The sequence below is a fragment of the Gottfriedia acidiceleris genome, assembly GCF_023115465.1.
Lineage (GTDB): Bacteria > Bacillota > Bacilli > Bacillales > Bacillaceae_G > Gottfriedia > Gottfriedia acidiceleris_B.
Genome location: NZ_CP096034.1, coordinates 2305956 through 2363626 on the forward strand (window position 1 = coordinate 2305956; position 57671 = coordinate 2363626).

The 57671-nt window shown below is 30.7% G+C and carries 46 protein-coding genes (1 of these 46 only partly in view); 35 read left to right on the top strand and 11 right to left on the bottom strand.

Features of this window, described 5'->3' with window-relative positions:
* The first annotated feature begins 263 nt into the window (after positions 1–263).
* A complete protein-coding gene (locus MY490_RS11170) occupies positions 264–1370 on the top strand; it encodes a murein hydrolase activator EnvC family protein (RefSeq protein WP_248269257.1) in 1107 nt (368 codons plus the stop codon).
* Between the two features lie 320 nt (positions 1371–1690).
* On the opposite strand, the gene MY490_RS11175 is transcribed toward MY490_RS11170, so the two are convergent.
* Entirely contained in the window at positions 1691–2575 is an 885-nt protein-coding gene (locus MY490_RS11175; RefSeq protein WP_248269258.1) for a MerR family transcriptional regulator, read from the bottom strand.
* A gap of 179 nt (positions 2576–2754) precedes the next feature.
* Between MY490_RS11175 and MY490_RS11180 the strand changes: the two genes are divergently transcribed.
* Together MY490_RS11180 and MY490_RS11185 are read left to right on the top strand one after the other, a co-directional pair.
* Complete coding sequence (locus MY490_RS11180) at positions 2755–2952, top strand: DUF378 domain-containing protein (RefSeq protein ID WP_248269259.1); 198 nt, start codon at positions 2755–2757, stop codon at positions 2950–2952.
* A gap of 1075 nt (positions 2953–4027) precedes the next feature.
* On the top strand, positions 4028–6295 hold the full coding sequence (locus MY490_RS11185; RefSeq protein WP_248269260.1) for a sensor domain-containing protein: 2268 nt from the start codon (positions 4028–4030) through the stop codon (positions 6293–6295).
* Between the two features lie 670 nt (positions 6296–6965).
* Here MY490_RS11185 and MY490_RS11190 read toward each other — a convergent pair.
* Positions 6966–7769, bottom strand: coding sequence for a CAP domain-containing protein (locus tag MY490_RS11190; protein WP_248269261.1), 804 nt, complete (start codon positions 7767–7769; stop codon positions 6966–6968).
* Between the two features lie 214 nt (positions 7770–7983).
* Between MY490_RS11190 and MY490_RS11195 the strand changes: the two genes are divergently transcribed.
* Genes MY490_RS11195 through MY490_RS11205 form a run of 3 tightly spaced genes read left to right on the top strand, consistent with a single transcriptional unit; the run spans position 7984 to position 11694 of the window.
* On the top strand, positions 7984–9207 hold the full coding sequence (locus MY490_RS11195) for a response regulator (RefSeq protein ID WP_248269262.1): 1224 nt from the start codon (positions 7984–7986) through the stop codon (positions 9205–9207).
* A complete protein-coding gene (locus MY490_RS11200) occupies positions 9204–10280 on the top strand; it encodes a HEAT repeat domain-containing protein (RefSeq protein ID WP_248269263.1) in 1077 nt (358 codons plus the stop codon). The genes MY490_RS11195 and MY490_RS11200 overlap by 4 nt, the downstream gene beginning before the upstream one ends.
* Positions 10273–11694 carry a glycosyltransferase family 2 protein gene (locus tag MY490_RS11205; protein ID WP_248269264.1) on the top strand — a complete coding sequence of 474 codons (1422 nt, stop codon included), beginning with the start codon at positions 10273–10275 and terminating at the stop codon, positions 11692–11694. Before MY490_RS11200 ends, MY490_RS11205 begins: the two co-directional genes overlap by 8 nt.
* A gap of 496 nt (positions 11695–12190) precedes the next feature.
* On the opposite strand, the gene MY490_RS11210 is transcribed toward MY490_RS11205, so the two are convergent.
* Together MY490_RS11210 and MY490_RS11215 are read right to left on the bottom strand one after the other, a co-directional pair.
* Positions 12191–13804, bottom strand: coding sequence for a diguanylate cyclase (locus MY490_RS11210; protein ID WP_248269265.1), 1614 nt, complete (start codon positions 13802–13804; stop codon positions 12191–12193).
* Positions 13801–15822: a bifunctional diguanylate cyclase/phosphodiesterase gene (locus MY490_RS11215; RefSeq protein ID WP_248269266.1), complete on the bottom strand. Its 2022-nt coding sequence runs from the start codon at positions 15820–15822 to the stop codon at positions 13801–13803. Before MY490_RS11215 ends, MY490_RS11210 begins: the two co-directional genes overlap by 4 nt.
* A 546-nt stretch (positions 15823–16368) precedes the next feature.
* Between MY490_RS11215 and MY490_RS11220 the strand changes: the two genes are divergently transcribed.
* From MY490_RS11220 to MY490_RS11235, 4 genes are all read left to right on the top strand, one after another.
* Entirely contained in the window at positions 16369–17589 is a 1221-nt protein-coding gene (locus MY490_RS11220; RefSeq protein ID WP_248269267.1) for a hypothetical protein, read from the top strand.
* 1086 nt (positions 17590–18675) lie between these two features.
* On the top strand, positions 18676–19743 hold the full coding sequence (locus MY490_RS11225) for a PH domain-containing protein (RefSeq protein WP_248269268.1): 1068 nt from the start codon (positions 18676–18678) through the stop codon (positions 19741–19743).
* A 178-nt stretch (positions 19744–19921) separates the two neighbouring features.
* Positions 19922–20068 (top strand): hypothetical protein, encoded by a 147-nt coding sequence (locus MY490_RS11230; RefSeq protein WP_248269269.1) that lies wholly within the window; start codon positions 19922–19924, stop codon positions 20066–20068.
* Positions 20069–20087: 19 nt separating this feature from the next.
* Positions 20088–20441 (top strand): hypothetical protein, encoded by a 354-nt coding sequence (locus tag MY490_RS11235; RefSeq protein ID WP_248269270.1) that lies wholly within the window; start codon positions 20088–20090, stop codon positions 20439–20441.
* Between the two features lie 325 nt (positions 20442–20766).
* On the opposite strand, the gene MY490_RS11240 is transcribed toward MY490_RS11235, so the two are convergent.
* Positions 20767–22266 (bottom strand): DNA integrity scanning protein DisA nucleotide-binding domain protein, encoded by a 1500-nt coding sequence (locus MY490_RS11240; RefSeq protein WP_248269271.1) that lies wholly within the window; start codon positions 22264–22266, stop codon positions 20767–20769.
* 581 nt (positions 22267–22847) lie between these two features.
* On the opposite strand from MY490_RS11240, the gene dcm reads away from it, so the two are divergent.
* The 3 genes from dcm to MY490_RS11255 all read left to right on the top strand — a co-directional run bounded on the left by dcm (position 22848) and on the right by MY490_RS11255 (position 26903).
* The gene (gene dcm, locus MY490_RS11245) at positions 22848–23861 is read left to right on the top strand and encodes a DNA (cytosine-5-)-methyltransferase (RefSeq protein ID WP_248269272.1); all 1014 of its coding nucleotides are present in this window, start codon (positions 22848–22850) and stop codon (positions 23859–23861) included.
* Between the two features lie 493 nt (positions 23862–24354).
* Positions 24355–26007, top strand: coding sequence for a hypothetical protein (locus MY490_RS11250; RefSeq protein ID WP_248269273.1), 1653 nt, complete (start codon positions 24355–24357; stop codon positions 26005–26007).
* Between the two features lie 11 nt (positions 26008–26018).
* Positions 26019–26903: a hypothetical protein gene (locus tag MY490_RS11255; RefSeq protein ID WP_248269274.1), complete on the top strand. Its 885-nt coding sequence runs from the start codon at positions 26019–26021 to the stop codon at positions 26901–26903.
* A 403-nt stretch (positions 26904–27306) separates the two neighbouring features.
* On the opposite strand, the gene MY490_RS11260 is transcribed toward MY490_RS11255, so the two are convergent.
* A complete protein-coding gene (locus MY490_RS11260; protein WP_248269275.1) occupies positions 27307–27768 on the bottom strand; it encodes an N-acetyltransferase in 462 nt (153 codons plus the stop codon).
* A gap of 200 nt (positions 27769–27968) precedes the next feature.
* Here MY490_RS11260 and MY490_RS11265 point away from each other — a divergent pair, with 200 nt between their 5' ends.
* The 8 genes from MY490_RS11265 to MY490_RS11295 all read left to right on the top strand — a co-directional run bounded on the left by MY490_RS11265 (position 27969) and on the right by MY490_RS11295 (position 37460).
* Positions 27969–28841, top strand: coding sequence for a hypothetical protein (locus MY490_RS11265; protein WP_248269276.1), 873 nt, complete (start codon positions 27969–27971; stop codon positions 28839–28841).
* A gap of 91 nt (positions 28842–28932) precedes the next feature.
* Positions 28933–28998: a hypothetical protein gene (locus tag MY490_RS22330; RefSeq protein WP_432707073.1), complete on the top strand. Its 66-nt coding sequence runs from the start codon at positions 28933–28935 to the stop codon at positions 28996–28998.
* 145 nt (positions 28999–29143) lie between these two features.
* Positions 29144–30232: a helix-turn-helix transcriptional regulator gene (locus MY490_RS11270; RefSeq protein WP_248269277.1), complete on the top strand. Its 1089-nt coding sequence runs from the start codon at positions 29144–29146 to the stop codon at positions 30230–30232.
* Positions 30233–30410: 178 nt separating this feature from the next.
* The gene (locus MY490_RS11275; RefSeq protein ID WP_348983789.1) at positions 30411–31508 is read left to right on the top strand and encodes an NAD-dependent deacylase; all 1098 of its coding nucleotides are present in this window, start codon (positions 30411–30413) and stop codon (positions 31506–31508) included.
* 34 nt (positions 31509–31542) lie between these two features.
* Positions 31543–32154 (top strand): DUF1643 domain-containing protein, encoded by a 612-nt coding sequence (locus MY490_RS11280; RefSeq protein WP_248269278.1) that lies wholly within the window; start codon positions 31543–31545, stop codon positions 32152–32154.
* 546 nt (positions 32155–32700) lie between these two features.
* On the top strand, positions 32701–34188 hold the full coding sequence (locus MY490_RS11285) for a hypothetical protein (protein WP_248269279.1): 1488 nt from the start codon (positions 32701–32703) through the stop codon (positions 34186–34188).
* A 13-nt stretch (positions 34189–34201) separates the two neighbouring features.
* Positions 34202–34828: a hypothetical protein gene (locus MY490_RS11290; protein ID WP_248269280.1), complete on the top strand. Its 627-nt coding sequence runs from the start codon at positions 34202–34204 to the stop codon at positions 34826–34828.
* On the top strand, positions 34821–37460 hold the full coding sequence (locus tag MY490_RS11295) for an AAA family ATPase (protein ID WP_248269281.1): 2640 nt from the start codon (positions 34821–34823) through the stop codon (positions 37458–37460). The genes MY490_RS11290 and MY490_RS11295 overlap by 8 nt, the downstream gene beginning before the upstream one ends.
* A 156-nt stretch (positions 37461–37616) precedes the next feature.
* Here the strand turns inward: MY490_RS11295 and MY490_RS11300 are convergent, their stop codons facing one another.
* The gene (locus tag MY490_RS11300; RefSeq protein ID WP_248269282.1) at positions 37617–37832 is read right to left on the bottom strand and encodes a hypothetical protein; all 216 of its coding nucleotides are present in this window, start codon (positions 37830–37832) and stop codon (positions 37617–37619) included.
* Positions 37833–38377: 545 nt separating this feature from the next.
* Between MY490_RS11300 and MY490_RS11305 the strand changes: the two genes are divergently transcribed.
* The 5 genes from MY490_RS11305 (at position 38378) to MY490_RS11325 (ending at position 42948) form a co-directional block, all read left to right on the top strand.
* Positions 38378–38629, top strand: coding sequence for a hypothetical protein (locus MY490_RS11305; protein ID WP_248269283.1), 252 nt, complete (start codon positions 38378–38380; stop codon positions 38627–38629).
* A gap of 96 nt (positions 38630–38725) precedes the next feature.
* Positions 38726–39784 (top strand): nucleoid-associated protein, encoded by a 1059-nt coding sequence (locus MY490_RS11310; RefSeq protein ID WP_248269284.1) that lies wholly within the window; start codon positions 38726–38728, stop codon positions 39782–39784.
* A gap of 11 nt (positions 39785–39795) precedes the next feature.
* The gene (locus MY490_RS11315) at positions 39796–41304 is read left to right on the top strand and encodes a hypothetical protein (RefSeq protein ID WP_248265807.1); all 1509 of its coding nucleotides are present in this window, start codon (positions 39796–39798) and stop codon (positions 41302–41304) included.
* Positions 41305–41542: 238 nt separating this feature from the next.
* Positions 41543–42097, top strand: coding sequence for a recombinase family protein (locus MY490_RS11320; RefSeq protein WP_248265808.1), 555 nt, complete (start codon positions 41543–41545; stop codon positions 42095–42097).
* 317 nt (positions 42098–42414) lie between these two features.
* Positions 42415–42948, top strand: coding sequence for a hypothetical protein (locus MY490_RS11325; protein ID WP_248265809.1), 534 nt, complete (start codon positions 42415–42417; stop codon positions 42946–42948).
* 76 nt (positions 42949–43024) lie between these two features.
* Here the strand turns inward: MY490_RS11325 and MY490_RS11330 are convergent, their stop codons facing one another.
* Positions 43025–43405, bottom strand: coding sequence for a hypothetical protein (locus MY490_RS11330; RefSeq protein ID WP_248265810.1), 381 nt, complete (start codon positions 43403–43405; stop codon positions 43025–43027).
* A complete protein-coding gene (locus MY490_RS11335) occupies positions 43402–44505 on the bottom strand; it encodes a ParM/StbA family protein (protein ID WP_248265811.1) in 1104 nt (367 codons plus the stop codon). Before MY490_RS11335 ends, MY490_RS11330 begins: the two co-directional genes overlap by 4 nt.
* 480 nt (positions 44506–44985) lie before the next feature.
* Here MY490_RS11335 and MY490_RS11340 point away from each other — a divergent pair, with 480 nt between their 5' ends.
* The 4 genes from MY490_RS11340 to MY490_RS11355 all read left to right on the top strand — a co-directional run bounded on the left by MY490_RS11340 (position 44986) and on the right by MY490_RS11355 (position 49230).
* The gene (locus MY490_RS11340; RefSeq protein WP_248265812.1) at positions 44986–45927 is read left to right on the top strand and encodes a hypothetical protein; all 942 of its coding nucleotides are present in this window, start codon (positions 44986–44988) and stop codon (positions 45925–45927) included.
* 910 nt (positions 45928–46837) lie between these two features.
* Positions 46838–47362, top strand: a complete 525-nt coding sequence (locus MY490_RS11345; RefSeq protein ID WP_248265813.1) for a hypothetical protein — start codon at positions 46838–46840, stop codon at positions 47360–47362.
* Positions 47363–47702: 340 nt separating this feature from the next.
* On the top strand, positions 47703–48836 hold the full coding sequence (locus MY490_RS11350; RefSeq protein WP_248265814.1) for a tyrosine-type recombinase/integrase: 1134 nt from the start codon (positions 47703–47705) through the stop codon (positions 48834–48836).
* Positions 48837–48849: 13 nt separating this feature from the next.
* Positions 48850–49230 (top strand): DUF2538 family protein, encoded by a 381-nt coding sequence (locus tag MY490_RS11355; RefSeq protein WP_248265815.1) that lies wholly within the window; start codon positions 48850–48852, stop codon positions 49228–49230.
* 68 nt (positions 49231–49298) lie between these two features.
* Here MY490_RS11355 and MY490_RS11360 read toward each other — a convergent pair whose 3' ends face one another.
* Positions 49299–49913, bottom strand: a complete 615-nt coding sequence (locus MY490_RS11360; RefSeq protein WP_248265816.1) for a hypothetical protein — start codon at positions 49911–49913, stop codon at positions 49299–49301.
* 175 nt (positions 49914–50088) lie between these two features.
* On the bottom strand, positions 50089–50436 hold the full coding sequence (locus tag MY490_RS11365; protein WP_248265817.1) for a hypothetical protein: 348 nt from the start codon (positions 50434–50436) through the stop codon (positions 50089–50091).
* Between the two features lie 171 nt (positions 50437–50607).
* On the opposite strand from MY490_RS11365, the gene MY490_RS11370 reads away from it, so the two are divergent.
* The 5 genes in view from MY490_RS11370 to MY490_RS11390 are tightly spaced (at most 21 nt apart) and all read left to right on the top strand, a layout consistent with a single transcriptional unit that may run on beyond the window.
* Entirely contained in the window at positions 50608–50823 is a 216-nt protein-coding gene (locus MY490_RS11370) for a helix-turn-helix transcriptional regulator (RefSeq protein ID WP_248265818.1), read from the top strand.
* A 21-nt stretch (positions 50824–50844) separates the two neighbouring features.
* On the top strand, positions 50845–53262 hold the full coding sequence (locus tag MY490_RS11375; RefSeq protein WP_248265819.1) for a type I restriction-modification system subunit M: 2418 nt from the start codon (positions 50845–50847) through the stop codon (positions 53260–53262).
* Positions 53256–54500, top strand: a complete 1245-nt coding sequence (locus tag MY490_RS11380; RefSeq protein ID WP_248265820.1) for a restriction endonuclease subunit S — start codon at positions 53256–53258, stop codon at positions 54498–54500. The genes MY490_RS11375 and MY490_RS11380 overlap by 7 nt, the downstream gene beginning before the upstream one ends.
* Positions 54497–57574, top strand: a complete 3078-nt coding sequence (locus tag MY490_RS11385; RefSeq protein ID WP_248265821.1) for a type I restriction endonuclease subunit R — start codon at positions 54497–54499, stop codon at positions 57572–57574. The genes MY490_RS11380 and MY490_RS11385 overlap by 4 nt, the downstream gene beginning before the upstream one ends.
* A protein-coding gene (locus MY490_RS11390) for a M48 family metallopeptidase (RefSeq protein ID WP_248265822.1) crosses the window boundary here: on the top strand, positions 57564–57671 show its start. Its footprint extends 618 nt past the window's final position; the window shows 108 of its 726 coding nt (coding positions 1–108); it begins with the start codon at positions 57564–57566; the stop codon falls past the right edge of the window. The genes MY490_RS11385 and MY490_RS11390 overlap by 11 nt, the downstream gene beginning before the upstream one ends.

Here is a 57671-nt window from a genome sequence, read left to right on the forward strand (position 1 = left end):
ATATCTGTTTATTTCGATAAGTTACATAAATATTTTCAATTAGATATAGAAATAACAAAACGATTAACATTAAGCAGTAGTAAAGAACTGCGATCATTCTTGGTGGTTTTTTTATGAACTAACTATTGATTTACTGGTTATGTTTAATAGTGTTGCAAAGAGCTTGTAAAAAACTTGTAAAAAGAGTGTAGCCTAATTTGCATAAAATTGTTACATTTCTAAGTTAACATATATAAGAATATGTCAAGCTTAGGGAGATAACGATGAAACGAATTATAAGTAAAATTATATTAGTAGCTGCAAGTTTATCATTTACTATACTTCCAAATGATGTACTGGCAGAGAATATAGAAAATACAAAGATTAAGAGTATTCAAGATAAACGAGTAAAAGTTCAAGAAGAAGCACAAAAAGCAAAAAATGAGATGAATCAATTAAATGATCAGAAAAAATTGTTATTGAACTCTTTAAATACAATTAACAAATCAATTGAGAATGCAAAAATAAAGAAGAGCCAAAAAGTGGCTGAATTAATAAATGGCAAAAAAGAAATAGAAAAATTACAAGTTGAATTAGAAGGACTTCAAAAATCAGTTGGAAATAACTCATATATAGATGTTATTTTTGATGCAAAAAGCATTGGTGATTTAGTTCAACGAATAAACGCTATTGGTAAATTTATGAATGCTGATAAAGACTTGGTTAAGGAACAAAAGAACGATATTGAAAAAGTAGAATTGAAAAAGAAAGACTTAATCTTAACTCAATTTAAGTTGAAAAATGATAAAAAAGATCTTCAAAATTTAGAACGTTCACTTGTTAATCAAGAAACTCAGATGAATGCTATACTAAGCAAACTTAAGGATGATTTATTTGAAAAGGAACAAGATATTTTGAGTTTAGAGGAACAAGAAGAGCTATTAAAAGAACAGGAAAAAGCAATAAAAGTCGCTTCAAGTATTTCAGGTGGAAATTTTACTCGACCAGCGGAAGGGTATTTATCTTCAGGTTTTGGATACAGATCATTTGATCATGAAACACATTTTGGCGTAGATATTGTTAAAAAAGGAAGTACGCCGATTGTCTCAGTAGCAAATGGCGTTGTAATACGAGCTTACAATTCAGCTAGTTACGGTAATGTTGTTTTTATTACTCATAATATTAATGGAAAAGTATTTACATCAGTTTATGCTCATATGCAAAATTATCAAGTCTCAGCAGGTCAATCTGTTTCAAAGGGGCAAAAAATTGGAACGATGGGAAATACGGGGCATTCTTTTGGTAAGCATCTTCACTTTGAATTGCATGATGGTCAATGGAATGAGGCAAAATCAAACGCAGTAAATCCAGCAAAGTATATTAATTTTTAAGCTTTTATATATTTACAAACAAAAAACAGTCTATTTTTAGCTAGACTGTTTTTTGTTTGTGGAAAGATATGTGAGTGAAGTTTATCGGATAAAAAAAAATGGATTCCTTTAAAGGTAAAATTAGAAAATACGACAATTGAGGAAGAAAGAGTAAATATAAAAAAGAAGGTTATCATTCAAAGCAAGGTGGTGTATGAGGAACAACAAGAAATAGAGAATGGTTATTATTTGATCATCCTCTATTTTACTAAACAACGGTTAAGAAGAATTTAGTGTTTTTTAACAGGTTAAAAACAGCATTCTTATCTAATACAAAATCGTTAATAGAATTTCGATTCATATACAGATTCCCAATCCGAATCAGTGATATAGGTAACTGATGGTGTATTCGTACAATGACTGTTACGAACGCCTTTCCCCCCGATGACAAACTTTAAATGGGTATTTGTTTTAATACATGATTGAATCCACTTTTCTATCCTAACTAAATGAGCAGAATTGGTAATTGAGATTGTAATAATAGAAAGTTTCTTATGCTGAATTAAATCAAATAAACCATCAAGAGGTGTATTCGGTCCTAAATAAATCACTTCATTTCCTTTTTTTTGTAAGAATATACTAAACATCATTAGTCCAATGTGATGATTTTCTCCCTCAGGACAAAAAGCTAAGACTTTAGGCAGTGCCTTGTTTATTGGTAAAATCCTTAAAAACTGAGCAAATCTGTTTATGATAAATTGAGAGGCAAAGTGTTCCTGAGCAACAGTCGCTTTTCCTTTTTCCCATTCATCACCAATTCGATATAGGATTTCTGCCAAAATATGATGAAAAACATATTCATAATTAAACAATGAAAAAGCTAGTTCAATTATACTGTTTGCTTCTTGTGTATCCATATTCATAAGTGATTGATACAACTTGTCTTTTATAGCTATTATATCTTCATGAGATTTGCTACTGGGTAGGGGTTCAATTGACGACTTATAGGTTGATTGGTTTAGAAGTTGGACAGCCTCACTAACTTTCATTCGATTCTTTGTTGTTTGCTCTTTTAACCATTTTAAGGTTTCTAAATCTTTTTTGCTATACATGCGGTGTCCACCTTCTGTTCGCATTGGACTGACGACATGATATCGATTTTCCCAGGCTCTTATTGTTACAGTGGGTACGTCTATTAATTCAGATACTTTTTTTATACTGTACATTATCAATCACCTCCCATTAGCTATACATATTTTATACAAAAACTATACATGATTCAAGGGAACTTAGATGAATAATAAATTTAAAAGTTGAGAAAGTAAAAAATGATTGTCATTTTTGTATAACTTTTTGTATAATATTTAATGTAAGTTATACAAATTTTATAAGGAGGATAACAAAGATGAAAACATTAAATCTTTTGGCTTTGGTGTTGATTATTGTGGGAGGGTTAAATTGGTTATTAGTAGGACTATTTAAATGGGATCTAGTCGGAGGCATATTTGGTGGAATGGATAGTGTTTTTGCAAGAATTGTTTATATACTCGTAGGTCTTGCAGCTATCTATAGTTTTAAGCTTCTATCTAAGGTATCTAAATAAAAACTTTTAAATGAATTTTATTAGATTAAGAGTGACTTTTTTTAAGGCACTGGTTGTATTAGTCGTAACCTTTTTTTATAATATAAATTAACCTACTAGTATATATAATTAAATATCCTTTTTTATACTAAAGTGTCCCGCCATTATAAAAAATTATATTGCAGGATTACCACAATGAAAAAATCAATTCTTGAGAGTGATAGTTCAACAACAAGTAGAGGCTGATCCTTATACGATCAGCCTTTGCATTGCTATTCTGGAAAAAAAGCTATAAATGCTTTATCTGGTTTAGAAATAATATGTAACTATAAATAACTAAAATTTTAAAAGGAGTAACCTAAGTTACTCTTTTTTATTTTATGTAAAACAGAGGGGAAAATGAAATTCTTAAAAGAAAACTAACGGGTTCGATAGTTTAAAAAGAGATAATACCGAAACTTTCTTCATCAAAAAAGGGGCAGTTTGGTACTGGTGGAAGTATGTTATGTCTCACATTTGGTTCAAGAGAGGAGGGATTTAGGTCGAATTAAAACAAAAATACCATATGTAAACATATTTGTGTTCCTGAATGTATACACTTTCGGTTCAACTGTTCACCTACACAAATGTGCTTACTAGAGAAAAACCTATAATTTTATCTTTGTTTTGAAGTTTCATTTAATTAATAATTTTTAGGAGATAGGTAATGAATTAGAGGTTCACATTAATTAAAATGTTAGTTGTTTTAATAGTAATTTCGATCCTTTTACTTTATGAGGCATTATTTATTCAATAATAAAAGTTTTAAAATTACCGTTAAAGTATTAAAGTTAACAATAAAGTAGATTTCAGCGGAATGGAGTTGAAAGTATACGTTTCGATTAGATGTAATAGTTTTAGGAGGCTATCTTAATCCATAGGAGTGTTATTTCTCATAATACTTATATAGTCGATTTCTTCAAAGAGTAATAAGATCAGTTAGTTGATTTTTTTCGATTTTAAATGAAAATGATGAATGAACACCACAAAAATCGTATAGGATTAAAATCAAGACAAACAATAAAACGAGAAAAACTAAAGAGAAAAAGGTGTTTTTATGAAAAAACGCTTGATGAATCAAAAAAGTTCTACATTTGTTCTAATAGTGGGCTATCTGTTATTCAGTGTTTTATGGATACTCTTGTCAGACTCATTACTCGTTGAGTATGCTAGGGAGTTTCATGCTTTCTCTATGATAAAGGGGATTGGTTATCTAACCATTAGCGCCATTTTCTTTTACAGTGTCATTTACAAAAAACAACAAATCGTCAAACACATTGAAGAAAGATATCGCTTGTTTGTTGAGAACTCGACCGATATTATTATTGTTGTGAAAGACAACGGAACGATCGAATATGGTTCACCATCTTTTTCAACCTTCTTAGGCTACGTACCAACAGATTATGAAGGAAGAAGTATTTTTGAGTTTATCGCCAAAGAAGAAGTAAACAATCGGAAAGAAGTGTTTGCCCACCGAAAACAATTTAAATACGCTGGAAACTTTATCGTCAAGTTTATCCACAAAAACGGCAACTACGTGATTTTAGAGAGCAAATGTTTACCGATTATCGGTGAATCGGGTGAAGTAGAAAAATTGATGTATATCTCACAAGATATAACACTTCAGACTAAAGCCAAAGAAAAACATCGTGAAACAGAAGACCGCTATCAAAAATTAGTTGAACTATCACCAGATACAACGATGATCTACAATGAAAAGGGGGAAATCTTGTATACGAATTCGGCTGGCTTTGAACTAGTTGGTGCAAAAAACGAAGAAGAAGTAATTGGAAAGAACATCTTCCAATTTATCTCTCAAGAGTCGATGAGTCATGCAGCCAATCGAATGGAAGCCGCAATAAAAGGGGAAACTGGAATTAGCGAATACAATATAAAACGCTTAGATGGAACAATAATTAACACAGAGGTGTTATCGTTTCCAACAACGTATCAAGGAAATAAGGCGGTTCAAGTAATCGTGAGGGACATTACCGAACGAAAACTAACCGCAAAACAGCTAAAATTTTTAGCGTATTTTGATGTGTTAACAGGGATTGGAAATCGAAATGCACTCCAAACTAGACTAAATGAAGAAATACAAGAGTGTAAACAAACTCGTAAATCACTTGCTGTCTTGTTTTTAAATCTCGATCGGTTTAAAAATGTGAATGACACATTTGGCCATAGATTTGGCGATATGCTGCTAAGAGAGGTAACTGAACGATTAAAAGTAAACATAAGTAATCTATGTGAATTATTCCGTTTCGGAGGAGATGGGTTTGTGATTTTAATAAAAAACACAGATCACTCCAAAACAAGAAGAATGGCCAAACAAATCAACGAAGTTTTTGAACAAGCATTATACATCGAAGGACGTTCCATACATATGTCGATTAGTATTGGCATTAGTATGTACCCAGATAATGGCGAAACAGTAGAGCGGCTCATCCAAACCGCAGATGCAGCACTGTATCGTGTAAAAGAAAATTCAAAAAATGATTATTTTTTTTATTCCGACCATATCCAAGTCGAAAATGACCGGAAAATGGAACTTGAGATCAAGCTACGGAAGGCACTAGAAAATGATGAGTTTTCCTTGGTTTATCAGCCACAAATTGATTTAAAAACAAATGACATCGTTGGATTGGAAGTGCTTCTAAGATGGCATCATCCCACAGAGGGGTTCATTCCTCCAATTGAATTTATTCCAATTGCAGAAGAAACAGGTCTAATTAATCCAATTGGAAAATGGGTTATAGAAACAGCTTGCAATCAATTCAAACAATGGAAGGAATCATGTTTTCCGTTAAAAAGTATAGCGGTTAACGTTTCGGGTGTTCAATTAAAAGATAAAAATTTCGTCGGAATGGTCGAAAAAATACTATTTGACACAAAACTTATCCCAGGCTATCTGGATTTAGAAATTACCGAAAGTATAATGCAAGAAGCGAACTTGGCAAGTAAGATCATGAACGAATTAAAAAAAATCGGCGTACGCTTATCAATTGATGATTTTGGAATGGGGTATTCATCATTTCGTTATTTGCGACAACTCCCGTTTGATAAATTAAAAATTGATAAATCATTTATAGATGAAATTAATGGAGAATCAAATGATGGTGCAATTGTTACAGCCATAATCCAACTAGGAAACAAACTTGGATACGATATTGTCGCAGAAGGTGTCGAAACTAGAGCGCAAGTTGAGTTTTTACGATCAAATTTTTGTCATTATGCACAGGGCTATTATTTCAGTAAACCTTTAGCTACAAGTGACATAGAAGAACTCATCCGAACCAGATACAATCTTACTAAAAAGAGTTAAAACAATTGTTAGTTCCAAAAAAGCTAATACATAAAAAGAACCATCAATACCACAAATGTCATTTCCGTCATTTTCAAAATGAATTGCTGCAATTGTTAGACTAGCATAACCTTCTTTCACCAATGTGTTGATAATTTCAAATCTATAGTGGGTAAAGAAAAGACTAGAAGCTTTACTAAATTGAAGTTGCTCACATTTACACCCTCAGTTTTTTAAAGTTGAATAATAACCGCATTGTTCTAGCAGCTTATTTTAATATTGCTGCTTTTTTTATATCCATTAGTTCGTACCAACCTCAATCATCCAAAAGTTCAATGAGTTAGAAGACGGGATTGTCTACAATGGAAGTTTCTCCTATTTTCCAAATTGAAAGTAAGCGAAGGGAGGTGAAGAGTGAAACCTTAGTTAAAATACTGAGTTTCACGTGAAGAGTTTTTAAATTAAAGAAGTCGTTTCCTCGACATAAATTTCGCGTGGAAACATTAAACCGAAATATATCATACAAAACTTTATCAGGCGGAAATAGAATGGAGACCAATAAAGTTAATTAGATGATCGTTACATCTTGAAACTGGTGGATCCCTAAATCATAGTTACACTTGTTTTCAAAATTGGCTGTTGCCCACATATTGTATAAATGAAAAAAACTAGGAAGTATTCCTAGCTCTAATTATTTTGATATAAATTGCTGTGTCCAGTAAGTTTGTTTTCCTTTTTTGTAACCAATTCCAATGTATGTAAATTGTCCATTTAAAATATTTGCTCGGTGACCACTTGAATTCATCCAAGCTTTTACTACTTCTGCTGGTGTTTGTTGCCCCATCGCTATGTTTTCTGCTGCACTAGTATACGAAATCCCAAAAGATTTCATCATATCAAATGGTGAACCGTATTTTGGACTTTGATGTGCGAAGTAGTTATTTTGATCCATATCATTACTTTTTGCATAAGCACAATCATTAAGGGCTTTAAAATCAGCTTTTAATGCTGACAACCCCAATTTAGCACGCTCTTTATTCGTTAAGTCCAATACTTCTTTTTGATAAGCAGTTAATGTACTTGGTGTGCCCTGCACTGGATTTACTGGTGGTTTGCTTGGTGCAGATACTTTAACTGGTACTTTAATCGGTGTCCCTTTTCTGATGATGTACGTAGGTAATCTATACTTTAAACTTGGATTCACTTTTTTAATATCTGTAACTGAAACTTTGAACTTATTGGCAATTTGACTAAGTGATTGGTTTGAAGTTGGCTTATATGTGGTAAGTTTCACTGGTTTAATTGTCGAGCTCATAGACTCCAGCATTATATCGCGCTCATCAGAAATAATAGGTTCTTCAATTCTGTTTATACCTTCTTGTTGTGTATCATTTTTTATTATTTGAAAGTATCTATAAACAAAAAATAAGTTTGTTAAAAGTAGAAACAAACTCAGCCACATCCAAGGACTTTTTTTCTTAGTGTGTTCTGACATGGTTATTACCCTCCTTTTTTAATATTTTAACCACTATGTTTTTTTTTATTTGGTTTATTTGATAAAGATAGTGAAGTGTAAAATAGAAATTGATTACTATATATACAACACAATTAGGAGAAAATGGAGATTATCTTTAAAGACTTATAATCTGCCTCAAATTTTGGGAAATGGGTATTCTACTACTAAAAACATATTTGAGGTGAGAAAATCGATGAATGAAGCAGTTAAATCTTCTGTCATAGTTGTAGTAAATGACGAGTTAGCTGTCGATTGGGAAGATGACATGGTTCAAACTGTTTCGCTCCAAGTGGACCACTTATCATCACTCATTGACAGGTTAGAACACTTCAAACTAGATGTCCTTTTCCTTTTTTCTGACAATCTTCCAAGTGGGTCTCTTTCAGACTTACGGAAGTTAACCGATTTTTGCGAGGAGCGGTTTCTTTCAATAGGTTGGATTGGCTCAACTGAAATGTGGCGTCAATTGGAAGTGGGTTACCCAGATGTATACTTTCCTGAACGTGTTGAACTTGCCGAGTTGAAGCAAGTCGTGAAGACAGTTTGTAAACGACGCAAACGAATTCTAGACCATGTTCTTGTTGATACGATAACAGGTGTAAATACTGTACGTTTTCTAAAAATGGAACTCGAAACCTTTTTATATGATTTGAGACGTTCGTATGAAGCGTTTTCAATCGTGACGATAAAAGCTGATGACTTAACCATTGTTGATGAAAATGAGAAATATGCAATTGGTTCGAAATTAATTCAATTTATCAAAGGAAGTGTTCGACCGACTGATTTTTTAGCGCTTCATCCGGTAAGTGGACTGGTCCTCCTTCTTCCGAAGACAGTAAAAGTGGATGCACTCAAATTGATGAAACGGTTAGAACACTCCTTCTCTGAACAGGTTGGCTCGTTTTTTTATCGTGTCATTGAAATCGCTGATCCAACTCGTTCGGTGGAACAGTGTTTAGCCTTAATTGAAAAGGTGCCATCTTCCCGGGTGGAGGATGATCTACAAGTAACGGACATCCGGAGAATTAAGATTGCGGTGATCGATGATGACCGTTTAATTCGTGAGTTGTTGCATCATCAATTAGCTGATTTTGGTGGGGAAATGGTTGATGTAGAGGTCAAGGGTTTTGTAGATGGTGAAGCGTTTTTTGCGGATCCTTGGCATCGTCAAAATGAACGATTTGTGATCATTATCGATCAGCTTTTGCCAAAAATGGGTGGATTGGAAATTTTACGGATAATACAAACGAAATATGACCGAAAGAGATATAATTGCTTACTGCTTGGCCGTGAGGGACGAGAGGCTGATATTGCAATTGCAATAAGAAGTGGTGCGAATGATTACCTAGCAAAACCATTTAGCTTAAGGGAATTGCGTAGTCGGATGAATCGGCTACTTGGCCTGATGTTACCATGACAACTGTTTGGGTTGTTTTACTATTAATGGGAATCTTGATTGTGGGTATTCTCACGATTTATGTCTATTTGGTCGTTCGAAAAGTCAACCAAAAAAATCTGTTAAAAAAGCAACAAAATTGGTTGGAACAAAATTTAAACACGATTGAGAATTATGTGGTGAAAGGTGAATTGTCGGTTTCATTTTTTCCAAATGAAGAATATCAATTTAGTGTGATGGAAGAAATCTTTAGTCATTATCTTGGAATAATTCAGTTTGAGAAGGATTTCGATCCGATTCGTCCAATCATCAACCGCTACTTACTTCCGCGGTACAGAAAGAAACTCGCATCAAGGAGATGGGCGGAGCGAATGAACGCATTATATTTCATTCATCAATTTGGCATCAAATCGATGAAGAACGATTTAATTTCTCATTTAGATTCGGCAAATTGTTCTGTTGAAGAGCGTTTTGAAATTTTTCTCATTCTAGCTAGGTTTCGCGACCAGACTGTTTTCACGCTTATTAAGAGCCATAAACAAATGCCATCTTTTTTACTCACGGAATGTTTGAAACATTTTACGACTTTTCGGACAATTGATTCTTTTTTAATGGATTGGCATGAACTTGACCAAACAATTCAGTATGCATTACTGGACGTTATTCGAGTGAAGCATTTTTTAACAGAAAAAACCCAAGCGTTGCTAGAATCTTTGATTCAATCAAGCGATTTAGAACTTCGCATTCGTTCGTATAAAACAATAGCTTCAATCGGTTATTTATCGAAAAAAGAATTGGTGTTGAATAGAATCAAAATCATGCAGTCAACTGAAGAATGGGATAACCAGAAAAACATAAGTGAAAAACTAATGTTGACTCGTCTGATGGGTAGTATTAGGTCCCAAGATTTTTTGCCGATATTACATCAACTCATCTCAGACCGAGCTTATTCGGTTCGGTCGGAAGCTGCAAGGTCGATTCGAAAGTATAAAAATGGAGAAGAATTACTCCTTGAAATCAATAAAACACATTTAGACGCATACGCCCGTCAGATTGCACAAGAATGGTTAGAAAGGGTAGTGTTTGATGAATAATGCTGTACTGATATTTTTCAATCGATTGATCATTGTGTATGTATTTCTTTTATGTATAACGTATTTACTATTGTTTTTCGCTGCATTTTTTCGTTTAAAAAGGGAAATTGGACTTCACAAAATTGAACCTTATAAACGGTTAAAAGAATCAGCTTTTACAGCACCACTTTCCATTCTCGTTCCTGTATACAATGAAGAAGTTGGTGTGATAGGCACGATTCTTTCGTTAGTGACAGGGAGTGGTCGATTAGATTACCCGCAGTTTGAGGTTATTGTCATCAATGATGGGTCCAAAGATCTAACACTTCAGAAAGTGATTGATCGATTTGAAATGAAAGTGATGAAACACAAAGTCATTCAAAAAAGAAACGGTATTTCGACAAAAAAAGTCAGAAATGTGTACCAATCAGCCATTTATCCATTTTTGTATTTGATTGATAAAGAAAATGGAGGAAAAGCAGATGCACTGAACGCTGGCATTAACTTGTCAAACTATCCTTATTTCGCTTCAATTGATGGTGACACCATTTTGGATACTGATTCATTTCTTAAAATCATGAAACCCATTATTGAAAATAGTGACGAAGAAATCATCGCCATTGGGGGAAATGTCCTTATCGCAAATGGAAGTCACGTATCTCATGGCAAAATAAACGAAATGCGTCTCACTAAACATCCACTTGTGATTATGCAAATTATTGAATATGTAAGAGCTTTTTTAATCGGACGAATTGGACTGAGTCAAAAAAATTTATTGCTCATTATTTCTGGTGCCTTTGGTGTGTTTAATACATCTCGAGTGATACAAGTTGGCGGATATTTAACGAACACGATTGGAGAAGACATGGAACTTGTTGTTCGATTGCATGAAAAAAACATCGAACACAAATGGGGTGCGCGAATTGAATATGTTGCAGATCCTGTTTGTTATACAGAAGCACCTGAGTCATTTGCTGTTTTGCGTACGCAAAGGGTCCGCTGGCATCGAGGATTATTTGAAAGCTTGTGGGCACACCGGAAAATGATATTCAATTTTAAATACGGAGCAATTGGATTTGTAGCAATGCCCTACTTTTTATTTGTAGAATTTTTTGGACCGATTATTGAGTGTTTAGGATATTTCACACTTATATTCAATATCTTTTCGCAGGATGTCAATATTCTTTATTCGTTTTTGTTACTTGTTTTAATGATTTTTTATGGTTCTTTTCTTTCTGTTGGTGCTGTCTTGTTAGAAGAATGGCGAATTGATAAGTATCAAAGTATTCGTGAGTTGAATCGCTTATTTTTATTTGCACTTTCAGAAGCGTTTTGGTATCGTCCGATTATTACGTATTGGCGAGTTAAAGCCACGTTTTCAATTCTGCTCGGTAAAAGTCAAGGTTGGGGCGAAATGAAACGAAAAGGGATGTAATTTCATAAACTGTCAATATTGGTTAGTTTACTAAAAAAAGAATTAAATCTTATACTTGAGCAGACTTTTTTGCACAACGTTTTTTATATTTATCAAAGGTTTCACAACATCTAGCTAAAATAGGGCAGGCATTGGAACCGAATAGAACAGATGAAATGATTTAATAAGCTCCACATTTACATCTAATCAGTCAATCAGTCTAATTGTACGTGTGAGATATAAAATTAAAATCTCAGTTACTCATTTAAAGAGAGTAAACAAATTTTAATGGATATATCGACGAGTTTTCTGATTCAGTTAGACTAACTACCATAACCTTTTTAAGATGATAAAGGGAATCTCTTACTCGTCAACAAAAGAAAACATTGCGACGATGGAAAACAACCAACTCTAGTAGGTTACCTCATTGAAGAGTTTTAGTGGTCACTGAGTGATTTAAATAAGAAGTTCACAAACAATTACAAGAGCTAGGGTATCCCTAGCTCTTGTTTAACGGTTAAACTTCATCTTTTGGAAGTTCATCTTCACCTACAACGCAATTACGACTTCGTTCTTTCCCTATATACATTGCTGAATCAGCTCGGTGAATGCTTTTAGATAAACCAATTGTTGGATCATATCGCGAGACACCAAACGTCATTGTAATGAGTATGCTTTTGTGCTCTAACGAAAATTCGTGTGCTGCGATTCGTTGACGTAACGATTCTGCAACTTTTAAGCCACCTTCGTAAGGTGTATTCGGTAACACAATTAAAAACTCTTCACCGCCCCAACGGCCAATATAATCATTTTTTCGAATGGAACTAGCGACAAGTGACGCACTTTCTTTTAACACATAATCACCCATTTCATGGCCGTACGTATCGTTAAACGTTTTAAAACGGTCAATATCAAATAAGATAAAAGTAATTGGTTGCTTTGATATCTGTGCATGATTGATTTCAACATCAAGTGCATAGTCCAAACCACGACGATTTAAGATTCCTGTTAACGGATCGGTTGTTGTAAGGGTTTCTAACTCTTTCTCTCTTGATTCAAGTGTCCTAACTGTAGACTTCAATTGTTGTTCAGCTGTCTGCTTTTTAACAAACAGAAATGTTACAAAAACAAGCATACAAAGTACTATTAGAACTAAGAAGCATTTTATTCCAAATAATTCCACATAGTCAGATGGCGTTAAAAAGTAATAAAATGTCCAATTGGCATTTGGGATTGATTGTTTGATAAAACGTAAACCATGATGAAATTGAGGTACGTTATCTGCTTTTGAGCGAAGCGCTTGATAATCATTTGAGCGACCAAGAAATTGACTGATGTTGGTGACTCTGGATGAAGATAAGTATTTATTCTTTGAGGTCGCTATAATTTCACCTCGTTCATCACATAAAAAACTAGTATAAAGTTTATTTAACCCAGCGCTTAATTGGTGAACGGTCATATCAAGCGAAACAGATCCAATATAGTTTCCTTTGTAATCAATAGGTGCTGATACTGTAGCCATCATCCCTTTACCTGCTCGATCGACATAAGGAGTACTCCAATATGGTTTTCTTGTTTTATTTTGTTTGAAGCTCCCTAGTTTCCAATAATCATTATTTAATGACTCTTTTTTGAATGTGTACAATTTTGATGGAACAAATGGGTATAAATTATTAAATCCACTTTCACTTGTGTAGTATAACCACGAGATGTTTGGGAATCGTTCATAGATCGATACAAAAAAAGGATTTAAATGATCTGCCAAGTTCAGTTCTCGAATTTTTAATTCGGAGGTATAAATGTGTCCATACCCAGTGATATTACCGTGAGTTTTTTCACTCGGTGTATTAATTAAGGCATCACTATGAAAGGTGTTTGTTTTTGGATTGTATTGCAAATAATCAATTTTCTTTGTGAAATCCGTTCGGGTTTTGAGTACATCATTGGAATAAATTCGTAGGAGATCAGCTAATTCCGTGTGATTTGTTGTATAGAGAGCAATTCGTTGCGCATCTACATTAAACCAATCACGAAAACGAGCGGATTCGACTAGTACTAGATACGTAAGATATGATAAAAAAAGAAAAGACGAGAGCACACTGGTGATGAAAACTATTTGGATTTTCTTCATTTTGCCCCTTCTTTCTTTCGTTTTGCTAACCATTTTTCAAATTCGTCTGTCGAAAGTGGTTTTGAAAAGTAATACCCTTGGATTTGAGGAGAGCCTGTGACATTTTGAAGAAAGGTATATTGCTCTTTTGTTTCGACCCCTTCAATGACAACTTCTAGATTTAACGAAAAACATAAATCAATCATCGCTCGCATAATGGCTGCATCTTTTTGCGAACGAGGTACTTCGTCGATAAACGATTTATCAATCTTAATTGTCGAAATCGGGATTTTACGCAAATAGGATAAGGAAGAAAGCCCTGTTCCAAAATCATCCAATGCGACTGATAATCCTAAGTTTCTGAAAGTTCGAACCGCACGAACCGCGCTATCTATATTTGCAATGGCACTTGTTTCGGTTATTTCAAGTTCAAGAAATCGGCGGGCATTCGGATAGTTTTTGATGTTTCTTTGAATGACTTCACTTAGTCTTGTTAGCGGTACATAAGTTCCAGGGATATTCACCGATATTTGTTGAAAGGGAATTTCTTTTTTAACCCATTCCTCAATTTGTTGACAGGCTGTTTCGATTACGTAATCTGTTACATCAAATATTTTGTTGCTTTTCTCCATAATGGGAATAAAGATCGCTGGTGATAATAGTCCGTGAACTGGATGTTGCCATCGTAAAAGCGCTTCAACACCTGTCACTTCTTCTGTTTTCGATGACACTTTCGGTTGATAATCAAGAAATAAATTACGATTGGCAATCCCTTCATAGATTGATTCTTCCAGGTTTAAATCCGAAGGGTTCTCATGTATAGCTGGATTGTATTCGATTATCCCAGTAGAAAAACGGGAAAGCGGATGTTCTATAGCTGCCATGCAATTTGCAAATAATTCGGTCAGTTCTGTTTTTTCGTTTCGAGAACAAAAGGAACAAATAGTTTCTATGTGATCACTTTCTTTGTCTATATGATTAAGATTGTTCGTTAAAAACTGTTTTATTTCCTCTTTTAGATTTACTGCGACTCCTTCGCCTGTTGCCAACACCACGATTCGGTTTTGCTCGACTTGGTAGATTTTTACATAGTTTGGTAGTTCCGTTTTTAAGGATTTAGCAACTTGGTACATCATTTGCTCTGTCATTCGATAATTTTTCCCTGAAATCCATTCATTTGATTGTTGAATTTGAATCAGTGCCAACGCACTTTCTACCGCAACCTGATGGATATCTATTTCGAATTGACGTTGATTCAATAAAAGGGTAATCGGATCGACATAGTGTAGTCGATGATTGATGTATCGGTCTAACAGACTAGCAAGTAGCGACACAGTTAAAATGAATATCATACTAACGGCTGTAGCGATCGATACTAATATTCTATCCATTGGATAATGGAAACTCATTGGATGATGCACATGGTTACTTGCTGTAAACGTGACACCTGCCATTGCAACATAATGCATACTGGAAATGGCTATTCCTAGTACAACCGATGCAATCACTTTCCACCACCCATTAGCAATATAGTGAGATCGGACAGTTGAAAAACAGGACAATGCAACGAATGATGTAGCAATTGCAATGAAGGTGGATAAAAACACAGTCCACAAGTTGGTATGTCGTTCAGCATGGACTTGAATGCCCATCATATCAATATAGTGCATACTGGAAATCCCTAAACCCATCAGTAAACTAGCTAGAATGGTTTGTTTCAGAGATTGTTTTGGATGGTTTGCGACATAAAAAGCAAGATAGGAAGAAAAAATTGCCGGGATAGTCGAAATGGCCATGATAGCAGGAGAATGGAGCATTTGAACAGGAAGTAAAAGTGCGTTCATGCCTATAAAATGCATTGACCAAATGCCAAGTCCCATCACAATTGCTGAAAGCACGCGCCAAACTGTCGTTGGTAAAAAACTCGTTTGTTGCACTCTTTGGTTAAGTGTTAAGGCATCGTAGGAAGACCAACAAGCTATTACAACAGATAAAATAATCAACGTAACGGAATAACTTCCTTTTAGTTCACCCGTCATTGGTTAACCTCCTAATAGCATTATGGAAAACGATCGTTTTGGAGAATATTTATTGTAGGAAAACGTACCATTTTAGATAGTGTTAGTTTTGTTCTACGACTGGAATAGTATGCAAGAATAAGGAGTTTTTCGTCAAAAAAAAGAATTAAAATGTAGTAGTTATACAAATATCCTTTAATAGAGATGAACAGATTAACAAAAGCAATTTCCTTTCATCTAATCGGGATTTTTACAAATAGATATTAGTGAAGCTATACGATTTATAATTTAAAGGGAGACAGAATTGATCCTAGATATAAATCAAATTTATTGTGGATTAGGGGAGAGGTAACAGATTAATGTGCTGCAGTTATATCTATTGAACTAAAGCGCTGTCCCGAATGCTTTAAAAAGTGTGTGAGCTAGAGATGGAGAGTGGTCATACTATGGATAAAGAAATGATTAATTTCTTTTATGAGATAAAGGAACGTGCTTTCACTATATGGGATACAAGAGCCCTCGTAGGAAGAGGGAGAAAAGTCTAATCTTGTGGAAAGGGTGTTTAGGTTGAAAAGGAATTTAAAAATTGTAAGTACTATCGCAGTTTTGGTTTTATCTAGTTTACCGTTCAGTGGACTTGTACATGCAGATACAGAGGTTGGCACTGTTAAAAAAGGTGCAGTCATGTATACAAGTAAAGGTGAAACAAAACCATTCCGCGTTGAAAATCAAGTAGGTGCAAGTGTGCCAGCACATGTAACTGAAGACAAACCATTTTTTGTTGTGAAAGCAACGGATCCGTTTGGGTACGCTACGGTAACGTATGATGATTATGATAGCAAGGTAACAACTCAAACGACAACTCAAACTGTCTATTCAGTAAACGCAAATGTTCGAGGTTATACGGGCAAGTCATGGAAGGGTCGACATGGGTTTACTACAAAAAAAGGGATGTCGCTTAATCCAGTTGGTAACGGTTGGTACAGCGGAACACAAACGATCACAGCATACAAAAATGTGAAAGAAAAGGGCAATAAAAAGACCGTAAAATACGCAAAAAAAGTACAGGTTTACATTCCATCTAGATATGTAGAGAAAAGCAAGAAAGTGAATACCTTCAAAAAAACATTGTGGGAAAAGAAAACAAAAACAGCGAAAATGTGGTTTAAAACGGCGGATATTGTGGGAATGACAAATGTCACTTCAAATCCTGTCACTAGGTTTGATGAGCAAACGATTATTACGTTAATCAATGGAATGGCTGGGTATACAAATGCAGTTCAAAAAGTTGATTTTAAAGCATTTATGAACCCAGTATCTGATATGAACGGTAACGATTTATCCATTCAATATTATGGGTCGTTGCACATGATTAATTCAGTCGGTCAACCAAATACAATCGCTAAAAAATTAGAAGATATATATGGATATAAATTTGAATTCACATCAAAACCAGGTATTGGTCAAAGTGATACGATATACTACATGACAAAAACAAAACTGTCGGAAAATCCATTAGATAATATTCCTGAAGCAAAAGCGATGGAAGTAGCACAAAGTGTGACCTCAACAAAGATTACCAATGTGTCCTATGAAAAAGCAGAAGATGCAAAGATATTTGGAACTGTGATCGTGATTGGAACAGGTATGAATTCCTCGTCTGATTTAGATGAAATTGACCAAGCCCTAACAAATGTCATGCGAAAAAATGTATTTGTAATAAACTTATCAGATGACGGAAACGGGAACTACATGTTAACACTACAAGTGCAAAAAACCGCCGGATGAAGTTTCCTGTTAAAGATTCTCTTATTTACTAAAGAGAATCTTTTTTTGTTGACAGAAATACGGTAAATTTTTTGGTAAAAAACAATTTTTCAAAATGCTAAAAAAAAGAAACTCCCTAGCCGTAGAAAACAGAAGAAAGTCTATTTTTGTTTTTAAAGTTAATTAGTTAAGAAATAAATAATATAATATATTCACTTTAAATGGTAGCTCAGTTAAACGCTAGACCTGTTAGTTATCTTGAGAGAGGAGGCATAATCGAACGATTTTTTGGTGTACTAGAAGAAAATAGCTTTCACCAATGCCTAATACAACAGATAGTAACATACATGATCCAAGACGTAAGAGTCCAGAAGAAAATGCAGTGAAATTTAATATAAAATGAAATTCATCAATTGTTGGTAGTAGTAATGGCAAATTATAATGGTATTCCACATGAGGAACTAAATATTTGAGTCCTTAACTTGCTTTTTTTAATACAATAACACAATGAAGTAAACTAATTTGCGTCTAAAACGTTAAAATCGAGCGGTCCAATAGACTAAAGAGCTTGAAATTAAATTAAAATGTTCGGTAATTACTACAAAAATGTAAATTACGTATAATAAATGATAAAAGTAACAATTTTTTGTCGCAGAAGTAAACAGAATGGTGTCTTTGGAAAGTAGGGTGGTAAAAAAATTGCCATCCTTAATGTTTTTGTTTTTTGTTAGTTTACATAATATATAGTATACGTCTTGCATTTAACATAATCATTTTAGTTTACATAAAAACATTTTATTATTAAAAATTAATAATTAACTACAGTAATATTAGCACATATTTATTACAAGAAGAAGTGTTAACAAATTTTTAAATTTCATTCTGATTATTTAGTTGAAGGTAAAATAGAAAATCCAGCTTTTAATTTTAAGTTTTTTATGTACAAACTATTTCTTAAGAAAGAATATGCGCTCTATTGAGTGCTTTTTTTGTTGGTTATTATTCATTTAACCAGGTCTAACATGGAATAATTAATCAATTTACGCTTAACCTAATTTTATATATTACATAAGATCTTTTTAAAAATAAGTATAAGTGGTGAATTACATGAAAAGCTTACTTGGATATTTAGGGAAAAACTTTATTTCAAATAATGAAAATCTAGCAACAGAAGCACTTAATTATATTTTAGACAATAGCTTTGCTGCTAGAAGTGCTATTACAAAGATAAATAATCATATTAATCCTAATATTGACTCGGATTTATCCTTTCAAAGCCAAGTGTATTCTAATGATAACGCTATTCCTGATATTGTTGGATTTGATACTAATAATGATTCCGTTTATATAATTGAAGCCAAGTTTTGGGCGGGTCTTACTAGAAACCAGCCAATTACTTATTTAAATCGTTTGGATAAAAATAAACCGTCCATTTTAATTTTTTTAGTACCAAAGTTAAGAATGGAATTAGTCTGGGGAGAATTAATTCAACGTCTGAATGAAGAACAAATTCCATTTTTAGATATTAACACACAAGAAAATATATTTTTTGTAAATATTAATCATAATAAACAATTAGCAATTACTAACTGGGATTATTTGTTGAATGAGATTATTTCACAAATGACTCTCCAACAGGATGAACTTCTAAAAGGGGATGTACTACAATTATTAGGATTATGCTCTGAGATGGACAACCAAGCATTCCTACCAATTCACGAGCATGAGATATCTCCTATGATACCTAAAAGAAATATGAATTATAGTGATATTGTTGATGAATTATTTTCAAAAGGAATGATTAGAGGTATTTTTTCAACTGAAAACGGAAAGTTAAGATCTGGAGCTGGAGCACACCATTATAAACGCTACTTTAAATTCGGAGAATTTTATGCAGATATTAGTTTCGATAACAGGGCTTGGTTGCATTTATATAACACACCTTTCTGGTTGAAAATTTATGGAAAGAAATGGAGCAACCCATCGGAATTAAACAAAGTTAGATTAGCTTTAAGCCCATTTCTTACCACTGCTCCTAAAAAGCTATATACAATGGATCTAGTTCCTCATATTCCTTTATTCGTAAAATATAGAGTAGAAAAATCTAATTTAGTAGATGAAATGTTAAAACAGGTAGAAGAAACCTTTAAACTACTGAAGCAAAATTATTTTTAAACATTTTCGATAAAAGATACCTAATGCATAGTGTGTCAATTTACCGATATTTTAAAATGATTTTATTACTTTTATAACTTTAATATTACATAAAATCAGACATTTTCATGACATTATTTTGTAGATAAAACAAAGCTAGATACAATGATTGGACTAAAAGGAGTGGAGAGAAATTTTAATGAAATTTTCAGTTGGATTATTAGATAGTTTATTTGATAAGAAGATGAAAATGGAAATACAAGATCAAGATTGTAATGTAAAATATAAGATGGTAACAGAGAAATGGTATGATTTGATTGTTGAACAAAAAAGATTAGTTATGTAGATTCGATTAAGTTCAAATATTGGATCCTGAGCTGTATGCCATAAATGTATACGATGAAAATCCTGAAAAAGCAGGAACTTTTTTAGTTAATAAAGCAGTATTTAAAAAAAACTATATAGAAATGAAAAGTATTCAATATAGCCGACGTGAAATTTATAAAATTGATGCTCATTGTTTCGATATAGAACTTGGTTATGCAAAATCTAAATTGACAATTGGAGATAGTATTGATTTTGAAACTGTAGAAGAATATCAATCAGAAGTGAGAGAAATTTATGCTCTAAAACTTATAAATGACACAGGTCAAAAAAACTGGATATATGTGAAAAAGGAATACTGGCTTGAATATTACAACAAACATAAAGAAAAATAATTAACTCTTCAATCATTGACTTAAATCAATGATTGAAGAGTTGATTATTTAAATGTATTAAATTTTTCTATTGAAAACCAAGAAATAATAAGGAACGACACGTCTTGAATAACTGTAAAATGTTTTTTTTATATATACTTGAAAATTTCGAAACTGATATAAATACAATTTTCAATGAGGACTAATTCGAGTGCTTCATGTAATAACCAAATGACAATTGTGATACAGTGTATAATTAAAGATTTATAACAGCTTATTTACAGCCTAACAATGCTCTTAATTGGGTTAAAATCGACAATTCCGTACTGTGAGCTAAATAAGAAGTTTATGACATACCTAAATCAAAAGACAAAATTTCAATTCGTTGGTTAAGGTTAGAATCTTTAGATTTGAAAAAATTGTTCATTTTAGTGTCAATAATCAATTGACTCGTAGTAATTATATCAATATAACCGTCTTCAGAAACGACAACTATTAAACAATTTATATTATTTTCTCTTTTTGTATAAAGATATCTTTGAGCTGAATTAAATCTAGCACCTCGTGCTGGATCACCTGGAGTTAAGTTGCCATCTAGAATGACTCCAAATGCATAACATATACCTTCTGGATCTATTATTACGGCTCCATCAATTTTCGAAATTTGTTTAATAATTTCGGGTTCTATTAATTCTGGATCAATTAATGTACCTGAATCTTCTAATCTATCTGCCTCTTTTTTGACATTATCACTATCTAAGATAACAAGCATTGTTCCTTTTTTTTGCTCTTTAATAGCATCAAATAATCTAATTAAATGCTTTTTGTTAGTTTTATTTGGATTAAAAGTGGCATGTAACTTATCCTTAAAGTAGCTGGTAGAATTATTTGTACTAATTGGAAACTTTAGTTGTAAATTTTTGAAATTAAATTTAGGTTCACCATTAATAATACAATCCCAGGAGAACCATCCAGTAAAATTTATCAATATGTGATCTTCTAATAATAGAAAATCATAAGAGTCATGAGAGTCCATTTTTTTAAATCCAAAAGCTTCTAGAGTATTTATATCAACAACTAATACTAATTCTTTATTTGTTATTTCTAAAAGTTTTCTTATTCTTTTATGATCGTTAATTTTAACCGATTTGTTTAACTTAATAATTTCAGCGACGTTTTTCTCATTTTTTCTTAAACTTTGAAAAAGTATTGTTCCTTTACATTCCAATCCTTCATATTTAAGTGAAGATATAATATGTATATCATTAATTGTTGAACTTAAATCTTCATGGACATTTGCAGCAGCTTTTCTTCCTAATTCATCATAGGATAATTCATGCCAATGGTTTTTCCATTGTTCACTAAAAGGTTGAGAAATTGGATAATCATTAATTTCATTATTAAAAATTAAAATAGGAATAATTAATTTTTCTTCATCGTTAGAATCGATATGTGCACTACCGATCCAAAAAGTCTTATCATCTAAATTTTTTAATAATGTTGCATAAGATTTATTTAGAGTTGTCATTTCATTAAATCGATAAAATATGTTATCTAACGCTGCTAGTAATTTATTAGTATTATTTGACAATTTAGATAAATTAAGCGTTTTCATTGAATCTATATAATAACTTTTTAACTTTTTAGTAAAGTCAGTGTCAGGCAAACAATAAGTATTATCTGGGTTTAATCTAAAGTTAATATCATCGTTATAATCATCTACGATTAATTTAACTGGAATACATATTAGTAAACTCTCACATAAACAATTATAAAAATTATCACTTATATCTATTTTGTTGAATTCTTTTTTTATTTTTTCTTTAAAATTTTCATATTTATTCATGCGTTCTATTTCACTCCATAATAATTAAAATTTTGAGTCTTTATAAAATAATAAATTTTTCGTTTTAGGAAGTAGTGACAGAAAAACATAAAATTGTATCACTATAAATGATTTGTTCATCATTTATTATCTCCATCATTCAAAAGATGATTTCCAGTTTCTGGATTTACAGCAACTCAGTTATTATAACATCTAACCATAATATGAAAATATATAAATCGATATAAAATTCTGATAAAATGACTCGATATTAGTAATTTATATTATAATAAAAATAATTTTAGATGATATGTTACATATTTTTACTATTTAATTTGCATCTTGAAATTGTAAAACATGCCTATTCTATATAATTGCTAATATATCAAATTTAAATTAGCACAAGGAGGTTTCATTTATATTAAGATATTGCTGTTTAATGACATAAATAATATAACGTTTTTCATAACCATACCTTACTTTTATGTGGATGAAATGTGTTGAAAAATAATAAAAATACTTAAAATAATCGAAGTGATTCAAATATGCAATTAAAAACTAAATTTTAAAATAGACGAGTAAGAAAGTGAGAGTCAAAATACATGTATAGAGTAGTAAGTTTATTTGCTGGAATTGGTGGCATTTGTTTGGGATTTAACAGCACAATACTAAATGGTGAGCAAGCTGCTAAAGTAATTTGGGCAAATGAAATCGACAGTCATTCTTGTTTAACATACCAATTGAACTTTGGTAATAATAACTTGTGGCAAGGTGACATTAATGAGATTAATGAGAAAATTCCATTTGTTGACATATTAACAGGGGGGGTTCCTTCCGAAGTTTTTAATAGTGAAGGAAATCACAATGGATATGATCGCACGAGAAAAACATTATTTGGTGAATTCTTTCGCTTTATTAGAGATCATAAGCCGCGTGCGGTTTTACTTGAAAACGTAAAAGATCTCCTAAATCACGATAATGGTAATACTTTGAGGATTATTAAAGAGAGTTTATACGAAGAAGGTTATATTATTGCACAGCATATTTTTAACTCATCTGAATATGGAAATGTTCCTCAAAAACGAGAACGGATTTATTTAGTGGGATTTCTTGACTTGAGAGTATTTGATGAATATATGAGAAACCCAATTCTTCCAATAGAATTAACTCGTACAATTCAGGATATTATTGAGCCTGAGGAACGCAAGGATGAATCTTTTTATTTTACAAGCAAATCACAGTATTTTGATTTGTTACGCAAAAACGTGATAAATTCGAATGAATTATACAATTTACCAAGCATTTATATGAGAGAAAATCTAAATAATTCATGTCCGAAACTAATTGAAAAAATGATTGCTGGTGGACATAATGTTCCTATAGTATTAGACCAACATGGCATACGTAAAATAACACCAAGGGAGGCACTTTCATTACAAGGATTTCCTGAGGCATTTCTATTTCCAAAAGGTTTGGCGTTAAGCCATCTATATAGTCAAGCTAGAAACTCTGCAACAGTTCCTGTTGTACAACGTATTGCACAAAACATGGTCAACGCTTTATATTATTACGATCGAATTAACCAGTCAGTATCTGAATATGCACATACTGAATAGAGAAAACGAAGTTTCATCACATGAAACACCTAATACTGACCCATTTTTTTATTGGGATTTCCTTGATACTGAATTAGCTTTTGCTCGATAATCAGTTTGTGTTTCAAAAGTAATGAAATTGCTTCTTGATAATCATCGTACACAGAACATTAGTCATTACAGCTTCTAAATAATATATTAACCAATTTCCATCGGAGTTATCCTTTATTAGATCTCTCCTTTGAGGAGACAAATTAGGCTCAGCATAAAAACTTATATGTTTTTTTATCATCTTAATTGATTCATCATTTAATATAATTCTTGGATTTATTGCTAGATTACTTTCTAGTTCATGTGATTCAATTATAGAGGGTCCATGTGCAAATTCACTAGATTTTGTCTGAATTTTTTAGTGGATATGATAATAAAAATTAGATGTTTAAAATTTTACTCAATTTAGGTTTTATGAGTATGTGATTCGAAATAATATTTTTGATAAAGTAGGTTGAGAAGTATGACAGTTGCTAGTTCAATAGAATTACTTGATGAGACGGCATTTGATGAAGGTCTTCCTCCTTCGCAGTCGTTGATGCAGCAATTTGAAAAAATGATTGTGACGACTTTATTACGTTCTTTTGCGCTAGACTTTATGATTAAAGATCAAGATGGAGGAAATGTCGATACTCCTCTTACTGCCCGAGAGTATGGGTTGAAGGAAGAGAAAGCACAAAATCGTTACCAAAACAAAGGTGACTATAATTCAAATTCCTTTAAGGGTGCTACAAATTACAAGGATCGAAACAAACACGCATCTTTGCAACGCGATGAAGGTCAACTTAGAGATGCCTATACGGGTCAAAAGATTTCCCGTAATGAAAAATATGATTTAGACCACACGATTGCAACAAAGGAAATTCATGAGGATCCAGCCGTATATTTAGTAAAATTAAATGGTGTAGATTTAGCAAATTCTGAAACGAATTTAAATCATACCAATTATTCGATTAATCGCTCCAAAAAGCAAAAAAAGATGACCGAGTTTTTAACTGACCTCGATAAAAGGCAAGCTGAATACGATAGCCGCTTGACATATTTGAAAAACCAACCGAATCTAACGGAAAAAGAAAGAGGCGAGTTACAGAAGCTAACAAACCTTCGTAAAGCGAATACAGAAATGATGAAGGAAGCCGATGAGAAGGCTCGGAGAGAATACAACAAAACCATTACCAAAGCCTATTTAAGTGATAAAGATACATATATGAACGTAGGGAAAGATGCATTAAAGACGGGCGGAAAAATGGCAGTACGCCAGGCGCTAGGTATTATTTTAGCTGAAGTATGGGTGATCGCTCGTCAAAAGTTTCCTATAATCATAGAAAAAATGAGGACTGAATTTTCCTTGAAAGAATTCTTCATTCAGGTAGTAGATGTATTTAGAGAAGCTTTTGAGAAGGTAAAGATGAAGTTTAAGGACCTCATTGCTAGTTTTGCGGATGGGTTATTAGCGGGACTTCTTTCATCTGTATCTACATTTATCATAAATTTCTTTACGAGTACAGCAAAACGAGTAGTGAAAATGATTCGTGATATATGGGGCAGCATTACCCAAATCTTTAAGCTGCTAGTATTTAACCCTGATCAACTACCACCAGGAGAATTAATTCGAGCTATTTCAAAAATTATTGTATTGGCTGTTGCGGTATTAGCTGGTAATTTTGTAGCCCAAGCATTAGAGGAAATGAAAATTTCAGAACTACCTGTAATTGGTGAAGCACTAACTATTTTCTTGAGCGGGTTAACGACAGGTGTCATTAGTATTTCGCTAATATACTTCATTGACCACTCGAATGAAGTTGAAAAGCTAGTAAACTACTTAAATATATTTGCTGATCAGTTTGAGGCAAAGCGGATTCATTATCAAAAGTTCAACGATAAATTAAAACAAAAGGTTAGTGAGTTAGCTCAGTTACCTTTAGAAGAGTTAAATAAACAATTAGATCGTGTAACAACTATGACTAGTCAAATGAATTTGGCTGCCACAGATGAACAACTGAATTCAATCGTTTCCAAAACAGCAAACGAGATGCAGCTTGCTCTACCTTATCAAGACCGAGTAGGCTTAAAGCAATTAATGAACGATGAAAGTTTGACTTTACATTTTGAATAGGAGTCTCGTATATGGTGTTATTCGATAAACTAAAGAATATTTCAAAGGCTGTTGTAGATGAATTGGTAACGGATGTTATTATACCGTCACTCATTCATACAGGAAAGATTATGAACGAAAATGGAAAAAGTATTGCTACAAACATTCAATCGAAGAATAAGGAAGTATTAGATCGTATATCATTGCTCGAGGATATGCAGGGACAAGGCGAAAGGTTAGAAAAGGGCATTGATCGGAATTTGACCATGATAAAAGCAAGAAGGTATAATCTTATATTACAATTAACTAGGTTCGACGATGTATTTGAGAAAATCCATAACCGACCGTCGTACAAAATCAAATCTGGAAACTTCGAAATTCCTGTGTATGACTTATTAAATATGCCGTCTCCTGATACGGATTATGATAAATTAGATAACTTCCTAGTGGATATGTATGCCGAAGATGCAGGTATACTACAAGGACTATGCCGTACTCCCGTCTTTGCTGCAATCTTGATATTCCGTCAAAAAGCACTAGTGAATAAATTCGACAATTTATTAGTTGAAGTCAATCAATGCATCGATAATTTAATATCATTAGTACATTACTTAATGAAAATAAATACCACATCAAGCAATCTATCAAAAGAATTAACTGAACTTGAAGTTGTTTTCAAAGAACAAGTAGATAAACTTTCAAAAATTGTGAGTGTAAAAATGGATTTTGAAGAATTTAGCGAAGAAGAAATAACTATTTTAGATACGAATATTAAACTAGTTGGAATTATTCTAAAGCTTATGAATGCTCACATTTGTGATAAAAAAGAAGTGTCTGCACAAGGATTTGCAAAGGTTAATATCGATGAGGTATTGAAAGTAGTCAAAGAGTCTGAAAAGGTAAGGTTGGCAGTATAAATGGTTCCTTTACTTCAAAATTAAATCAATGGTATCGAGTTTAGGTGTACTCTTGGTTGCCAATGCGATTTATGGTACAAGGTCAACGATAATTGTTTATTTTGGTAAAGGGTTGGCTTGGAATTCTACTGTATATACCTTTTTTGGATTGTAGTAAGCATGGTAATCATACGAGGATCTGCATATAACTTAATTTGAAAAATGGGAAATTACAAAACCATTAATAAGAAGGCTAACTATAAACAAGCCGTTTTCTAGTTGGAAAACGGCTTGTTTTGTAAAAGTTTGTGAACAAATGTACTTAAGCTAAAGGAGTGCTTTAGTTGAACACAATAAGGAACTGATCAATAAATCAGTTCCTATTTTCATTTTAGAAGGAAAATAAAATTTTAGTAAGGAATATTCAGTTTAAATTAAGTTCAATCATACGTTTCTCATCAAATGAAAAACCGTATTTTGTATAAAAATTGTTTTGTCTAATTTTTTCTTCGTTATTATGGGCGACTGCATGCCCTTTAATAGTTTTAATTCCTCTAATTTTAGACCAGTTAATTATAAACTCTAAGAATAAGCTACCATAACCTTTACTAACATCTTCGTTATCCAAGATCTGAATATCATTAATGTAGGAATAAATTTCATTAGTAAGTGATTCAGTAAAAATACTGATTGAAGATTGAAAATCTCTAAAATTATCATTTTGATAACTTGTTATGGTTAAAAATAAAAAATCATCTTTTTCAATTTTTGATAGTAATACTATTTCTGCCTTTTTGGTTGTTTTAAAGCCAACAAATTCTCTTTCTGGAACTAGACTTTTTTGATATTCGAATTTAGCTAAAAGTTTCTTTTCAATATAATTCATTTGAATCTCCCAAAATTTATTTTTATTTGATGTTTGTATCGGCTCAGGGTGATTAATTTTAATTTTTTAATTTTTATTAAAAATATTAACTAATATTACCATTTTGATTTAGTGGATCTTATTTGTGCTTATGAAAAGCAGGAGTAATAAAAGATTAATCGAAAATATATTAAAAAATATTAAGTAAGCGAGGTGTTTTTTTGAATTTATTTACTTTTCGCAAGATGGAAGAAGACCATTTTACAAATATTTTAACATATATATTATCTTCGTATTCTTATAATTTACTTCCTTCTTTTTTAAATGAACTACTAAATAAGGATGCTAAGGAATTTGAATTTGAAGAGTTAGGTATTGAACTTTTCTCAAAAAAAAATTCACGAACACCTAAAAATATTGAATACATAATTGGAATTGCACCATTCAAAAATTTTACTGAGTCAACTGAACTTGAAAATAATTTGGATTCTATTCCAGATGCATGGATTTATGGTAAGAATTTTACATTACTTTTTGAATTTAAGATTAGAGGATCGCTAGACAATGCCCAACTTACAGCACATAAAACAAAACTTTCTCGATATACCAAAACTATTAAATTTCAGTGGGAAGATATTATTCTAGTATTAAAAAAGATTAAAAAGGAAGCCAACGAAATACAAAATTTTTTGATTGAGGAGTTTATTATTTCAAGCACTCATTTTAATTCCAAAAGAAGATCTTCTGGTATGCCAAATGAAATAATTGGCGGAATAAAGAAAACTGGTCAACTTTACTTTATTATTACTGGGAGTAAAGAAATTGGTATATACACAGTCGATGTAATATATCCAAACGGGGTAGAAGAAAGATTAAGAGAAGGATTAAAAGGAATTCAAGAGTCAAGAAGATGGATAGCAAATTATGTTATGAAGAATCACCAAAAATTATCTTTACAATCTATAAATGAACATACAGTTTTAACAGATTTTTGTATCAAACCAGGAAGAATAAAAAATTCTTGGAATCAATGGCGATTAGGTAGTTATTTAGATCAAAATGAAAACTTTACAGGAGGTAATAATCATGGGTAAATACTGATTTGCTGCTTTAAGATCAATTGAAATAATCAAAGAAAAATTACAAAATGAGCCACTTTAGGCATGGAATCAAGCAACATCTGAAATTTTTGGTAAAGGAACTTCTAGTCAAATGAAGAGTTGTCCAAAAATGCTTTTTTGGTCTTTGTGAACTAGGTGAAATAGAAGTAAACCCAGGAAACCCAAATGTGACCATCACTCCAAATCACTCTGGAAAAACAATTTGATTCGACTCTAGTTTTCTATAAAAAATACAAAATTCCCTTTAAACTATAAAATATCTGTAAGGTTACAATTTGAAAGATTTTAGAGGAAAAGAAGAATGTTCGAGAAATGATAATTCGAATAATACTTTAATGGATGAATATTTAAGTAATATTTCATTTTTTATTGAAAGGAATCTTAAAATGAACAGTCCGAGCAACATTAAATTATACATAAGAGATTTATTGCTTAAGACAAATGAATTTAACCCAATCACGATATCATCAATAAAAGATGAATTAAAACTGATATTTAATATAACGAAAAGTGATAAAAGTATACGTCGCTATATTGAGCAGCTTGACGAATTTGGACTGGATATCGATTTTAAAAATGCCAAGCATGGTGAAAAACATTATTACTTAATTGGTCAAGTCCAAAATTTTAGCACTGCAGAATTACGGTTAATTATTGATGCAATAACGTCTTCTAAATTCTTAACAAAAAGTGATACAACAAAAATAATTAATAGAATAAAAGAATTGGCACCGATTGCTGAAAGAAAAAAGTTAGAAAACTTATTATTTGTAGATAATCAAGTAAAAACAAATAATAAACACGTGAAACATTGGATCGAAACAATTCATGGATGTATTTCGGAAAAATTGATTTTAAGATTTAAATATCATCGTTTTAATAGAAAAAAACAATTGGAATTTAACCATAATGGTAAGGTTTATGAAATTAAGCCTTATTCTTTAGTTTGGAATCAAAACTATTACTATTTAATTGGGAATGATAAGTATACAAATCAAATAAAGCATTTTAGGGTTGATCGAATGGATTCAGTTCAATATTCAAATGAATATTTTCAAATAGAATGGTTTGATACAGCTCTTTATTTGAGAAAAACGTTTAATATGTATAGTGGTGAAGTCCATCGTGTTAAAGCTTTATTTCACCATCATTTAATAAATGTATTAATTGATTATTTTGGTACAGAATTGTTTGTAAAACAGTTTGATGAAGAACAAATAGAGATAACATTTGATGCAGCTATGAGTGATGGATTGGTCTGTTGGTTTTTAACATGGGGTTCAGATGCAAAAGTATTAGAACCTCAATTATTGAAAGACAGATTAAAAGAAGAATCGATAAAATTTTTTAATCAATATAACTAGCTAGGTATAAGTAAATACCTGGCTATTTTGGTTTTGAATTGAATAATAAAGGTTTGTATATTCTGAACAGAATTTTAGAAGTTCAAAAAGTGTAACTCTAAAAAATATAATGATTTTATAAGGAAACAATCTTCGCAATGTAATCGAAATTATTATCACCTAACTAGGAGTGAAAAAAATGGAGAATATGGCATGGATGGAAATTATAAATATTGGAGCTGAAGGAGGTAGTATTTGTTTATTTGGAAAAAAACTAGATACTGGTGAATGGATTTTTTCTAGAGTAGTGAATGAGATTTTTTATAATGATGAATCAAATTCAGATACTAATCAACCGAACAAACTAGAAAATCTTGAAAAAAATAGTGTCATTGGTTGGAAGAATGCTATGAATTTATTAAATGGATACCCTTGGAAAAGGCTTTCTCCTACGTATGTACATCCAGATTTTTTAAAACTAGTTTATAAGGAATGTAAATTCAAAAAAGTTTCTTCAAGATGGAACCAGTACTTTATGAAAAATAGTCTAAATGAGGTTGAAGGGTTAGATCCTGCTTGTGAAAAACTGTTAAATTTTATTAAGCAATCTGACTACACTCTTGTATTAACTGGAGCAGGATTGTCAGTTTCTAGTGGGTTACCCGATTTTCGATCATCAAAAACAGGATTATGGAGAAATAAAAATCCTATGACATTGGCAAGTTTAAATGCTTTAGAGAATAATCGAAATGAATTTATTGAATTTTATACGGAAAGAATTAAAACTCTACAAGGTGTTTTACCCAATGTTGCACATAAAATATTATCTAAATGGGAAAAAAAATGTCTACTCAATTCCGTGATTTCGCAAAATGTGGATTCTTTACATCAAGCTGCAGGAAGTGAAAACGTAATTGAATTACATGGAACGCTTAGTAATTGTTACTGTAATCAATGTAATACCGAGTATGGCAGTCAAAAATTTCTAAATAAAGATTATGAATGCAGCTGCGGTGGGTTTATTCGTCCATCAGTAGTTTTATTCGGTGAAGACTTACCTTTTAAAGCGATAGAAAATGCTATTAAAGAGACCTCCAGAGCTAAACTATTTATAGTTTTAGGATCTTCTTTATCGGTTGCTCCTGCAAATTACTTTCCTAAGGAAGCAAAGAAAAATGGTGCAAGATTAGTAATTATTAACAAAGAACCGACTGAGCTGGATAATATTGCGGATCTTGTGATTCAACGACCAATTTCAGAAGTGTTAATAAAAATTGACTCAGCTTTACAACCATGATCAGTAAAAACTCAAATGAAAAGTGAGGATTATTATGAGTAATAGACAGTTTCCAACGTTTGTAGATTTACCAAAAGTGACTATTATTGAAGATAGAGAAAATAATTTCAGATACAAAATAAGCATACCATTTCAATTCGCAGTCCCTAGGAAATCCAAAAAAGCATTAGTAATTATGAAAAACCCTAGTAAAGCTAGAATTGATCATATTATGAAGATTTATCACTCAGATACAACTGCAGATAGAGTACTTAATTATTTATATAGAAAAAGTTTTACTGAAGTAATAATAGTTAATTTATTTGCAACATATGAAACTTATGCAGAAAATCTAAATAAGTTAGTAAACGAACCTAATAAATTGATTGGAATACAAAATGATACTATAATACAAGATTGCATTAAAGAACTAGAAGAAAATGATATAATTTTAGTTGCTTGGGGTGGCTACCCAAAGGACTCATCAAAAGAAATGAAAATTATTTATCATGAGAGAATCAATAAAGTCGAGTCTCTAATAAATAAGAAAAATGTAAAATATGTAGATAGATTGGTAAAAAATAAGAAGTTTCCTCTACATGGATTGCAATGGGCATATGACCAAGAACTTTACGATTATTTAATCCAGAAAAATTCAATAAAATAAATTTTTACACTTAAGTATAATAAGTAAAATTATAAAAATAGGAATAAATAAAAGCCGCAAATATAATTCCACAATAAAATCAGCATAGTATATACACAGAAATGAACTTCTTTAGTTAAGCGTAATCAATTTTAGTGGATGATTACGCTTTTTAATATTTATGTGATCTTTAATCTTAAGTTTCTCTTTGAACACAATTTTTAACTAATTAAACATCTTGTATATAATTTTTGTACCATAGAATGTAAAAAACTTATAAATATCCGCTGCAACTGTTTTGCCTTTAAAGGCAAAATGGAATAGGATGAAATGATTTCTAGAACGGGTTATGGACAATTAAATCATATATCATATACAAGCTATTAACACGCATATTAAATCTCTCCCTTTCGAAAAAAACTTACTTAATGTTGAGGTCAAAATTACACTGTGAATATGATTCCCTTGTTTTACATTATTTTTATTCCCTGTTTAAGATATAAGTTGTATCATAATTAAATAGAAGATTATTCTAAATTATCCATAAATAGTAAAGGTAGGTAATTCATGGAATGGCTAATAGATGAGTATATACAATATGTAGAAGGAGAAACGGAAGATTCACGAAATGCAGATCGCTCTGTAGAAGGATATCTTTATCAGTTTGAGTTAACTTTACTGCATATTTTAAAAGATAAAGATAAGGCTATTAAGCCACTATATAAAATAGAAAAAATTGAGGACTATACGACGTTTACCGAACGTGATGGTAAGATATATATAGAAGTAGCACAAATTAAAAACCACACTTCTAAAGTGTCCAAATCAACTTATTATAAAGCAATTTTATGGATGTATTATGGTTTCTTAAAACATAAATCGCTGAATAAACAAAATATTGAGTATAAAGCAGTTTTATACCATTCAGATGAGAAAACAACTACTTTTAAAATAGAAGACGTATTAACAGATGCAATGAATAATAAGAGTGGCATGAAGTTAGATGCTTATAAAAAAGTGGTGGATCTCTGCAAAGAATCAGATGACATGAAAAATGAGTTTTCTAAGATTGATGAGTTTTCTAAGATTACTAGATTTTCTAAATCTAAGAATCGGGTGGACCTTGTGTCCGAAATAGAAGAAGAATTATTTATACTTTATAGTCATAGGAAAAAAGAATACGAAAATAAAAAACTTCTTTACGCCTTTGCAATTAGTAAAATTATTGATCACAGTCTTGGTGTTAAAGCACCTGTTTCGTTTGAAATATTTGACAATTATATGTGTTCTGAACAACCAACAGTTAATGAAGCCTTTTTTATAAAGAGAATTGAGCAAAAAATATTAGAACTTATTGATAAACAAATAGAGATGTTGGATGTGGCTAAAAATCCGCCAATTGATAGTTATGGAATCCCAACTATAACTACAAAAACTCACAAAGATTATAAAATGATATACAAATTAATTTTTAGCTTCATTAGTGAAAAGATACAGAATCCTGTTTATCGAAAATCATTTTTAAATACAGTGACCACTGGAAACATGCAGCCATTTCTTTCTAGTACTGAAAAAGAATATCAAATATTCTTAGAGAACGGTGAATACATAAGATCATTTATTGCTTGTCTTGCAAAAATTATTTATCAATATCAAAAGATCAATGCAAAAAAAGTTAAACTAATTCATTTAAACAAATGGTTTGAGATTAATGAATTTGTTTGGATTTTTAGACATCCTAGTGAAAAACGAGATAGTGGCTATTTAATAGGTGAATTTAACCAGAAAGGGTACGAGTACATGCTTATAAATAGTGTAATTCAAAGATTAGAAAATGTTCAAACAAAACCAAACGTTTGGTATTGGAAATCTCCTAATCAGATAATAGCCTCAGATATGAAATTTTATAAACATGATACTTCAAAGGTAGATCCTAAACATTCACCAGGGAATGAATACTTTTATATACAATGTTTAGGGTGCTTGGAAGTTGATATGTTTGAGTCAATAGATAAGGTAGAAAATATCTTTAATTTTGGATGTGTGAAAGGATAAGGTTAATACATATATGTTAAAACGAGTTTTAAAACTTCTAATGGAAAATGGTTTTGAAAAAAGGAAAACTATAAGTCAAATAAGAAAACTTGGTTACTTATCTAGAACACAAGAACTATTACAGTTACTAAGCTTTAAGCATATATATATCAATAGTAAAGAGACAGAAATGTATGTCATTTGTGAAAGTAAAAAAATATTTATAGAAGAACAAATTAAAGAATTTGAAAGAGAGATTGCTAGTTTCGTTATTATGTTAGGGAACAAACCTCTAGCATATAATATTAATCTTGTTTTATTATGTCCATTAAATTTAAAGAAAAATCACTTATCTGAGAATAACCATATAAGTAAGCTTATTGATATTGAAAGGGATAAATATAATTGTAGGAAATTTTTTTTAGATACAGCAAATCGGAATTTTGAGGAAGAATTGGACATTATCCCATCTTTAGCACTAAAAATAGAGGTAGATTCATCAAACTTAAGTTACGAACAGACAATTCAAAAAATACAAGAGGACATGCATCCTGAATTGTTTAAAGAATTGATAAAGAATGAGGACACTCCTGATTTACAACAGGTATTACAGGTTTTAGAAAATACAATATCAAATATCAAGGATGATAAGAATGAATAGATTCCTAATAGATAAAGTTAAAATTCAAAATTTCAGAGGATATGTAGAACAAGAATTTGATTTCAGAGCAGGTGGTCAAAGTAAGCAAGGAATCATTATATTAGGCGGATCTAATGGATACGGAAAGACAACTTTAATAGATTCTATAGAATGGTGCTTTACAGGAACAATTAAAAGATTAAGAAAAAATTTTATACAGCGTAATGAAAATACTTTAGAAATGCAACGAGGATTGCTAAGAAATACAAAGGTCGCTAAGAATGCAGAAATTTTTGTTATTGTAGAAGGAACATTCAATAAAAAACCTTTCACTTTAAAGCGAACTTTTAATCAAATGGAAGAAGGTAAAGGATTATCACCTCAAAATACTTCTTTTGAGATTGTTTATGATGGAGTAAGTATTCAAGGTAAGAATATTGATGATTTATTAAAAATACCTCTATCAAACAGATTTTATGATCGATACCATTGTTCATATGAAAAAAATATATATATTTATGAAAAAAATAGGCATGATTTATATAAAATGTTTTCCTCTTTTTTTGGTGGATTAGAGGAAGTAGAGGCAATTATTAATAATTTGGATGGGTATAAATATGGAGAAGGTAAGAAAAGAATTCAGTACTTTGGATTAATTAATGAATTATCATCTCAAGTTAAGAATTTGACTATAGAAAATGAGAATTTGCAGTTAAAGTACAAGGAGGCACAAAGAGAGTCTAAGGAAACTAGTAAAAAAAAGCATATTAATAATCGTTTTATAGAACTGTTCTATAATCCAGTTAGGATATTTGAAGGAGAAATGAAGACAGAAGAAATTCGGGAGCATTTTGAAGATCTTGAACAAATGTATAATACAACTAAGAGTCATTTGGATAAGTTTGAAAAAATTAACGATGTATTAATATATAGTTCAATTCAAAAACAATGTGAATTATTTTATGAATACCTAAATAAGAGTGTTAAGTTGGAAGAGTTTAAAAAGTATGTACTTATTCCGTTTCAAAAAAATAAAGAAAATATAGTATTAGCACAAAAATATTATGTCCAACATGGAAATGTTAACGAGAACATAAGAAGAATAAATGAATTTATTGACCGTTCTCATAATATAGGTGCTTCAAACTCCAGCCAAATGTTTTACTTTACAGAATTTGAAGAAAAAATATTCAAAGGTAAAATATTACCACATAGCTCATTGCTTAAAAAATTTACAGAAAAGCAAAATGATATTAATAAACAACTCGATCATTATCGGGATACTAGAAGTCCAATAACTAAGTCACTAATAGCTATTGTTGACAATTTAAATGGATATGATAAATTACGATATAAGTATGCCTGTCCGCTTTGTGGAAGTAGAGAAAAATTTCATCAACATTCAACTGATTTAGGTGCACAGGCTAGAAAACTTCTTGGTCAACTTGATGAAGAAAGAGCATCGTTACAAAATGAATATAATTTACTTCAAGAGAAAATCATACTGAATATAAATGAGTATAAAAATTCATTAATGGGGGAGAGTTACAAGAAATTAGATGAGTTAAAACAATTAATACGATATTTTGATACGATTGATGATTTAAAATTAGTCTGTGATCGTTTTAATTTTAACATTTATACGGTTAATGAAATGGACTTAATTGATTACGTTGAGCAAATTGAAAATGAATTAGGCAATATTAGTATTAACGAAGATATTGAATATGGAATCATTCAACGTCTAACAACTCAAACCAACGTTATAAAAGGTGTGCCTAGCCTAATTAAAAAAGAAAATTTTATGGACAAAGAGGAGTATTTTATATTAAGTAATGAACAAAAAAAAGAGAGTATTAATTCATTAATTAAATTTTATAATAAGCAACTAGAAAAAATGAAAGAAATTAAATTAGTACAAGATCTTGAAAAAATAGATCCTCAAAGTGTTTCCATCCGAATTGATATATTTAATGAATTTAAGAATGAATTAGAAACTAAGCAGAAATTTACACAAGCAGGTATATTACTAAATACAATAAAAAAAGATTTAGAGGAAAATGAGAAAAATCTTTTTGATAAGATAGTAAAGCTAGATCAATTAAAAAAGATTAGAGCAAATATTATATCTGTCAAAAATGAATATGACAGAAAAGTTGCTGAGCAAATAAATATTCCTTTAAAAAAGGTATATAGGAAGCTAAATCGGCACACTAATATAGAAGTAATAAACCTGAACAAAGCTGGGAAAAGAACACAAAAAGTTAATTTAAGTGCGAAGGTTAGTGACAAAAAATTACATATTTCTAATATTCTAAGTGCAGGTCAATTATCGATAGTGTCGTTATCCATATTTCTAACCATTGCTTTAGGACAAAAAGAAGAGCCATTTAAATGCTATTTCATGGATGATCCTATCCAGACAATGGACGATGTAAATATTCTATCTCTTGTAGATCTCCTTCGCGTAGAGTTATCCCAAGATATAAATGACTCTAATCATTTTATGGATCAATTATTTATTACTACATGTAATGTGGATTTTGAAAAATTATTAAGCCATAAAATGAGAAGTTTTGATGTTAATGTAACACATTTTCATTTCACGAGTTACGGTGAGTACAAACAAATAAAAGAGTTGCACGAAATATAAAATTCGTGCAACTCTTTTATTAATTAGTTAATTTGGCTCTCTTAAATTCTAAAGAAGCAACACAAATCGCTTCTTGCATAGTTTCACCTTTAAAAAAGATTAGGTCTTCTTCGTATCTATAAAAGGCACACATATAATACTTTCCTTTTTTCTTTATCACTCCTTTATACCTTGCTCAGACAGTTTGCCTATAATTTCAAAGGTAAGATCGATGAGCGTTGTATAGTGGCAAAAGCCCATTTTATAGTGTTTTTTATACCATGTGTAAAATTCAATTCTACTACCATGTAGTAAAGAATAGAAATCTAATACTTCTTTGGCAATCAATTCATCTTTTTCTTCATTCGTCATTTGTTTCCAGATATTGGTCATTTTATTTTTGCACCTCACTAAAATTATAGTTGAATGTTATTAAAATATAGCGAAGCAATGCATGTCGCCTCCTCGAATTTTTTAGCCTTAACAGGAATTACTTTTTCATTTTTTGAACTCTGAAAGTGACAAAAGAATTTAGATTTAGTTTTACAAAAAATCAAATTTCCTTTTATATTTTTATGATGATAAAATTTATATACTCAACAGTTTTACTGATTTTAAGAGGAGATAAGCAACGATTAAGAGGTTTTGATTAATAATAATAAAGACTAACCTGATAACAATATTACTATTGGCTATGTCATTATTTATTAATGTTGTATAAGAAAATTTTTCTTCTTAAAATTTCTTATATCTCATGATTTGTGTTTTTAATTATCCTATATTCAATTATTTTGTAAATATTAATCTTACTTATCATAATTTTTTATGCTTGGGGTGTATAGTTAAAGTGAATAGAATTCTTCTTTTCCTTATTTAGTGCATCATATTCACTGGCTCATTGAATTTTAAAACTAAGTATTAGAAATGAGGAAAAAAATATGAGTACTGAAAAAAAAATTAAAGTAAGACTTGTAGTTGAAATTGATGTTTTATTAGATGTGACAACTAAAATGAAAATTGAACAGGAATATGGCAAAGAAATGAGTGATCTTGAAGCGGCGGAATTCCTAGCGTATGCATACTTAAATCCTAAAATATATTCCTTGAATGAAGAGGAAGTATCTGGTGAATGGGATAATGTATGTGATTTCAATGGGAAACTAGGTCGTGTTTCATTAGAAACGGATTAAAACCAATGCTACAAACTTCCCTTTTTTTATGTTCAACTATTTGGAATATTATGCTAAAATTTAAATAGTTTCTCATGTAGAAAGGGAGAGTTTGGCTTGGATAAAATTGTGATAAAACAGATTATTGCTCATTACATGGATTTAAATCTGGATGGACCAACATGTTTAGAAAATGCAATGGATTTACAACAAAAAGATTTTCAAGAAGTTACTAAATTTTTTATTAATCACATTAACCAGGCAATAATTACTCCTCAATTGAAAACATGTGTATTTAAGGACCAAAACGGAGACGTTTATAAGAATTGTCTCAATTTTGTTAGTAATTTGTTAGACAGCGGTTTGTTTGTAGAAATTACAATACACATGACCAGAAGACTTTTTCAGTTTATGAAAAGCTCCAGCAGTACAAGTTCAGGTACATTAATTTTCTTACACTATCATAATTTAGATACGAATAAGGATTATTTAGGAATACTAAAAATGGATCCAAATGAAGGAATTGAGTTAGAGCCTGAAAGTATCAGCTTTAAAATTCGAAAACATATGTTACCTAATATACGAGAAAAATTACATAAATCTGCGTTTATTAAGCTTGATGAAAAATTGATTCAAGAAGAGTCACATCTTTATGTCTTAGACAAGCAACAAAAAGCTGATGGTATATCAAAATTCTTTTTAGATAGTTTTCTAAATGCAAAAGAGTTGAAAAATGATCGGAGCTCTACAAAACTATTCACTAATACTTTATTTGAAGTTATAAAAGAAGAGAACATACCGAGTCCTGTCTCCTTTATGAAAAAAGTAGATGAGGCACTGGTTAATGGAAAACATATAAAAATTGATACCATGCTTGAAGATCTTTTGCATGAGCACATAACAGGTGAAGAAGACCGCGCTTGCGTAATAGAACGTGTAAAGACGCAATTAAAGAAAAAGGACGAAGATACTTCGTTTGAATTTGTTGTGGATAAAGAGCAAGAAACAGTTGCATTCATCCAAAATAAAGATAAGAGTTTGCAAATAAGATTTAAAATGTCTGCACTTAACAAAGATATTTTTTGCAGTGAGGAAGAAGATGAAGACGGAAAGGAATTTGTTATAGTAAAAGTTAGAAAAGAGCAGGTTGTTAGTAATATCCAATTTAAGAAATGATGGGATAAAACATGAGAAATTTCATAAAATTCTTTTTGCAATTATTAGAAGATCTTAAAAGTGAGCATACTTTACAAGATTGGGAAGAGAATTATACAAATGTTAAGTTTACTCTAAACAGTAATTATGGCTATTTTAAAAATTTATTTTCTAAAGCACCATATGATGAAGAATTAACGAAAGACAGAATTAGTTTTACTTTTCTTGTAAATGATCAAGACCCAATTAACAACAATGAATTTCATGAATGGAACTTTTTTACCGAAGAACAAAATACTAAACTTACTATAGCTCTTAATAAAGAAGAGTGTTTTGGGCTAGAAAAAAATGAAATTTTATTCTTTTCTAAGAAGTCTTTTATTAAACACTTTAATATCGATCGCAAGGATACAGCCTCGTTTTTAAAACAGATAAATCATGAAAAATTTGTACATATATATCTTCCAATTGAAAAAAGCTTTGAAAATAATTTTTTAAAGATATTGCCAATACAAAAGTATCCTAGTTCGCCTGTTATTGTGCTTGAACCAGATACTTATGAAATTATAAAACTTGTACAAAAAAAGAGAGAAGAATATACAAGAGTAGAAGCATTTTATCCATTACCAACATTTTTTAGTATTGAGATTATTGACAAAGAGATTCAGAACATGTTTAATCGTAATTTGTTTTTTTTATGCTTAATTCATATCACAAACAAGCATAGTAATGATATATTCTTAATACGTGGTCAAAAAAATATTGAGCTAACATACAGTGTTGGTTTTACACCTCAATATGCAAAAATACTACACAACATATATGAATCTATTTATAAATTGGAAAAATTCGTACAAGATAAGCTGGAGATTGTACGAAATATTTTTTCTATATATTGCCAAAGCGAGGATAATGTTCAAAGTTTAGATGAACAATTAGTAAAGGTTGAAGAAACGGTAAATCAGTATTTTAATGCTTATATTTCGGATGAAGTAAAAAGTTTCTTAAAGGAAACAAAAGAAGCTATTGATGTTGCCCATAAACATGCCACAGTAGCTCGTGAAGCTGCTGATAAAATTATAAATAACATTAATACCTCTATTATCGCAATGATTACAGCAGCTGTTGCTGCGGTCGTTACGATGTCAAAAGGAGAGTATTGGTTTTTAATTTTAGCTTTAGGTGTGCACCTTGTATATTTTTATGTTTCTTACAAATATAATGCTGTATTTACAAGACAAAAGAAAAACGATATTTTGAGTTTATATGAAATTACAAACGAACAATTTCCTGTTGTTTCTAAAAAAAAGAGAGAAGAAATTAAAGTGAAATTTCTTGATCCAGCAATTCAAAATATTGAAGTTAATTTGCTAAGTTATAAAAAATTAACTATTTATTTAGTTATTTTTACTTCTATTTTATTAATAGTCCTTTTATTTTTCGGAAATTTCGCTTCATCCAACGAAGAAAAGAAACAACAGAATATAGTGAAGTTATATGCCAATGAATTTGGGGATATTAAAAATCATGTAAATAGATAAACAAGGCTTTGATAACTTTCATCATTGGTGAGCTACTAATAATATGCTGATTAAAAAAGTCGATTTCTAAACACAGAAGTCGATTTTTTGATCTTTCATTGCAAAAAGTATCATAACTTAACAGTTATGATACTTTTATTTTTATACATAAAGGACAATTACAATTGTAGTAGAATAAAGGGATTGAAAGTGTCACTACTTGGTGTCATAATTAATTGCTTAAATTGGGGGGATATTTATGAAAATTGGGTATGCTCGTGTGTCAACTTTAGCACAAGATTTGAAAGTGCAGATTCAAGCTCTAGAAAATGAAAAGTGTGATGAAATTTACAAAGAGAAGTTCACAGGAACGAAAAAAGATCGACCTGTTTTCCAGGAAGTATTAGGAAAATTACAAAACGGCAATACACTAGTGGTAACAAAACTGGATCGTTTGGCTCGTAATACAAAAGAAGGAATTGAAGTAATTGAGGAGTTATTTGAACGTGGTGTGAAAGTTCACGTATTGAATGTTGGTTTATTAGAAAACACAACAATGGGTCGTTTTTTCTTAACAACTATGCTTGCTGTCGCCGAGATGGAACGCAGTTTAATAATCGAGAGAACCAGCGAAGGAAAGGCATTAGCCCGAAAAAAAGAAGGTTTTAGCGAGGGTGCACCCAAAAAATATAGTAAAGCTGCCATTCTTCATGCCCTTGATTTACTTGAAACTCATTCATATGATCAAGTAAAAGAAAGAACTGGCATTAGTAAAAGTACTTTAATCCGTGCCAAGAAAAAATACCAGAGGTAAAAAAATTATCACTTATATAGTATTACAAAACTATCGTCTAAAAAGAAATTTAAGTTCGGTAAGTTAAGTTTTTCTGGAAATTTTTTTCAAATTATAGTCATTTTTTCACAAACTAGAAATAAAATAATAGTAAGAAATAATTTAATGAAAAACGATTGGTTCAAACAAATGAATAATAAGTAATATGATTGGACTTAAGCCAATCTCCTTAAGAGGTGAACTTGGCTTAAGTGCCATGGGTCTGTTCCCCTTTTAAGGAGGCTGGCTTTTTCACACTGTGAAAAAAATCTAAGTCGTCTCAGATGGAGGAATGTCCCATGGAAATTAATAACCATGAGGAAAATTGGGAAAATCGAAAAAACGCTGCAGAGATCGTGTTTGAAAGAGAGGTAAAAAAAGGATTGTTCTCGGATCTTTTCCCACAAAAAACGGTACGACGCGTGGAGACACACATTCTGGTTAAAAAAACTCTCGATGAGGTTGCAAAGGTCGATGAAATCCTCGAAGTTGATCAGGAACTATTGTTCCTACAAAGACGTGTCCTTAAAATCAAAGGTGATCAAAAACCCGAATTGACATTCCGAGATAAACCAGGAACTAGTGAATGGAACTGTTTGTCAACAATGAACAATTACCTGATTCTCGTCCAAAATGAAAATGGTAACATTATTGCACGAGCTTTCTTAAAGGATCCAAAAGATCTAAAGGAACACGTGTTGAACGAGAAGGTGCCCAATGTCGGATGGGGGAGAACGACGAATCGACTGGATGGAACACCATACTTTTACTTTAAGTTTGACTATCTTTTAGAATTAGCCGAGCAAGGTATTATCAAATTTCGAATATTTTAAACCATTGAAAAAATCCCGAGATTATCTCGGGATTTTTTTCATTGAATTAAAATTTTTTATACGGAAATTTTAAAGGCTAATATAAAAAATTTTGAAGAATAAATTGTTTAGTGGAAGGATTCATATTATTGTTTTTATCAGGAACTTGTTCTAATGATTGTATCAGATCATTGTTCAAGTTTTTTTCCCGATGTGAAAGTAAGGTAATAATCATTGAAATATTTTCTGCATTATTAATCCATTTCTTTTGTTCAATCGAAAGTGTATTTGGAATTTGAATTCTGATTTCATTTTTATTGTACATTTCCTGTTTTAACCCATTAATCATTACTGATAATAGGAAGGAAGAAAAATTTCTTCCTTCCGTTTCCTTCTTCTCAGCTAATAGATTTATAATTTCAGAAGGAGTTGATTGTGAAAGTCTAAAGCTAATTGAGTCACCTTTTCTAATAGTCATTTAATTTCTCCGTGCCTTAACTTTTCATATTCTTGGAGGATACTAAAATACGACATTACAAGAGCCCAAATACTTTCACGTGGTTCCAGAAATGATATAGGTAAATCCATTTCTTGTTTGTTCAATACTTCTTTAATGTACCCATTGATAATACTAGCACCGCCACCAACGAAGTAAACTTCATCCATCGACGGTACATCATGCCATATTTCTTTTAGTATCTCGACTTGTTTTGAAGCGATTTTCATAAATGGAAACTCACATAATTTGTTGATAGATACTTGAGTACCCAAAACTTTAATCATACCATTCTGATGAATTAAAATATTTGTTAATTCATCTCTTGAAGTAATTTTATAATTGTATTTCATTTTAATTTCTTTAATAATTTCGTCAAGAAAAGGACTAATACCAATATCATATCCTCTCGACTCAAGGTTATTAACTTGATTCTTTTCAATTACAGCAATATCTGTAGTTAGCCCACCAATATCAAAAATACCGATAGCTTTATTTCCAAGTGAAGAATTGTTCATGGATAAATGAATATAGCTAGCTAACCCTTCAAGGTTTACAAAAACTTTCTCAAGTTTAATACAAACCTTGATTCCTTCTAAAAATGGAGTCTGTAAAAACGTTACTTCGTGCAGGTTATTTTCTAGTTTATTGATTAATTCTTGTTTGTTTTTTAATTCGTTCATTGGTACTCCAGTTGACAAAAGATACGATACGTTAACCACATTTGAATTACTATTATTCTTAAATGATTCTGCTGCATTAATTGCTAAAGCAGTAAGAAGTAAAATAATACTTTGATCATTTTGAGTTTTTCTAGTATTTGACGACATCGAATTTGAAAACTCGTTTTTAGCTGCTAGGTTACCAATTGAAAAAATTCCTTCACGAATTTGTAAAGCATTTGATTTAACTTGAACGTGGATTCCATTCAAAGTACTTTTTTCAAATTCTTTGATATTACGATTTTCTAGTTCCTCACAAATAACATTTGGGATTTGCAAACAATTTTCAATTGAATTAAAAATCCCTTTTACGAGTGCATTTCCAATATCGATTGCTGCTAATTCATAATTATTTACCATTTGTAATTCCCCCTTAAAAGTAAAATGAATACAGTTGCACACATGCATACTTTCGTATACATCCAGTTATTTACCCCAAAAATATGTAATTCCTTTTTTGTTTTATTTTTTTTGTTTATAATTCATTTTTCACCAAGTACATTCTTATTTTGCTAATTAACTAAATCAATCAATAATCGACGATAAATAGCAAAATATCAATAAATCATAAATAGTTTATTAGCTATTAATGAAAGTTAGCTGCTTATCAAACTAATTGTGTAGAGAATTTATTTTAAAAAATTACTTATAACCATTCATAAGAAGAATGGTAAATCCAACAGTATCAATAATTTAATTAAATTAAAGTGAATGCGTAAAATGCTTCGTTAAAAAATAAAAAAAATGAAATGAAAAAAAATATTTTATTAGTTGCAGGATTCTATTTTTTTCATTTCAATACACCTCTTGAAGATTTATCAATCGAAGGGAGGTGTAAAAATGATTACAAAAATTGATGGAATTACAATGAAGTACGTTGCAAATACAAATGAAGTAAAGGACTTATTATCAGCTTTGCAATACAGGTTTAGGTTGAATGGAGTTTGTATTCATGAATTATCAAAAATTGGTACTTTTTGTGAGTTTTATAAAGTTTCAATTAATGGAAATGCAAAATTGGGGAGATTTTTTATTTATCGCGGTTTTGAAAAAAATAAAAAAACTTTCAATCAGCTTTATATGAAATTTAACCATTCAAAAATTGGTGGAACCATAAAAGAAATAATTATTTTTATAAATAATTATTTTAAAAACTCAGGAATGGTTCATGTAGTGGACTTAGCTCATGATACTACAATTCCAAAAGAAAATTTGTTTGTACAATCCTCAAAAAAAAAGATCCGCAATTATTTAGGAACCGAATATCATGGACAACGCAGCGATCATGGAAGCATAAAAATGTATGATAAAAAATTAGAATTAGATGAGATGATAAATAAAAAAGTTATCCATTCACATCTAACTCGATTAGAAGTTACAATAAAGGGTCAATTATTAACAATTGACACTGATTTGCATGTTTTTAATAACCCATTTAACAAAATCAACTTATATAATCTAGTTAGGTTGAAGGAGAATAATCATGAAATTTGTAACTTTTTAAGAAAACCAGACAAATTACTTTCAAAGAAAAATCGGGAAAAGAAAAAGTACATATTAAAAAAAACAGGAGTAGCTCTTCCATTTACAATGTACGTATTAAAAATACAACTTCTGTTCATTTTCGGATATTTCAAAGAATGTTTTTTACTGTTCAAATCGAAAATAAATCGTCACAATTTCTTATTCGATTTCTTTTCAATTACACAAACCGATTATTCAATTAATGATTTTTCAGTTCTTTTTTCAAATAATCAAAACAACTTTCCATTAATTGAATGAAATTGAAAAATTCATGCCATTGTATAATTTTTTGTTATTGTTTTGGCATGTAATAAAAATTTAAAGTGCATCTGAACATTTTTTCGTCATTTACACGAATCTAGTTTGATTCCATATTCATCTAGAGTTACTATTATGCTTCAAAAAGTTCATTCTGAAAACCAGCCAAAATGGTTATCAGAATCTGAAAAAACGATTATTAAACTACTTGAGCACTCAAAGTAAATTCGAATGTAATCCGTGGAAATAGTGGCGTTATTTGGCAATAATTTGTACAATGTTCCACTCAATATAATGGCTAAGTGAACTACTTACACTTGAAATTGATGACTTTAATTCAAGTTATGTTTAAGTTCGAAATGGCAAATACGGAAAATCAAGAAGAATTGAAGTGAAAATCTTGGTAAAGTAATGAATCAATGGTTATTATTTCGTGAGAAAGGAAATTCAAATAAAACTTTTACCTTTCAAGTTGGAAATGATGCTCTTACACCATCTGGCTTAGCAAATCTTTTTAGAACACTTTCAAAAATACTGGATTAACTGATTTGACGGCGCATTCGTTACGACACACATTTTCGGTCATGATTTGATTGAACAGGGTTTTAGTATGCATATCTGTGCTGATTTAATAGGCATTCGGAGATTAACACAACCCGTCTTTACTTAAGTTCAAAAAGTAGGAATGAAAGGTATTGTAGACTTGGACTGGTCAATTTGGAGATTTATAAAATAAAGTATTTTGATGCTTGCCACTCTTTGAAAGAGTGGGGGATTAGACTGGAATTTTCGTAATATTTATTTTTCTATAATGGATGTTAAATAACTTAAAAAAATGAAATGAAACAAAAACTACATTGTACAATAGAGTTTTGTTATAATTATCCTAAAAGGAGGCTTTTGGAAAATTATGAAATATTATACAACAAATGATGAAATGATCTTAGATTTTCTTAATGAAGCGTATTCTGCAAGGATTGATGAACCTTGTATCGATGTACCAATTTTTGAATTAGCAGATTTAGTCGCAAGATCAATTCCAAAAGACGTAACAATTAATGTAAAAAAAGAGCTAGATAATTTATCAGATACTGATTTTGAAATTGAACGTTCAGATGAAGATTTTGTAACTATTCGAATTAAACAGTGGATGCCTCAGCAATTTTATGGTGGCTTATTTAACTTACCATATTACAGCGAAGCGAAAAAAGAAGTAATTGAAGAATCAAAAGAATTAACGCTTGAGGAATATGAAGAAACTGATAATAATTATTTCATTTTAACGTACACTTTTTGCCAAAACTCTGATTTAACAATTTCAGAGATTCAAAGAATAGTTGAGAATGTATTTGATGAAGTTGAAAACATGATTTTTTCAAAATTAATTTTACTTGCACAAGAACAACAAAAAGAAATATTTTTTAAAAATAAGTAGGAAGATCCTTATGGGGTCTTCCTTATTTAGTTTGAGCATGTTTAACAGGAATTGTAACAATTTTGGTTCAATATAAGTAATTTCAGTTAAGTGCTTACTCATTAAATTTAGAAAATTTTGGTAAAATCTTTAGCTAAACACAGGTTTATTCTGAAATAAAAAAAATATTTATAAAAAATATTTTTTCGTTAAAAACTCAGCAACACCAGGCGTTTCATTCAGTTATATAAAATTTATTTTTAAATTTTTATACTCGACCCCTTGCACCTAATTTCTAAATTCAGTAGCTTGAAGTTAGAAATTAGAAAAATTCAGATTAATTTCAAGGGGGAAATTAGACATGTCATATCAGTCAATCAATTCAAAATCTACAGTAGAAGAGTATTTACAAGTTTTTCTTGAATTTAGAAAAAATGCTTATTCAAAAAACACGACAAAAAGCTACAATGCAGATGTTTTAAACTTCATCAAGTATACACAAGATCAAGGAATTGAAACAGTGACAGTAAGTGAATTTGAAAATGTTGAAATTGTTCACGGTTGGATTGAGCATCAAATTAATAAAAATGATGCATATTCAACAGTCCAACGGCGAAAACAATCATTGTCTACATTTGTTGGGGTATTAAAGTCACGTGGTATTTTAAAAAGCAACGAGTTTGTTATTTACAAACTGAAGAAGCAATTAAGTGGACAGCATTCTCGTACATTATCTATTGGTGAAATGACTGAATTATATAATGGAATGAATCGACTGAGTGAACAAAAAGGTGAGCATTGTGAAATCACATTGAAAATGTTGTTGTTCACGGGTTTGCGAAATGAAAGCTTGGGTTATATAAAAGTAAAACACATTGATTTTGAAAAAGGCTATTTAAAATTCTGTCCCACTGAAATCAATTACAAAAATAGAATAAGAAACATTCCACTACCAAAATTGTTTTTAGTCAAACTTGAAAGCTACATAAAAAAATCAGGTTTATGCAAAGAAGATTTTATTTGTACAGGAATGAATTCTATGCGAATAAAAAATAAAATGTTGAACTTTCTTACTAATGAACTAGGAGAGATTGTAGGATGGAGAAATGAAGGGGCATGGAATGATGATAAACACTTCACTCCACATGGATTCCGTACTTCGGTTGCAACTTTTTTTAGTGAGCAAAACATACCGAAAAATCATATCCAATTCTGGTTGGGTCATATAAAAGATGAAAGTAACACAGACTCTTATTTACGAGCTTGTAATGCATCTTATCGTGCTATAAAGAAAGCTATTAATACACTAGAGAATATTTTAGAAAATGTCGAATCAGATGAATCATGTCCAATCCATGATGATATTTATCCAAATGAATCTTCAACAGTTTCTTCAACTTCAACAATACAACTAAAGAGTTTTCTTAGTGGGTATGGTTATCTAACCCAAGAACAAGAAGAAGCATTTCTTTATTATTTAACGAACACGAACTAAAGGAGTGAGACAAGTGTATTTTGTCAATGAACAGCATAAAATAAATTTTAAAACATTATTGCAGCGGTTCAAAAATAATAAATCAGAATATATTTGCGCTTCATACATTGCAGCAGTACCAGAAATCTTCCAGTTAATCGATTTCAGTGAAGAGTTAAGTGGTCCATTTCATTGGTATTTCGATAACAGTTTAAAAACAAAACTGATTTTAGGAAATTTAAGTAAAGAGTTACTACAATTAGTGGAATTAGGTTTGCATTTTTGGACTGCACAGAAATTCAGTTTACAAAACGCTCTATTTACTTGGAGAAATAACAAATATTTGCGTGATGTATTATATCAAGTGTGTGAGCTGAAATGTTATTGCAAGAATGATATATTTACTATTACATAACATCCATAAACCAACAAATAAAGAGCTGATCCCTTTCAATGTTTGAATAAGGGATTTGCTCTTTATATTTATTTTTTCAGAGATGCATTCCAAATATTAACTAATAAAAGCGCCTCATATTTTAAAGGAATATTTTCATATAATACCTCATTATCTATAGGATAAAATCGACTAGTATTGAGATTAAATAAACCTATTATTGTATCAGGACTAGTTTTCTCATTTACAATAGAATTGTTAAGTAAAGTTAGTGAAGGGATTATATTACGTTTATTAATTGTCGAACTATCTTCATTGTAAAAAGTTCTTATTAAATAGTTTTTACCATTAATTATTAAACCAAGATCGGGAGTTGCTGAAACAATTAATTCGTTATTATAACACCATGTAAATGTAGGTGGCTCAATCCATTGCACGTTTTTCCCTTTTAGCATTTTTTGAAATGAGTTTACTGCATTAAAATATGTGTTATATTTTTTAGGATTTATATTTGATAAAAGGTTATTAAATACAGTTTTGTCTTGTTTCAAACAATATTCCTTAACTGCTTCTCTGAAGTCCTTCCAATAATAAAAACTGTGTTCATGTTGATTTTTTATTTGATCAACTTTTTTTATTTTAGATACCATTGATTGTTTTGTAGTAAAATCAATGAATTGAGACAGTGATATATTAATAGCCATTGAAACACCCCCTAAATGTAAAATTTTATATATAATAGTAGAATAAATGAATCTTTGATCGATTTTCATGATTTTTTACTTATTTATTCATTATTTATTACTTTCAATAAGGTAGTTAATTTATAGAAAAATAAGAACTGTGGGGTAATACAGATAATTACCCCACAGTTCTTATTTAACTTTCTAATCCAATTTGAACACCATTAAATAATTGTTGTAAATCTATTAGTTGATTTGTCATATCATTTGAAATTACAGGGGCACTACCATCATTATGACGAATTATTTTGTTGTTTAATAATTCATTTCGTATTTCATCAAGGTATTTTTGTGCGCGTTCTTTATCGATCCTTCCTAATGATACCCATTCATAATAACTGTTTGTATTACCTTTTTCTTTTCGTTTCATTTGAGTTAATTCACTCTTATGTTTTTCCCAGATGTATAAGTAGGGTAATTTGTCTTTACCTGCACAATATTTTAAAGTATATCCTTTTTGTCTCTTTTTTCCTCTTAAGCCCATCATACAACCTCCTAAAGGTTTGAGTTTAAATTCGGCGTTATAAGCTTTAAGTAAATTTTGTTGTTTTATTGAAATTCCTGCATATTTTTGGAATCATTTTTCAGTTAATTTCGATATAAATTGTTTACTAATATAGCATATGCTATAGTTTTTACTATAAGAGGTGATTAAATGGAACTTTCTGAAACAATCAGGAGAATAAGAGAAGAATTAGGCATAACTCAAGAAAATCTTGCACATTCTGTATATGTTAGTTTTTCAACAGTTAATAGATGGGAAAATAAAAAATCAGCTCCAAACAGAGTAACTATAGCAATGTTAGTAGATTTTTGTGAAAAACAAGGTGTTAGTAATAAACTTATTGAAGAACTTCGTAAGTGCAAATAAAACAATTTAGGAGAACTACTTATGGCAATTAAAAAAAGTGAATTATACAGCTCATTATGGAAAAGCTGTGATGAATTAAGAGGTGGTATGGATGCCTCACAATATAAAGATTATATTTTAACAATGTTATTCGTAAAATATGTTTCGGATAAAGCTAAAAAAGATGATGACTCTTTAATTTATGTTCCTAATGGTGGATCATTTGATGACATGATTGAAGTAAAAGGTGATAAAGAAATAGGCGATAAAATGAATAAAATTATAGCCAAACTAGCAGAAGAAAATGAATTAAAAGGTGTAATAGATGTAGCTGATTTTAACGATAGTGATAAACTTGGAAAAGGAAAAGATATGATCGATAAATTGACAAATCTTATTTCTATTTTTCAAGACGAAAAAATGGACTTTAGTAAAAATAAAGCTGCGGGCGATGACATTTTAGGGGACGCTTACGAATATTTAATGAGAAACTTTGCAACTGAATCTGGTAAAAGTAAAGGTCAATTTTACACACCAGCAGAAGTTTCACGTGTACTTGCGAAAGTTATTGGTATCGGAGAAACTACTAAACAAGCCATTACGGTTTATGATCCAACTTGCGGCAGCGGTTCTCTATTAATTAAAGCTGCTGATGAAGCAAAATCAAACGTAACAATATATGGACAAGAAATGGATAATGCTACTGCAGCTTTGGCAAAAATGAATATGATTATGCATAGCAAGGAAACGGCTGAGATATGGCAAGATAACACATTATCTGCACCTTATTTTAAAAATGAAAATAACCAAGAATTATTAAAAACATTCGATTTTATTGTAGCCAATCCTCCATTTTCAACTAAAGCTTGGAGTAATGGGATAAATCCTGAAAATGATATGTATGAGCGTTTTAAAGGATTTGGTATTCCACCTGCGAAGAATGGGGATTTTGCATTTTTGCTTCATATTAATAAATCACTTAAATCATTTGGTAAGGCAGCAGTTATTTTACCACATGGTGTTTTATTTAGAGGAAATGCAGAAGCTATTATTAGAGAAAATATTATTAAAAAAGGAATTATTAAAGGAATTATTGGTTTACCTGCCAATTTGTTTTATGGTACTGGAATCCCTGCTTGCATTATTGTTCTAGATAAAGAAAATGCAGAAACTCGTAAAGGTATATTTATGGTAGACGCTAGTAAAGGATTCGTAAAAGATGGGAATAAAAATAGGTTGCGCGAACAAGACATTCATAAAATCGTAGAAGTTTTCACTCGGCAAATAGAGATACCAAAATTTAGTCGTATGGTAACCACAAAAGAAATTGCAGAAGATAATGAATATAACTTAAATATACCTCGCTATATTGATTTAAGTGAACCTGAAGATATACAGGACATTTCCTCTCATTTATTAGGTGGTATACCCAATACTGATATTGATAGCTTGAAAGTTTATTGGGATGTTTATTCAAAATTAAAAGATGACTTATTTTCTAATAGTGAACGAGATGGCTATTCTTTCTTAAATGTGAATCAAGTAGAAATTAAAGAAACAATATTCAATCATGAGCAATTTATTACCCATCAAGAAACCATTGTCAACGTATTTAATAAATGGACACAAACTAATGAATCAATATTGAAAAACTTAACTTCAGAAAATAAACCTAAAGAGATTATTCAAGCTATTTCAGAAGATATATTGAAAAAATTCTCAGAAGTAGCATTAATAGATAAATACGATGTATATCAAACACTTTTGACTTATTGGAATGAAACGATGCAAGATGATATTTATGTTATTGTAGATGAAAATTGGACTGCAGGTAATGAAGTTGAGTGGATATACACAGAGAAAAAGAAACTTAAAGGATTCGAGGGTAAGTTAATCCCTCAATCATTAATAATAAAGCGTTATTTTGAAAACGAACAATTTGAGATTGATGTTTTAGAGGCAAAAAAAGATGCAATTGTACAAAAGCAACAAGAAGTGATTGAAGAGCATGGTGTAGAAGAAGGTTTGTTAATTGAAGTTATCAACGATAGTAAAATTACAAAAAAAAGTCTAACAAAACGAATAAAAGAAATTAAACAAATTCCAGAATTTGAAGATGAAATGGCAATTTTAAAACTTTATGAAAATTTATTAGTTCAAGAAACTGAATTAAAAAAACAAATTAAAGAAGGAAATGAAAAACTAGGAGAAGCACTAATTCAAAAGTACAGTGAACTCACAATTGATGAAATTAAACAAATAATTATTTATGACAAGTGGTTTACAAGTATTAAAAATGGAATTGACATTTTAACCGATACTATCTCGCAACAACTAGCAAATCGAATTATTGAGTTAGCTAAACGATATGAAGAACCAATACCTGAAATAGAAAATGATGTAGAAAAATTCACTGCAAAAGTAGACGAACATCTCAGAAGGATGGGTTTTGTATGGTAGTCAAAAATATTAAAATTCAAAATGGATATAAAGATTCAGAAATTGGACTAATACCTGAAACATGGGAAATAAAATCTTTTGAAGAAATTGGTCAGTGTTTAATTGGATTAACTTATAAACCTGAAAATGTAAAAAACTATGGATTACTTGTATTAAGATCATCTAATATTGGTGGGAACAATCTTAAATTTGAAGATAATGTATACGTGGATATTGAAGTAGATGAAAAAATAAAAGTTAAAGAAAATGATCTGCTTATATGTGTAAGAAATGGTAGTAGGAATTTAATAGGTAAATGTGCACTTATTGATAAACGCACAGAAGGATCAACTTTTGGTGCATTTATGTCAGTTTTTAGAAGTCCTATAAATGAATTTATTTACTATTGTTTTCAATCAGAGACTATAAAAAAACAAATACAATCAAATCTAGGAGCAACCATTAATCAAATTACAAATAAAAATTTAAATTCTTTTATAGTTGCCTTACCTAATGACTCGAATGAACGGAGTGCTATTACAACTGCACTATCAGATTTAGATTCACTTATTTTCACTTTAGAAAAGCTAATAATTAAAAAAAGATTGATTAAACAAGGTACTATGCAATTATTGCTTACAGGCAAGAAACGTTTACAAGGTTTCAATGATAATTGGGTAGAAAAAAAATTAGGTGATATTGCTGAAATTATTAGTGGTGGTACACCAAGTACATCAGTAAGTAATTTTTGGAATGGTGATATAAAATGGTGTACACCTACTGATATTACAAATACTAAAGGAAAATATATTTATGACACAGAAAAAAAAATAACAATTGAAGGTCTTAAATCAAGTTCAGCAACCCTATTACCTATAGGTTCACTTTTGTTATGTAGTCGTGCAACTATTGGTGACATAAGAATTGCAGCTTCAGAAATTTCAACAAATCAAGGTTTTAAATCACTTATACCATTTCACCAAATTAGTGGAGAGTTTATTTTTTATTATATTCAAATGCACAAGCATTTATTGATTGAAAAAGCTATTGGCTCAACTTTTCTAGAAATTTCAAAAAAAGATACTTTCGATTTAATTTTAAAAATACCACCAACAAAAGAAGAACAAACTGAGATTGCTAATGTATTGTCAGTAATGGATATGGAAATTGAAAAAATTGAACAAAAATTAGTAAAGTATAAAAATATAAAATTGGGAATGATTCAAGATCTTCTTACTGGGAAACGGAGGTTAGTATGAGCGGAGCAATAGGACAAAATGAGAGAATTACTCAAAAGAGAGTAGTCTCTCTCTTTTCAAATAAACTTGGGTACAGGTATCTTGGAGATTGGAAAGATCGTATAAACAAGAATATTGAAGAGAAGTTTTTAAATCAATTTTTAAGGGATAGTGGTTATAGTGATGAGTTAATTAGACGGGCAATTAGTGAATTGATTAAAGTTAGTTCAAACCAAACCAAAAGTTTGTATGACATTAATAAAGATGTTTATTCACTTCTTCGATACGGAATAAAAATAAAAGAAAACATTGGTGATAATAAGCAAACTGTCTGGTTAATAGATTGGAAAAATCCACTTTCTAATAATTTTTATGTTGCTGAAGAAGTAACAGTCAAAGGAACAAATACAAAACGTCCTGATTTAGTTTTATATGTAAATGGTATAGCTTTGGCTATAATTGAGTTAAAAAGAAGTACAGTTTCAACTTCAGAAGGGATTAGGCAAAATTTAAATAGTCAGTCTAAAAACTTTATTCAAAGTTTTTTCTCAACCATTCAACTTGTTATTGCTGGAAATGACACTGAAGGTGTTAAGTACGGAGTCATTGAAACACCAGAAAAATATTATCTTACTTGGAAAGATGATATAGATGCAAAAGACGATCGATCAAGAAAGATACGAAATCAATCTGATAATGAAAAATACTTATTAGATAAAAATCTTATTAGTATTTTTAATAAAGAACGTTTACTTGAAATCATTCATGACTTTATTGTTTATGATCGTGGTATAAAAAAAGCATGTCGTCCAAATCAATATTTTGGTGTAAGAGCTGCACAAAATAGTGTACATAAGCGTGAAGGTGGAATTATTTGGCACACGCAAGGTAGTGGAAAAAGTTTAACTATGGTTTGGTTAACAAAATGGGTTAGAGAAAATAAGAATAATGCTCGTATCTTAATTATTACAGATCGAGAAGAATTAGATGAACAAATTGAAAAAGTATTTAATGGGGTAGAAGAAAATATTTATAGAACGAAAAGTGGGGCAGATTTAATTGCTAAGTTAAACACAACGACCCCATTATTAATGTGTTCATTAGTTCATAAATTCGGGCGGACAAGGGACGACTCATATGAAAATTTCTTAGACGAATTGAAATCTAATTTACCAAAAGATTTTTCTGCAAAAGGTGACCTATATGTCTTTGTAGATGAATGTCATCGTACACAATCTGGATCCTTACATAATGCAATGAAAATGATTTTACCTAATGCAATGTTTATTGGTTTTACAGGTACTCCTTTATTAAAAAAGGATAAAGCAAGTAGCTTAGAGGTGTTCGGTAATTATATTCATACCTATAAATTTGATGAAGCTGTAACAGATAAGGTTGTACTCGATTTACGATATGAAGCAAGAAATATCGATCAAAATATTACCTCTCAAACGAAAGTAGATACATGGTTTGACGTAAAAACAAAAGGATTAACAGATGCTGCTAGAGCTCAATTGAAAAAACGTTGGGGAACATTGCAAAGTGTATTCAGCTCAAAGTCACGACTTGATAAAATTGTAACTGATATAATTTTTGATATGGAAACTAAAGACCGTCTTCAAAATGGACGTGGAAATGCGATGCTAGTTGCTGGTACCATTTATGAAGCATGTAAATATTATGAGCTATTTATAAATAAAGGATTTAAAAAATGTGCCATTATTACCTCATATTCACCAAATGCCAATGATATAAAAGGTGAAGAAACTGCTGATGAAGGAGCTACAGAAAAGCTTGAAAAATATGAAATATATTTAAAAATGCTGGATGGAAAAACTACTGAAGTTTTTGAAAAAGAAGTTAAAGAGAAATTTATTAATGAACCAGCACAAATGAAATTATTAATTGTAGTTGATAAATTACTTACAGGATTTGATGCTCCATCTGCAACCTACCTTTATATTGATAAAAGTATGAAAGATCACGGTTTATTCCAAGCTATTTGTCGAGTAAATAGACTAGATGGCGATGATAAGGAATACGGTTATATAATTGACTATAAAGACCTTTTTAAAAGTCTTGAAGGAGCAGTAAACGATTATACAACAGAAGCTTTTGATCAATATGAGAAAGAAGATGTTGAAGGATTATTAAAGAACCGTTTATCCCAAGCAAAAGAAAAACTGGACGATTTGCTTGAAAGTGTAAAAACACTTTGTGAACCAGTTGAACCTCCAAAAGACACGCTTGCGTTTCAACATTATTTTTGTGCAAAGAATACTGAAGATAAAGAGGAATTGAAAGCTAATGAACCTAAACGGGTAGCTTTATATAAAATGGTATCATTATTAATTCGATCATATGCAAATATTGCAAATGAAATGATTGAAGCTGGTTACACAAAACTGCAAGCGGAAGAAATAAAAAGCTATGTAGCTTACATTGAAAAAGTACGCGCGGAAGTAAAATTATCAAGTGGGGACTATATCGATTTAAAAGTATACGAACCAGCAATGCGTCATTTGATTGATTCTTATATTAGTGCAGAAGATAGTGAAATCTTATCAGCTTTTGATGATATGTCACTAATTGATCTAATCGTAGCTAGAGGTGAAGATGCATTAAATAACTTACCACCAAATATGAAAAAAAATAATGAAGCAGTTGCAGAAACGATTGAAAATAACGTAAGACGTATTATAATCGATGAATCATCAACAAATCCGAAATATTTTGATAAAATGTCACAACTATTAGATGAAATCATTCGAGAACGAAAACAAAGTGTTATAGATTATCAAGCCTATTTAGCTAAAATTGTTGAATTGTCTTCTAAAGTAAAAAAACCAGAAGAATCAACAACATACCCAATGGGTGTAAGAAAATCTCCTGCTTTACGGTCATTATTTGATAACTTAGGAAATGAAGAGATAGCAATTAATTTACATGAGCAAATTATTAGAGAAAAACCTGATAGTTGGAGAGGTAAGCGATTAAAAGAACGCGTTATTGAACGCATAATTAGTAGAAACATCCAGGATGAAAATCTTAGAAAACAAATCTATGATATTGTGGTAAAACAAAATGAGTATTAAAACTATTAAAATAAGTAACATTGATGTTGAAATAGAGAAGAAAAACATTAAAAACTTACACTTAGGTGTATATCCACCAAATGGAAGAGTAAGAGTC

Coding starts and splice junctions, on each gene's coding strand:
- MY490_RS11250 (WP_248269273.1), top strand. CDS start 24,355: ATGACAGTTGCTAGTTCAATAGAATTACTTGATGAGACGGCATTTGAT.
- MY490_RS11180 (WP_248269259.1), top strand. CDS start 2,755: ATGAAAACATTAAATCTTTTGGCTTTGGTGTTGATTATTGTGGGAGGG.
- MY490_RS11205 (WP_248269264.1), top strand. CDS start 10,273: ATGAATAATGCTGTACTGATATTTTTCAATCGATTGATCATTGTGTAT.
- MY490_RS11375 (WP_248265819.1), top strand. CDS start 50,845: ATGGCAATTAAAAAAAGTGAATTATACAGCTCATTATGGAAAAGCTGT.
- MY490_RS11170 (WP_248269257.1), top strand. CDS start 264: ATGAAACGAATTATAAGTAAAATTATATTAGTAGCTGCAAGTTTATCA.
- MY490_RS11290 (WP_248269280.1), top strand. CDS start 34,202: ATGTTAAAACGAGTTTTAAAACTTCTAATGGAAAATGGTTTTGAAAAA.
- MY490_RS11300 (WP_248269282.1), bottom strand. CDS start 37,832: ATGACCAATATCTGGAAACAAATGACGAATGAAGAAAAAGATGAATTG.
- MY490_RS11335 (WP_248265811.1), bottom strand. CDS start 44,505: ATGGTAAATAATTATGAATTAGCAGCAATCGATATTGGAAATGCACTC.
- MY490_RS11305 (WP_248269283.1), top strand. CDS start 38,378: ATGAGTACTGAAAAAAAAATTAAAGTAAGACTTGTAGTTGAAATTGAT.
- MY490_RS11340 (WP_248265812.1), top strand. CDS start 44,986: ATGATTACAAAAATTGATGGAATTACAATGAAGTACGTTGCAAATACA.
- MY490_RS11360 (WP_248265816.1), bottom strand. CDS start 49,913: ATGGCTATTAATATATCACTGTCTCAATTCATTGATTTTACTACAAAA.
- MY490_RS11210 (WP_248269265.1), bottom strand. CDS start 13,804: ATGAAGAAAATCCAAATAGTTTTCATCACCAGTGTGCTCTCGTCTTTT.
- MY490_RS11225 (WP_248269268.1), top strand. CDS start 18,676: ATGAAAAGCTTACTTGGATATTTAGGGAAAAACTTTATTTCAAATAAT.
- MY490_RS11330 (WP_248265810.1), bottom strand. CDS start 43,405: ATGACTATTAGAAAAGGTGACTCAATTAGCTTTAGACTTTCACAATCA.
- MY490_RS11280 (WP_248269278.1), top strand. CDS start 31,543: ATGAGTAATAGACAGTTTCCAACGTTTGTAGATTTACCAAAAGTGACT.
- MY490_RS11295 (WP_248269281.1), top strand. CDS start 34,821: ATGAATAGATTCCTAATAGATAAAGTTAAAATTCAAAATTTCAGAGGA.
- MY490_RS11380 (WP_248265820.1), top strand. CDS start 53,256: ATGGTAGTCAAAAATATTAAAATTCAAAATGGATATAAAGATTCAGAA.
- MY490_RS11190 (WP_248269261.1), bottom strand. CDS start 7,769: ATGTCAGAACACACTAAGAAAAAAAGTCCTTGGATGTGGCTGAGTTTG.
- MY490_RS11240 (WP_248269271.1), bottom strand. CDS start 22,266: ATGAATAAATATGAAAATTTTAAAGAAAAAATAAAAAAAGAATTCAAC.
- MY490_RS11195 (WP_248269262.1), top strand. CDS start 7,984: ATGAATGAAGCAGTTAAATCTTCTGTCATAGTTGTAGTAAATGACGAG.
- MY490_RS11320 (WP_248265808.1), top strand. CDS start 41,543: ATGAAAATTGGGTATGCTCGTGTGTCAACTTTAGCACAAGATTTGAAA.
- MY490_RS11350 (WP_248265814.1), top strand. CDS start 47,703: ATGTCATATCAGTCAATCAATTCAAAATCTACAGTAGAAGAGTATTTA.
- MY490_RS11215 (WP_248269266.1), bottom strand. CDS start 15,822: ATGACGGGTGAACTAAAAGGAAGTTATTCCGTTACGTTGATTATTTTA.
- MY490_RS11175 (WP_248269258.1), bottom strand. CDS start 2,575: ATGTACAGTATAAAAAAAGTATCTGAATTAATAGACGTACCCACTGTA.
- MY490_RS11345 (WP_248265813.1), top strand. CDS start 46,838: ATGAAATATTATACAACAAATGATGAAATGATCTTAGATTTTCTTAAT.
- MY490_RS11260 (WP_248269275.1), bottom strand. CDS start 27,768: ATGAATTATATTGAAAAGAAACTTTTAGCTAAATTCGAATATCAAAAA.
- MY490_RS11255 (WP_248269274.1), top strand. CDS start 26,019: ATGGTGTTATTCGATAAACTAAAGAATATTTCAAAGGCTGTTGTAGAT.
- MY490_RS11275 (WP_348983789.1), top strand. CDS start 30,411: ATGGAGAATATGGCATGGATGGAAATTATAAATATTGGAGCTGAAGGA.
- MY490_RS11185 (WP_248269260.1), top strand. CDS start 4,028: ATGAAAAAACGCTTGATGAATCAAAAAAGTTCTACATTTGTTCTAATA.
- MY490_RS11370 (WP_248265818.1), top strand. CDS start 50,608: ATGGAACTTTCTGAAACAATCAGGAGAATAAGAGAAGAATTAGGCATA.
- MY490_RS11315 (WP_248265807.1), top strand. CDS start 39,796: ATGAGAAATTTCATAAAATTCTTTTTGCAATTATTAGAAGATCTTAAA.
- dcm (WP_248269272.1), top strand. CDS start 22,848: ATGTATAGAGTAGTAAGTTTATTTGCTGGAATTGGTGGCATTTGTTTG.
- MY490_RS11230 (WP_248269269.1), top strand. CDS start 19,922: ATGAAATTTTCAGTTGGATTATTAGATAGTTTATTTGATAAGAAGATG.
- MY490_RS11385 (WP_248265821.1), top strand. CDS start 54,497: ATGAGCGGAGCAATAGGACAAAATGAGAGAATTACTCAAAAGAGAGTA.
- MY490_RS11325 (WP_248265809.1), top strand. CDS start 42,415: ATGGAAATTAATAACCATGAGGAAAATTGGGAAAATCGAAAAAACGCT.
- MY490_RS11285 (WP_248269279.1), top strand. CDS start 32,701: ATGGAATGGCTAATAGATGAGTATATACAATATGTAGAAGGAGAAACG.
- MY490_RS11365 (WP_248265817.1), bottom strand. CDS start 50,436: ATGGGCTTAAGAGGAAAAAAGAGACAAAAAGGATATACTTTAAAATAT.
- MY490_RS11200 (WP_248269263.1), top strand. CDS start 9,204: ATGACAACTGTTTGGGTTGTTTTACTATTAATGGGAATCTTGATTGTG.